Source organism: Ruegeria sp. G10 (assembly GCF_056533645.1).
On record NZ_JBQFOQ010000017.1, the window covers coordinates 1 to 57,671 of the forward strand.

Sequence of the window (57,671 nt, forward strand, 5' to 3'; positions counted from 1 at the left end):
CGGCCCGTCTCCGCCACCACCGTAGCGTCCCAGCAACCACCTCAGCAGCGCCGGTGAAGGGGTATTTACGGTTTGGGTCCGAGACCTGCAACCCCCATTCTGAAAAAACTTCACTTTTCCGCTCAGTTTCTTAACAATATTAATAATAACAAAAGCTTACCTTTAAATCCGAGCACTTTCAGCCCCCACAAACGCATGCCCGCAACGCTCAAAACCCTAGGATAGCGGGGAATCGCACCAAGAGGCGCATCGCCGCCCACAGACTCAAACATAGAAAACGCCGCCAAGGTTTCCCAAGGCGGCGTGCTTCAGTGAGTGGCTGGGGTGTTTAGTCCAGATCGAACCGATCCGCGTTCATGACCTTGTTCCAGGCCGAGACGAAATCGCAGACGAATTTGCCGCCCGCATCGTCCTGACCATAGACCTCGGCCAGCGCCCGCAATTGCGAGTTCGAGCCAAAGACCAAATCAACGCGGGTGCCGGTCCACTTTACGTCGCCGCTGGCACGGTCGCGGCCCTCATAGATACCGTCACCGGACGGCTTCCACTCGGTCCCCATATCCAGCAGGTTCACGAAGAAGTCAGTGCTGAGTGTGCCAACCCGGTCGGTGAACACACCATGCGAGGTGCCGCCGAAATTGGCGCCCAGCACGCGCATCCCGCCGACCAGCGCAGTCATCTCGGGCGCGGATAGCGTCAGCAGCTGCGCCTTGTCGACCAGCAACGCCTCGGCCGGGACCGAGTATTCCTTGCGCAGGTAGTTGCGGAAGCCGTCGGCGATGGGCTCCATCACCGCAAAGCTGTCCACATCCGTCTGCTCTTGTGTGGCATCGGTGCGACCCGGGGTGAAGGGCACGTCGACATCCTGGCCGGCGGCCTTGGCCGCCTGTTCAATGGCCGCCGCACCGCCCAGCACGATGACATCGGCCAGCGAGACTTTCTTGCCACCGGATTGCGCGGCGTTGAACGCGGTCTGCACGCCTTCCAGCGCCTCAAGCGCCTTGGCCAGTTTCAGTGGCTCGTTGACGTCCCAGTCCTTCTGCGGGGCCAGACGCACATGGGCACCGTTGGCACCGCCGCGCATGTCCGAACCCCGATAGGTCGAGGCCGAGGCCCATGCTGTCGAGACCAGTTCAGACACCGACAGCCCGGTGGCCAGAATCTTGGCCTTGAGGTCCGCTGCATCCGCGTCGTCGATCAGTTCGTGATCGACGGCGGGCACGTTGTCCTGCCACAGAAGTTCCTCGGTCGGCGCCTCGGACCCAAGGTAGCGCGAGCGCGGGCCCATGTCGCGGTGGGTTAGCTTGAACCACGCGCGGGCGAAGGCATCGGCGAACTCTTCGGGGTTTTCGTGGAACCGCTTCGAGATCGGGCCATAGATCGGGTCCATCCGCATCGCCATGTCGGCGGTGGTCATCATGGTTTTGACCTTCTTGGACGGATCATGCGCTGCAGGGGCCATGTCTTCGTCCTTGACGCCCACCGGTTCCCAGATCCACGCGCCCGAGGGGCTTTTGGTCAGGTTCCAGTCATAGCCGAACAGCAGATCGAAATAGCCGTTGTCCCATTTGATCGGGTTCGCGGTCCATGCGCCCTCGATTCCACTGGTGGTGGTGTCATCGCCCTTGCCGCTGCCGAAATCGTTGATCCAGCCAAAGCCCATGGCTTCCATCGGGGCGGCCTCGGGTTCGGGGCCGACCAGTCCGGGATCACCGGCACCATGCGCCTTGCCAAAGGTGTGGCCTCCAGCGACCAGCGCAACGGTTTCCTCGTCATTCATTGCCATCCGGGCAAAGGTGTCGCGGATATCGCGGCCAGACGCCAGAATGTCGGGCTGACCATCGGGACCTTCGGGGTTCACATAGATCAGGCCCATCTGCACGGCGGCCAGCGGGTTTTCCAGATCACGTTCGCCGGAATAACGGCTGTGCGGGTTGTCGGTCGGGGCCAGCCATTCGGTCTCGGTCCCCCAATAGATGTCTTCTTCGGGGGCCCAGATATCCTCACGACCGCCAGCGAAGCCAAAGGTCTTGCCGCCCATGGATTCGATCGCGCAGTTCCCGGCCAGAATGTACAGGTCCGCCCAGGAAATCTGGTTGCCGTATTTCTGCTTGATCGGCCACAGCAGGCGACGCGCCTTGTCCAGGTTGCCGTTATCGGGCCAGCTGTTGAGCGGCGCAAACCGTTGCGAGCCTGTCGATCCACCGCCGCGACCATCCGCCGTCCGGTAGGTACCCGCGCTATGCCAGGCCATGCGGATGAACAACCCGCCATAGTGACCGTAATCCGCGGGCCACCAATCCTGCGAGTCGGTCATCAGCGCATAGAGGTCATCCTTCAGCGCCTGAAGGTCGAGCTTTTTGAACTCTTCCGCATAGTTGAACGTCTCACCCATCGGATTCGAGGCCACCCCATGCTGGTGCAGGATCGACAGGTTCAGCTGGTTCGGCCACCAGTCCCGGTTGGTTCGGGCCTCGGCGCCATGCATTACAGGGCATTTGCCCATGTTTGGGGTGTCACTTCCGTCCATATCGGTCTCCTAGTCCTGGCTAGATGTGTGCGTCGCGCGGTTTACTTGGGTACAAGAAACAGGGGTCCTGAGCGTCTTTGCGCCTGTCATCGGCCCGGGCACTGCGCGTGAATGCGCGGATCGGCCCTGCCTGCGGTTTGGAAAATGGCATTAACGACTCGTTCTTTTCTGTCTTGGCGTAGGTCTAGCAAATCTGGGTCATGCAAATAAGTTTTGTTTTTCGATGATATTAATAACTAAAAACTATCACTCTACGTCGGCCTCACTCCGCCGCAGCGTCATGATTGCCTTTTCTCAACCGCCCTTCACAGTGGCCGCCATCGGCAACAAGGGGAAGGCGGATGCAATTCGACTATGTGATCGTGGGCGGAGGCTCGGCAGGGGCGGTTCTGGCCAACCGGCTGAGCGCGGATCCCCAAACCCGTGTCTGCCTGCTTGAGGCTGGTGGCCGCGGCGATAGCGTGCTGGTGCGGATGCCTGCGGCGGTGGTCGCCATGCTGCCGGGACGGCCAAAGATCAACAACTGGGCCTTTGAAACCGTGCCCCAGCCCGGTCTGAACGGGCGCAAGGGGTATCAACCACGCGGGCGCGCATTGGGTGGGTCCAGTGCCATCAATGCGATGCTCTATATACGGGGTCAACGTCAGGATTATGACGGCTGGGCCGATCTGGGCTGCGAAGGCTGGGATTGGGACAGCGTGCTGCCCTATTTCAAACGGTCTGAGAATAACGAGCGCGGAGCGGATGACCTGCATGGCGATACTGGTCCGCTGCAGGTGTCCAATCAGAAACAGGAACGCCCGATCACCCGCGCCTTTGTAGATGCCGCCACCCAGATGCAGCACCGGCGTACCGAAGATTTCAACCGGGGCGACAATGAAGGCGCAGGTCTCTATCAAGTCACCCAGTTTCATGATCCTGCGCGCAATGGCGAACGATGCTCGGCAGCGGCGGCCTATCTGTTCCCCGTCATGCAGCGCCCCAATCTGACCGTCATCACCGGCGCCCATGTGCAGCGGTTGGTGCTGAACGGTAAGCGCGCGACCGGGGTGCGGTATCGCAAAAGCGGAAAAGGCGCAGACCTGCAGATAGACGCCACGCGAGAGGTTCTGGTCTGTGCCGGGGCGCTGAAATCGCCTCAGGTCTTGATGCTGTCGGGGATCGGAGATGCCGAGGTGCTCTTGCAACACGGCATCCCCGTTGCGCATGACCTGCCAGGGGTAGGGCAGAACCTGCAGGATCATCTGGACTTTACGATCTCGTATAAGACCAAGGATACGGACACCTTTGGTATCGGCCCGGTGGGGGGCATGAAACTGCTGGGTCACCTGAATCGCTGGCGCAAGGACGGGGTATCGATGGCGGCAACGCCCTTTGCAGAAGGGGCGGCCTTTCTGAAAACGACACCTGATCTGGACCGTCCCGATGTGCAGCTGCACTTTACCATCGCAATGGTCGATGACCACGCGCGCAAGCTGCATATGGGCTATGGCTATAGCTGCCATGTCTGCAAGCTGCGGCCTGAAAGCCGGGGCACCGTTCTGCTGAACAACGCCGACCCGGAGGCTCCGCCCGCAATTGACCCAAACTTCCTATCCGATCCACGCGATCTGGACACGATGATCAAAGGTGCCCGCCTCACGCGCGAGATCATGCAAGCCCCGGCGCTGGCCCCTTATCGGCACAAAGAGATGTTCGGCACCGATACCGCCCAAAGCGATGCGGATTGGGAACACCACATTCGCGCCCGGGCCGACACGATCTATCACCCTGTGGGTACCTGTAAGATGGGTCATGACGATATGGCAGTGGTCGGCCCCGACCTGCGCGTGCGCGGCATTGACGGGCTGCGGGTGGTCGATGCCTCGATCATGCCGACCCTGATCTCGGGCAATACCAATGCGCCAACCATGATGATTGCGGAAAAGGCGGCTGACATGATCCTGTCTGTAGCCTGACGAAAACATGCGTTGAGGCACAGGCCCGAACGCTCTACACCCTTGGCAAGCAAGGGGAGAGAGCGATGCCAGCACCGACAAACACATTCAAGCAAGCCCTCAAAGCCGAGCAACTGCAGCTGGGTTGTTGGCTGGGGATGGCTGATTCATACGCCGCCGAGATGGCCGCCACAGCCCGTTTTGATTGGCTCCTGATCGACGGTGAGCACGCGCCGAATGACCTGCGTTCGATCCTAGGGCAGTTGCAAATCGTTCAGGCCTCGGACGCGCATGCGGCGGTTCGGTTGCCCGTGGGCGAGACATGGATGATCAAACAGGTGCTGGATGCCGGTGCGCAAACCCTGCTGATCCCGATGGTCGAAAGCGCCGAACAGGCGCAAGAGCTGGTCCGGGCCGTAACCTATCCCCCAACCGGGACGCGCGGCGTTGGCTCGGCCCTTGCGCGGGCATCGAAGTTTTCGGCTATTCCCGACTACCTGCAAACGGCGGATGATCAGGTATGCCTGCTGGTGCAGGTCGAAAACCGCGCCGGCCTTGCGGCGCTGGATGAAATTCTGGCCGTCGATGGGGTGGATGGCGTATTCATCGGCCCCGCTGATCTGGCTGCTGATCTGGGCCATATCGGCAATGCGACTCATCCGGATGTGGACGCCGCCATCATGGACGCGCTCAGCCGGATCGTGAAAGCGGGCAAGGCAGCAGGTATTCTGGCCCTTGATCCAGTGATGCAGAAGCGCTGCGCCGATCTGGGTGTGACCTTCATTGCCACTGGCGTCGACGTCGTCCTTTTCGCCAAGGCGATGCGGGATGAAGCCGAAGACGCACGTGCAAGGCTTCTGCCCGGCTAGTGACCGCTCACCTTTTTATAGAGCGCTGATTTATAGCCAAAGGGAATGCCCAGCACGCCGACCAGCCAACCGGCGGTGCGGGCGATCTGGATCAACCGTTTGTCCGGCTGAAACGGCAACAGCAGGATCAGCACCAACAACGCCACCAACCGCAGTGGGGCGCTGAGGAAGCCGACTATGGCCCCTTTCGGTTTCTGATCCAGCTTGCGGCGCATATGCGTGTTGGCCTGGTCCCGCCCCCGCGCGGCCTGATACCAGAACGACAGCCGGTCCGGCGGTATCGTCTCATAGACAAACGCATCCGCGACCCAGCCTGCGGGCAACCCGGCCGCAACCACCTCGGCATAGAATTTGGCATCGGTGCCGCCGGTCATACGCATGGCCTCGTCGAACCACAGGCCGGTTTCGCTGAACAGCCGCGTCTCGGCCAGCCAGTTGTTGGTGACGATGGTCACGCCGCCCGTATCGTTCAGGGTCGCCTTCCGCGCTGCCGCGCGCTCCTTTTCGAGATAGCGATTGCTGATGTTGCGCAGCATTAGCCGTTGCAACGCGGTTTCCGCCCCCGAAGGTCCCGCCGCCCGCAACGGGGCACCCAGCAGAACCGCCGAACTGGCGCGGTACCCGGCGACCAGACGCTCCAGCCAGTCGGGGGCGACGACCTCATCATCATCTACGAAGCACAGCAAATCCGCACCCTGCGCCAACGCCTCGCGCGCGGCCCGGTTACGGCCAAAGGGGATGCCGGGTTCGGTCTCCAGAACATAATCCAGCGTTGCGCCATTCGTCAGTGTCTCACCTGCCGCACGCACCGTGGATTCGCTGAAAGGTGAGGCATCGTTTTCGACCACCAGACACAGCACGGTGCAGTCAGGCGGAAGGGTCATAGCGCCCCAGCTTTGGATCAGCGCCGCCAGCATTTCAGGGCGCTGACGGGTCAGCGTCGACACGGTGATCTTCAAAGGGGCAGAGCGGTCATCCATCGGACCCCCTTACAACCCACGGCGCTTTGTTGACAAGCTTCAGCGCCCGGCTGCGGTCGCGTTCTGGTGCTGCATCAGCGCCTCAAGCCCCACCCGGTAATTGGGATAGAGCAGTGAGACACCCAGTTCAGACTTGATCCGATCATTCCGAACCCGCTTGTTTTCATTGTAGAAACTGCGCGCCATCGGGGTCAGATCAGCCTCGTCATAGGCTATGGCGGGCGGCATCGGCAGGCCCTGCAACTCGGCCGCATAGCCGATGACATCCTGTGGCGGGACGGGTTCATCATCGCAGACGTTGTAGATCGCCCCCGGATTGGGGCGTGCCATCGAGGCGATCAGAACTTGCGCGATATCGTCCACATGAATGCGCGAAAACACCTGCCCCGGTTTGATGATCCGCCGCAACCCGCCACGCTTGAGCTTTGAGAACGGACCGCGCCCTGGCCCATAGATGCCTGCCAGACGGAAAATATGCAGCGGCAGGTTCGGAATCTCGGCCCACTGGGTCTCGGCCAGTAACCGCCACTGACCCCGTCGGGCCGTGGGGGTTGCTGGGGTCGTCTCGTCGACCCATGCGCCCTGATGATCACCGTAGACCGCTGTCGTCGACAAATACCCCACCCATTCAAACTGCCCGGCGCGCGCGGCGATCTCATCGCGCAGCTGGGCCAGAACCGGGTCGCCCTCGGCGCTTGGCGCGGTCGAAATCAGCAGATGGGTCACCCCGTCCAGATCGGGGCTTTCGCCCGGCCAAACATGCGGTTCCGCCCCCGACGCGCGGATGGCGTCAAGCTGACTTGGGTCCCGCGTGGTCCCGATGACGCGCCAGGCGTTCGGGTCCAGCTGTTTCGAAATGGCACGGGCCGAATAGCCATGGCCGAAAGAGAACAAGCACTGAGTCATGTCCCTTTGATGATCCGCCCAACGCAGGGATGCAAGCGCCGGATGGACGCACTTGATTCGAATCCTCGGATACGCATTCATTGATGTATGAGCGACAAACCCCCAAACCTGCACGCCGCCTATGCACTGAAATCGCCAGACGATAACAGGCGTCTCTATGCAGAGTGGGCCGGGGACTATGATGAAGGCTTCGCTGCGCTCGAGGATTATCAGCTGCACATTCACACCGCCCGCGCCTTCGTCAGCGCCGGTGGGCAGGGTCCGGTTCTGGATGTCGGCGCAGGAACAGGGCTGTGCGGCGGCATTCTGGTCGGGCTGGGTGCGGGGCCGATTGATGCGACCGATATCAGCGCCGAGATGCTGGATCAGGCCATGCGCAAGGATATCTATCGCGACGCGATCGAGGCCGACCTGAACGATGGCCTTCCAATCCCGGGCGACAGCTATGCGGGCATCGTGTCCTCGGGGACCTTCACACATGGCCATCTGGGCCCGCAGGTCTTGCCCACCCTGCTGCGCGTCGCCCGCCCGGGTGCCCAGTTTGCCCTGTCGATCAACGCAAAGCACTTTGAGACTATGGGATTTGCCGAAGCCTTCAGGTCTCTTGAGGACGGCCAGATCAGGAATCTGTCATTGCCCGAGGTCCGAATCTACGGAGAGCTGGCCGCCGGTCCGAACAAAGATGATCGCGCCCTTGTCGCCCTGTTTGAAAAGTCCTGATCAAACACTAATCCGGCTATTCCGTTCAGGTGTACATTTGTTTCTTATAGGCTCGCGTCCGCACCGTCGCCTCGGCTGAACCGTCGTGATAGGTGCCGAACCATTTATCGAACGGGATTTCGGACGTACCATAGTTGCACTCAAAATACCGGTGATGCAGCTGATGAAAGAAATCCCCCGCGCGGGCGGCGTCGGTGTCTGCGGCCCTGAGTTTCTCGAACCCGGAATGGGACAGAACCGGGCTGATCTGCTGAAAATAGACGTGAAACAGCACATGCAGCGGATGCGAGGGCACGATCAGGTGGATGAAATAAGTGGTGAAATACAGCATGTTCTCGAACCAGTGGTTCGATATGCCGGACCACGGGCCGATATTGACGTTGCGATGGTGCACGGCGTGGACGTGCTTATATAGTTTGGGGTGATGTTCCAGCCGGTGCACCCAGTAGAAATGCAGCCCCGACCACATGGGGATGAACAGCATCCAGATCACAAACCAGACCGGCGCTGCGGCCCATGTGATCACTGGCACATAGGCGTTCGCCATCGCCCAGTAGATGATCCACTGATAGACGGTCGCCACCGTCATGGCGCTGCCGAGGGTCCACCAGATGTTGTCCCAAACCTGATTGCGGAAGGTGAAATTTCCGTTGTCGCGGGTCAGGTCCCGGCGGTCGAACTTCTTGTACATGCCCTGACCTTTGCGCAGGTAAAGCCACCAGTGCAGCCCTCCGGCCACCAGGATTTGCGGCACCATGTTCAGCAGCCAGATGCGAAACATCCAGCCGGGTGCAAAGCTTCGCATTGTCTCTAACGCGGGGAAAAACGCCGCATATGCGATCAGGGCCAGCGCCATGCACAACGTCAATGACGTCAGCGGCAGCCATGCGCCCCGGTACCACCGTAAGATCGCCATAGGGCGCGGTGGCCAGCTGAACAGCGGATTCAGCCCAACCGGCCCCTCGGGGCGATAGTTCCAGCGGGCGGCCTCAGCGTCATGAGCGTCGGTCATAGCAGATGCTCCTTACAGGATCTTCAGGTTGCGTAGTCCGAGCCTTCGGCATCCAGCACGGCCTTGATCTCGCGCAGATGCGCCTGGGCCTGACCTGGATAGTCGTCCAGCTCTTGCGCGGTTTTCTCGGCGATCTCATCAGACAGGACGCGCAAGGGCTGACCGGTCTGCAGGGCGCGGATATAAGTTTCAGCCGCACGTTCGAAATAATAGAGTCTATTAAAGGCATCTGCCGGGTTCTCACCGATTACCAGAACCCCGTGATTGCCCATGATCATGACCTTTTTCCGCGGGTCCGACAGCATCGCAGCACAGCGCGCGCCTTCGCTTTCGAAGGCCAGCCCGCCGAATTCCTCATCGATGACATAGCGGTTGTAGAACGTGGCCGTATTCTGGTCGATCGGCGGCAGCGAACTGTCGGCCAGCGAGGCCAGAACCGTCGCAAAGATCGAATGCACATGCATGACGCAGCGCGCATGCGGGCAATGGCGGTGGATCGATCCGTGCAGCCCCCAGGCGGTCGGGTCCGGCGCGCCGGGCTGGTCCATCACCGCAGCATCATTGGCGTCCAGCAGCAGCAGGTTCGAGGCCTTGATGCGCGAGAAATGCATCTGGTTTGCATTCATCAGAAACTGCGTCCCCTCCGGGTTCACCGCCAGACTGAAATGATTCGCTACGCCTTCGTGCATGTTCAGCCGCTCGGTCCAGCGAAAGGCGGCGGCCATGTCGACGCGTTCAGGCCAGTGATCCATGTTGGGGCGCAGGTTTGTGACGGTCATGGCGGGCTCCTTCGAGGTTTGGAAAATCGTGCCCGCGCCGGGAAAATTTGACCAACGAAAAAATCGCGTCTATTTCATTAGAAAAACTAATGGCAAGGTTATGCAGATGCAGAAACAGCTTCCTCCGCTGGGGTGGTTGCGCACGTTCGAGGCGGCAGCCCGGCATTTGTCCTTTACCGGCGCGGCGCGGGATCTGAACATGACCCAAAGCGCGGTCAGCCAGCAGATCAAGTCGCTGGAGCGGTATCTGGGGCAGCCCCTGTTCCTGCGCCGCCCCCGCGCGCTGGAGCTGACCGAGGCAGGCATCACCTATCTGCCCGTCGTGCGCGAAGCCTTTCGTACGCTTGTACGCGGCACCCAGGCTGTAACCGGAGCACAACAAAACGCGGTGCAGGTGCAAAGCAACATCACCTTCGCGGTCAACTGGCTGGCCCCACGACTGCCCCGGTTTCGGGCGCAGCATCCCGAGGTGCATCTGAACATCTTCACCGAACTGTGGGAGCCCCGCGAAATGGCCGAGGGCGCTGCGGTCGAAATCCGCTATTCCCTGCGCCCCGCCGACACCGTACGGACCGAGTTGCTGCGGACCGATCACTACTATCCGGTCTGCGCGCCGGGGTTCACGGTGACGCTGGAGGATCTGCAGCAGCAGCCACTGTTCGACTGCTCGAACCTGCTGTCGAACTGGGCGGGATGGGCTGAAGATCAGGGTCTAAATTGGGGAAATCCGCAGATCACTTACTCAACCACCTATCTTGTGAGCCTGTCGGTCGCCATGGCGGGCGGGGGTCTGTGCCTGACCCATGACACCATAGCCCGGCACCTGATCGACCAGGGCCAACTGGTCGCCCCCTTCTCCCATCGCGCCGAGATGCCCGAGGCCTACTACCTGCTGCTGTCACCCCAAGCCGAGGAAAACCCCGGCGCAGTTGCTTTTGCCGATTGGATACGCACGGAAATCGCGGCGGATGTTTCTGCCTAGAACGGGGCCCTCCCGCCCATCGTCACGGCCCCTGCGGGGCCTCTCCTCTGGTTGGGGGTGGCAGCGCTGACGCGCTGAGGGTGGTGCCTTATTCAGGGATTGTGATGATTTCATGATAGGTGCGCGGCGGGGGTTGCACCTTCTGCTGCATTCGGGAAAGTTGGGCCATGGAATACAAGACTTTCCCAAGTTGGCCCGATACCGCCCCCCGCCTCATCGCTGTTGCCGCAGGTCGCGAAGCGGCTGATATGGTCATCCGTGGCGGTGTTTGGGTAAACGTGCATACCCGCGAACTGCTGCCCAATCACGATGTAGCTATTGCCGCCGGGCGGGTGGCTTATGTCGGACTCGATGCCGCGCATTGTACGGGTCCTGAGACGCAGATCATCGAAGCGCAGGGCCGCTATATGATCCCCGGGCTGTGTGATGCGCACATGCATATCGAATCCGGAATGCTGACCCCGGCGGAATTCGCGCGCGCGGTGATCCCGCACGGCACCACGTCGATGTTCACCGATCCACATGAGATCGCCAATGTACTGGGCCTGGAGGGCGTACGGCTGATGCATGATGAGGCGCTGCTGCAGCCGGTGAATATCTTCACCCAGATGCCGTCCTGCGCGCCCTCGGCCCCGGGGCTTGAGACCACCGGCTACGAGATCACCGCCGAGGATGTGGCCGAGGCGATGGCTTGGCCCGGTATCATCGGGTTGGGCGAGATGATGAACTTCCCCGGTGTGATCCATGGCGACCCGAAGATGCTGGCCGAGATCGCAGCGACACAACGGGCGGGCAAAACGGTGGGCGGACACTATGCTTCGCCCGATTTAGGGTCTGATTTCGCGGCTTATGTGGCCGGAGGCCCCGCTGACGATCACGAAGGTACGTGCGAGGCCGACGCCATCGCACGGGTGCGGCAGGGGATGCGGTCGATGATGCGGCTGGGCTCGGCCTGGTACGATGTGGAAAGCCAGATTACGGCGGTGACCAAAAAAGGTCTGGACCCGCGCAACTTTATTCTGTGCACCGATGACTGCCATTCGGGCACTCTGGTCAATGACGGGCACATGAACCGCGTGGTGCGGCATGCGATTGCCTGCGGGTGCGATCCTGTGGTCGCGCTGCAGATGGCAACGCTGAACACCGCGACCCATTTCGGGCTTGAGCGCGAGATCGGCTCGATCACGCCCGGACGGCGCGCGGATGTGATCCTGACCTCGGACCTGACCGAGCTGCCGATTGAGACGGTGATCGCCCGCGGACAGATCGTGGCCGAGGGTGGCAAGGTCACGGTGGAGTGCCCGCACCTGAACTGGCCTGCGACTGCGCGCAACACGGTGCATCTGGGTCATGCGTTGGCGGGCACCGATTTTGAAATCAAAGCCCCCGCCGGGGCCAATCGCGTCAGGGCCAATGTCATCGGCGTGGTCGAAAACCAAGCCCCGACGCAGGCACTGAAGGCCGAATTGCCCATCATCGGCGGGCTGGTCGAGGGCGAGGGCGATGTCTGTCAGATCGCGCTGGTGGAACGGCATCGCGCCACGGGCGGGGTGACCAATGCCTTTGTCTCGGGGTTCGGGTATCAGGGGCGCATGGCCATGGCCTCGACCGTGGCGCATGACAGCCACCATATGATTGTCGTCGGCACCGACCGCGAACAGATGGCGCTGGCGGCGAACCGGCTGGCCGAGGTGGGCGGCGGTATCACGATTTTCCGCGATGGCGAAGAACTGGCTCTGGTGGAACTACCGATTGCAGGCCTGATGTCCGACAGCCCGGCAACCGAAGTGGCCGCCAAGGCGCAAAAGATGGTCGAGGCGATGCAGGCCTGCGGCTGTCAGCTCAACAACGCTTACATGCAGCACTCGTTGCTGGCCCTTGTGGTGATCCCGGAACTGCGGATCTCGGACCTTGGGCTGGTGGATGTCCGCACCTTTGAAAAGATAGACCTTCTGGAACCGCTTGCATGACCATTATCAATACGCCCGAGGCCCCGTTGGCCGAAACATTTACCGACCCCGAAGCCGCCGTTGCGCGGCTGGAGGAGCTTTACAACCAAGCCACCAACTTCCTGTGTGACAGCTTTGCCATGGCCATGCGCGATGGCGCTCCGACCGAGCGATTCAGAGCCTATTACCCGGAAATTCGGATCAAGACGTCATCCTACGCGCAGGTCGACAGCCGGCTAAGCTTTGGTCACGTCTCGGAACCCGGCACACATGCGATCACCGTTACACGGCCCGATCTGTTCCGATACTACCTGATCCAGCAGATCGCGCTGTTGATCAAGAACCACGACCAGCCCGTGACCATCGGGGCATCTGACACACCGATCCCGGTACATTTTGCGGTCGCCAACAATGCCGAGATGAGCGCGCTGCAACAAGGCCCAGCAGGGTTCACCCTGCGCGACGCCTTTGATGTGCCGGACCTGAACACCACCAATGATGACATCGTCAACGGCGTGCACGAACCCGACAACGGCACCGGGCCGCTGGCTTTGTTTACCGCCCAGCGCGTCGATTACTCTCTGGCGCGCCTGTCGCATTACACCGCAACGGACCCCGACCACTTCCAGAACCACGTCCTGTTCACAAACTACCAGTTCTATGTCTCGGAGTTTGAAAACTACGCCCGCACGCAGCTGGCTGATCCCGACAGTGGGTATACCAGCTTTGTCTCGACCGGAAATGTCGAGATCACGGATCCAAACACTCCGATCGAGCAGCCCCTGAAACTGCCGCAAATGCCGACCTATCACCTGAAACGAGCGGATGGGTCGGGGATCACCCTGGTCAATATCGGGGTCGGACCGTCGAACGCCAAAACCGCCACCGACCATATCGCCGTACTGCGCCCCCATGCCTGGCTGATGGTCGGCCACTGTGCCGGGCTGCGCAACACGCAGGCGTTGGGGGATTTCGTGCTGGCCCATGCCTATCTGCGCGAGGACAAGGTGCTGGACGACGACCTGCCCGTCTGGGTCCCGATTCCGCCGCTGGCCGAGGTTCAGGTCGCACTGGAACAGGCCGTGGCCGAAGTGACCAAGCTGGAAGGCTATGAGCTGAAGCGGATCATGCGCACCGGCACTGTCGCCTCGGTGGACAACCGGAACTGGGAGCTGCGGGATCAATCCGGCCCGGTGCAACGTCTCAGCCAATCGCGCGCGATTGCGCTGGATATGGAAAGCGCGACAATTGCCGCGAACGGGTACAGGTTCAGGGTTCCCTATGGCACGTTGCTGTGCGTGTCCGACAAGCCCCTGCACGGCGAATTAAAGCTTCCCGGCATGGCCTCGGCGTTCTATACAACGCAGGTCAGCCGCCATCTGGCCATCGGAATCCGCGCCATGGAGCATCTGCGCGGCATGCCGCTGGAGCGTCTGCACAGCCGGAAATTGCGTTCCTTCGACGAAACGGCCTTTCTCTGAAGCAAAAAAGCAACGATTTCCCCATATTTTTAGGGTTTTCAGCGCTACTATTCGTTGTGTTCGCCCACAATATCCCGTTACAGTTACGCGGTGAGGCCCAAATTATCGGGCACGTTAAGGAGACCAAGAAATGGCAAAGCCTATGACTAAGACTCAGCTGGTTGCTGCTCTCGCTGAGGAAATGGGAACTGACAAGAAATCCGCGAACGCCGCGCTGGAGGCCATGACCGGCCTGATCACCCGCGAAGTTTCGGCCGGTGGCGCCGTCACCCTGCCCGGCGTTGGCAAAATCTACTGCCGCGAGCGCCCCGAGCGCATGGTGCGCAACCCCGCCACCGGCGAGCAGTTCAAGAAAGAGGCCGACAAAGTGGTCAAGATGACCATCGCGAAGGCCCTGAAGGACAGCGTCAACGGCTAAACCGCCGCTGACTGATCACAAGATCGAAGGGGTCGCTGACAGGCGGCCCCTTTTTCTTGCGGTCGGGTCAAAAACCGGGGACAGTCGCCCGGTTGTCATCAGGAGGCCGAAATGGATCTGCGCGCCATTGCCATGGGGCTTGTCTTTGCCCTGATCTGGTCCTCGGCCTTTACCTCGGCACGGATCATTGTGGCCGATGCCTCGCCGCTGTTTTCGCTGGCGCTGCGGTTTTTGATTTCGGGGCTGATTGGTGTCGCAATCGCACGCGCCATGGGCCAAACTTGGCATCTGACGCGGCCGCAATGGCGCGCAACGATCCTGTTCGGAATCTGTCAAAATGCCCTGTATTTGGGTCTGAACTTCTACGCAATGCAGACCGTCGAAGCCTCGGTTGCCGCGATCATTGCATCGACTATGCCGCTGCTGGTGGCATTGGCCGGTTGGCTGCTATTGGCCGAGAGGCTGCGCCCGCTGGGCATCCTCGGGCTGCTGGCGGGCTTTGCCGGCGTGGCGCTGATCATGAGCAGCCGGATCAGCGCCGGTGTCGATCTGTTTGGCGTATTGCTGTGCGGAATCGGTGCCTTGGCCCTGACATTTGCAACACTGGCAGTGCGCGGTGCGACCTCGGGCGGGAACTTCATGATGGTGGTCGGGCTGCAGATGCTGGTGGGCTCGGCGGCCCTGTTCCTCGCCGCGCCGGTGTTCGAGACAATCTACATCCACCCAACACTGCCCTTTGTGCTGGCTTTCACCTATACAACCCTGTTCCCCGGCCTGTTGGCTACTTTGATCTGGTTCCTTCTTTTGGATCGCATCGGGCCGATCCGCGCGGCCACGTTCCACTTCCTCAACCCCGTGTTCGGCGTCGCCATAGCCGCAGCCCTGTTAGGCGAAAAGCTGGGTCCCATGGACCTGTTGGGCGTCGGTGTCACGACACTGGGAATTCTCGCTGTGCAAATCGCGCGGCAACCTGATCAGCGCAGCAAAGCCTCAACCTGACTGATTAAGATGGGCGCATTCGGCTTGGTGCCCGACCCGTAAGTGGCGACAACGGCCCCTTCTGCATCAATGAGTATCTTGTTGAAATTCCAGCTCGGGACGAAGCCGGTCTCGGCAGCGACGGCTTGGTAGAAAGGATGTGCATCGGGGCCTTTGACCTCGGTGATATCAGTCATCGGCAGCGTGAGGTTATAGTTGAACTCGCAGAACTCTTTGACGTCGCTTGCTGATTCCAGCTCTTGGTTGAATGAATTCGAGGGCACCGCAAGCACGACCAAACCGCGTTCCTCATAGGTTTCGTGCAGGGTCTGCAGGTCAGAATATTGCCCTGTGAACCCACACAATGACGCCGTGTTGACCACCAGCACAGGTTGCCCGCGCCAGTCTTCCAGCGATAGTGTTCCGCCATCAATCGATGAAAACTCGGCGGTCAGCGGCGCGGCCTGCACGGCTTTGCCCAACAAGATCAGGGCCGTTAGAAGAGCCATCCGAAACATATTGTCACCTCCTGTTGTAAGAGATACGCGATCAACGGCGTACCGGATCACCCGCACGGACCCGCGATCAGATTGAAATATGACTTTGATTTCCCCTCAGATGCGCCCAAATAGTACATCACCAACCCACCACCGGAGGAGCCATGTCCCGTTACACCAAGGACCCCGAGGTCATTGCCGCCCTGTCACCGGAAGAATTCCACGTCACCCAACGCAGCGGAACCGAACGCCCGGGCACAGGCAAGCTGCTTCACAACAAGGAACCGGGCATCTATGTGGACATCGTCTCGGGTGAGCCGCTGTTCGCCTCGACCCATAAATACGAATCCGGCTGCGGCTGGCCCAGCTTTACCAAGCCCATCGTGCATGAGCATGTCGAAGAGCTGGAAGACCGCACGCTGGGCATGATCCGCACCGAGGTCCGCTCGAAACATGGTGACAGCCATCTGGGCCATGTCTTCCCCGATGGCCCTCGTGAGCATGGTGGGCTACGTTATTGCATCAATTCCGCCTCGCTGCGGTTCATCCATCGCGACGAGATGGAGGCCGAAGGCTATGGCGAATTCCTGATTCATGTGGAGGATATCTGATGACCGAACACCGCGCTGTTCTGGCCGGGGGCTGCTTTTGGGGCATGCAGGACCTGATCCGCAAGCTGCCAGGCGTGTCCGGCACCCGTGTGGGATATACCGGAGGGGACGTACCCAACGCCACCTATCGCAACCACGGCACCCATGCCGAGGGGATCGAGATTTGGTTCGACCCCGCACAGATCACCTATCGCGATCTGCTGGAGTTCTTTTTCCAGATCCACGACCCGACCACGATCAACCGTCAGGGCAACGACCGCGGGATGAGCTATCGTTCGGCCATTTACTACGTGGATGACGCGCAGAAACAGGTGGCCGAAGACACGATTGCCGATGTGAATGCCAGCGGTATCTGGCCCGGCAGGGTGGTGACTGAGCTTGAGCCCGTCGGTGATTTCTGGGAAGCCGAGCCCGAGCATCAGGATTACCTTGAGCGTATCCCCAACGGCTATACCTGCCATTTCCCGCGCCCGGATTGGGTACTGCCGAAACGATCCAGCGCGGCAGAGTAACCGTCCGGTAGCCCCGCTTGGGGCTACCCCACCGCCACGCGGGGCCGTCCGCTGGCCTCAACCGTGATCAGCGCCTCGACAAACACTTCCTGTGCTTCGATCTTGGCCGTGCGGATGTCACGGTCGACGGTCACGCGGATGTCTTCAGCCCCGGCGTCGCGCACCGCACCTTCCGCCTCACCCCGCAACACATCTTCGAGCAACTGCAAGGCGCTGTTGGAATCCGAGAAATCCTGCGGCCCCTCTTCCAGATGCACACGATAGCGGCCTTCGGCAGGCGAGGTCACGGTGCCGGTCCGCCGCAGAGTCAATCGCCCCACCACGGCACCGATGGCATTCGCGACACCGGCATGTTCCGGCAGCACCATGTTGCAATGCAGCCGCTCTCCGACCGCCGGGTAATAGCTGGGGGCCGAGGCCCCAAGGCCCACCACATCCACGTTCAGCGCTGTATCCAGCGCGATCAGCCCGCGATGCTTGGCCAGCCCGCGTTGGGTTAGAACATGACGCGCCAGTTCTTTCGCAGGCAGGTCGAATCCATTGCTTTCCTCGGCAAAAGCAGTCTCTAACAAGGTCAAAGCGGTCTGCTCGGTCAGCTGATCCACAATGATCTGCGCCAATGCCTCGGGCGACTGCGCAAGCCGGTCACCTGACCCAACCCGCTTACGCGCCACCAGTTCCAACGCCTTGCGCGCAGCGTCAACGTCCCAATCCGCAAGCCGCCCCAAAACGTGGCTGGCGTCCGACGGCGTCACGCCCGAGACCTGCACGACCCCGCGATCCACCAGACGGCTAAGCGCCCCATGTTCCATCCGGGTCTGCAGCAGTCCGCTCAGTGGCACCACACGGTCTGCCAGACGTTCTAACAACACGGCCTCACGCGGGCCTATCCCTTCGGCAGGGATACCCGGCACTCGGCGGGCAAACCGGGTGTCATGCTCACCCACCGTCGTGGCCCGCAGCTGTTCATCCAGCGCCGCATGCACCACCTCAGGCGCCTCAGTTGCAATCAGCGACACCGGCAGCACCCGGCGCGGTCCAAGGAAGACGCCGCCGCCCAGGCCTTCGGTAACCACATGCACCTGACTGTCGCCGCCCAGGCCATGGGTGCGCATCGCCACCGCCTCGACCATGGTGCGAAAGCCGCCCACCTGCGCGCCTGCCGGATCGATGGCGGGCTTCCCGTCGCGGATCAGCGCCACATCGGTTGTGGTGCCCCCGATATCCGACACCAGCGCATTCTCAGCCTCAGTCAGCCAGCGCGCGCCCACAATTGATGCGGCGGGCCCGCTTAGAATGGTCTCAATGGGCCGTTCGCGCGCCTGTTCTGCGCTCATCAACGCACCATCGCCACGCACGACCATCATCGGCGCGGTGATCCCCTGCGTCTGCAACTGGTCCTGCGCGCGCCCGATCAGCCGGTCAATCATCCCGATCAGCCGGGCATTCAACACCGCTGTCACCGCCCGTTTCGGCCCGTTCAGCTTGGCCGACAGGTGATGCGAGCAGGTGACTGGAATGCCAGTACACTCGGAGATCACGCGGGCCACTTCCAATTCATGCGCCGGATTTCGTGTGGCAAACTGCGCCGCAACCGCATAGCCGGAGATGCCCGTATGAGAGTCTAAAAAGGCTTCAAGCCCCGCGATATCCAGCTCAGAGGCCTGCCCTCCGGCATGATTGTGCCCTCCGGCCAGCACCAAAGCCGGGTCACCCTTCAGCGCATCCCGCAGCCCATGCTTTTCCAAATCGCTTTCGCGAAAGCCAACATAGATCAGCGCCACGCGCCCGCCCTGCCCCTCGACCAGCGCATTGGTGGCCAAGGTGGTCGACAGCGACGCCATGCCGATCTGATCCGGCGCAATGTTGGCTATCTCAAGCACCGCAGATACCGCTCGGCCCACCCCAATCGCCAGATCCGCCCGCGTGGTCAGAGATTTGGCCGAGGCTATCACCTCGCGCTCATCCCGGATCAGCACTGCATCCGTATAGGTCCCGCCCGTATCCACCCCCAAAGCCAGCGCCATCGGGTCCTCCATCTGTTCGCCAGAATCGGGTGTAGCGTTTTCCTGCGGCGCGTCCAGCCCGTTTACGACAACCGCGCCACCGCCCAGCGCGCCGCATCCGCGACGGTCGGATCGGGATCGTCAGTCAGACCCTGCGCGACCGTCCTGAGCGCGGGCTGATCAGAATTGCCAATCGCATAGAGCACATTGCGCACAAACCGATCCCGCCCAATCCGCTTGATCGGCGAGCCCGAAAACATCGCCCGAAACGCCGCATCATCCAAAGACGCCAGTTCTGCCAGCGGAGGAGCCTTCAACTCCTCCCGCGCCGCGTAACGCAGATCACTGGCCGCAACCGCAAACTTGTTCCAGGGGCAGGCCGCCAGACAGTCATCGCACCCATAAATCCGGTTGCCCAATAGCCCCCGCAGATCCTCATCCACCGGCCCCTTATGCTCGATCGTCAGGTATGAAATACAACGACGCGCGTCCAACTGGTAGGGCGCGGGAAACGCGTCCGTCGGGCAGGCGTCCAAACAGGCCCGGCAGGACCCGCAATGATCAACCTCGGCCCCATCCACGGGCAAGTCCAATGTGGTGAACACAGACCCTAAAAAAGCCCAATTGCCCCAATCCTGACTGACCAGATTGGTGTGCTTACCCTGCCAGCCCAACCCGGCGGCCTGCCCCAACGCCTTTTCCGGCACTGGCGCTGTGTCGACAAACACCTTCACTTCGCCGCCCGCTTTGGCAATCAACCACCGCGCCAACCGTTTCAGGCGCTTCTTGACCAGATCATGATAGTCCTTGTTCTGCGCATAAACCGAAATCGCACCCAACGCAGGATGCGCCAAAACCTCCGTCGGATCATGCTCAGGCGTATAACTCTCGGCCAGCATGATCACCGATCGCGCCTCGGGCCACAGCGCTGATGGATCGCCCCGCCAATGGCTCCGTTCCGCCATCCACCCCATCTGCCCATGATAACCGGCCTGCAGAAACGCCTCCAACCGCCCGGCCACTTGAGGCACATCCCACGGGCGGCACACCCGGCAAGCCACAAACCCCTCGGCAAGGGCCTGCTGTACCACCCGCTCCTTAAAATCCGATCCGTCCTTCATCTGGCCATAAATATCCTCGGGGGTCCGGGGGCAGACAGCCCCCGGTCCTACCCAAGATATCAGAAATCCAGATCAGCGTAATGCGCCGGTGGCCGAAACCCCGGCACCTGATCCGCCAGTATCGACCGAAACGCTGGCCGAGACTTAATCTTCGCATACCAATCCTTCACCGCGGCACTCCGGTTCCAGTCCACGTCCGAGATATAGTCCAGCGCCGACAGATGCGCCGCTGCGGCAAAATCGGCCAATGTCATCTGATCCCCTGCCAGCCAGCGGCGGTGGTCCAGCAACCAGGTCATGTAATCCAAATGATACTTGATCGCCCGCGCACCTTCCTTGACGTTCTTGCTGTCCGGATAGCCCTGCCCAGTGACTTTCTTGTTCACCCGCTCATACAGCAACTTCGACGTCACCTCGTGATGAAACTTGTCATCGAACCATCCCACAAGCCGCCGCACCTCATACCGCGCTTCGGGCTTTTTGGGCATCAATGGCGGCTCGGGGCGCGTCTCTTCTATGTATTCGCAGATCGCGGCGCTTTCGGCCATGATCTGACCGTCCAGCCGCAGCACCGGAACCTTGCCCGCCGGGTTGCGGCGCAGGAAATCCGGGTCCTGTTCCCAATATCGCTCTTCGACCAGCTCAACCTCGATCTTCTTTTCTGCCAAAGACAGGCGAACCTTGCGACAATAGGGCGAGAGGGGAACGTGAAACAGACGCGCCATGGATTTCCATTCGAAACAAAGAATACGCTTAAAGCTTTAGCGCCAGTGGGGGCGGGGTTTCAATCCTCGAAACAGTCAGCGCGTCCATCTGCGCGGATGGTGGCCGCTCCGTCCAGAATTGACGCCGCCCGCCTGCGTGTGCGCACCGAAGGATCAGTCACTGAGCGGTTGCGCGGCGAGGGCAGGATCGCCGCCAACCGCGCCGCCTGCACGGGGCTCATCTTCGCGGCGCTGACGCCATAATATTTCTGCGCCGCCGCCTCGACCCCAAACACGCCCTGACCGGTTTCGGCGACGTTCAGATAGACCTCAAGGATCCGCTGCTTGCTCCAGACGATCTCGACCACCGGGGTCATCGAGGTCTCAAGTGCCTTGCGCACCCAGCTGCGCCCCTGCCACAGGAACACGTTCTTCACCACCTGCTGCGTGATGGTCGAAGCCCCACGGCTGCCGCCATCCTCCAGCGCGTCGCGGATCGCTTCGACGTCAAACCCCCAATGCAGGCAGAAATTCGCGTCCTCCGCCGCCACCACTGACCGGGCCATGATGGGTGAAATCTCTTGAATCGGAACCCACTCACGCTCGATCTGCCCCAGCCGCCGCCATTCGGACCAGATCGTATGCGTGACCGGCGGGTTCACGACCGTGTAAAACAACACAAGTGCCACAAAAACGGCTGCCACCGCCAACACGGCACGCAGCACCCAGCGTCGCACCCACGCGATTGCGCCTGATACCGTATTCGCCTTGGTCGCCTGTTTTTTCTTACCGCGAGTCTTGCGGCCTGCTTTTTTTGCCATGCCTTGCTATACGCCGCGACAGGCGTATTTGAAACGGATTATTTCGACATCAGCCGCCCGTCGCGCGGGCGGATCACCGGGCGCGCGGTTTTGGCGGCAACCGCCCCGCGTGCCTGCAATTCAGGGAACAGCCCAATGACCTCGGCCTGCGTGCCACGCTCGGTCTGCGCGATGGCATGACCGGGGTAATAGCTTTCGCTTTTGGCCCCATTGGCAAATACGATCTCGTGCCGGCGGAACAGCAGGTGGATATAATCAACCTCGCCGCCTTCTACGCGCGTCACACTGGTGCCGTTCACCAGACAATGGGCAGCTATTAGCACTTCGCAATGACCATAAAGATAGGGTGCCCGCCAATCGTCGATCAGCATCCGATGCTGCGGGGACACCAACAACGGTTGGCTGAGCCCGAACATCCCGGCCTCGAACCGGATGGGCGCCAGCTTGCCGCGGGCCTCAACCGTGGTGCGCCCAATCCACAGCACAGGCTTGGCGCCGCTGTCGGCAGTATTCACCAGATCGCCGGGCTTGAGGTCTTCGATGGGGCATGGACCATCCGGGGTGGCGATCAACGTGCCCGGTGTGAAACACGGCGGCCCAAGATCGCCATTGTCGATATTGACCGAGCCGAAGGACGCCCCATCATCGCTGAAATCCGTCACCGAAGATGAAACAAACGTCCCCTGTTGCAGGACTGACCCGTCGGTCGGGGTAAACACCTCTCGCCCATCTGCGAGATAGAAGGTGACACCGGTATAGGTCACCTGTGAGCCGTCGGGAAGCTCGATCGTCACCATGTCATTGAAGTAGGATGCGGTGATGTCGGCACCATCTACCGAGTCACCGTTCAGCCGGTTGATCAGGTCGTCGTCGTTCTGATCGACGATATCAAAACTCTGCACCGTGAGCGTTGAACCAACCACCGTCCCGTTCGCGCCCGGATTGGCCGGGTCAAGGACGAAGAACTGGTCCGTATAGGTCGTGGGCATCTGACTACTCCAAACTCACTCTCCACACGGCTGCAGACTGCCTGCAATTCCCGAACAAACTATGACCAAAGCTGGGTGTTTTCTGCGACGCGGGCAAGAAATCAGCCTCTTATGCAACCACATAATGAAAGCCCCGCGTGTCATTTCGAGCACGCAGGGCCGTCTTTTCGCCTTTATCAGAGCCTATTCGGCGGGAACCGCCGCCGCCTCAAGCGTCAGAGGATGGCTAAGCTTGTTGAGCATTTCTTTCGGGCAGACCTGAAGGAAATGGGCTTTCTCTACATCCCAATGTTGCAGAATATCCGCGGCTTTTCGGCTATGGGTTTCGGCCATGTGACGCTCGATCAGGGATTTCAGCTGGGCTTCCCAGTGATCGACGCTGACCGGACAAGTCACCAACGTTTCCATGTTCATCAGCGCCTGCGCCCGGTCTTCCGGGTCATACAGGTACGCCATACCACCCGTCATGCCGGCGCCAAAGTTGGCCCCGATATCGCCAAGGATGACGGCAACGCCACCGGTCATGTATTCACACCCGTTGGACCCACAGCCCTCAATCACCACTTTGGCGCCGGAGTTTCGCACCGCGAACCGCTCACCGGCACGGCCTGCCGCGAACAGGTGGCCGTCGGTGGCACCGTACAGGACGGTGTTGCCAATGATCGTATTGTCATCCGCCTTCAGCGGGCTGACCTGCGGTGGGCGCACGACGATCATACCGCCTGACAGACCCTTGCCGACATAGTCATTGGCATCGCCGGATACTTCCAGCTTGAGCCCCGGTGCCGCAAAGGCCCCAAGCGACTGGCCCGCAGAGCCTTGCAGTTTCACATGCAGGTGGTCGTCCTGGAAGGTGTTCTGCATACCGAAATTCTGCACGATATGGCTTGAGACACGCGTGCCCACGGTCCGGTGCGTGTTCTGGATCGCGTAAGACAGTTGCATCTTTTCACCGTCTTTCAGGAACCGTGCCGCATCGCGGACGATCTCGGCGTCCAGCGTATCCGGTACCGCGTTGCGGTCCTTGTCACGGTTGTAGACGATGTCATGCGCGCCATCGACGGTGATCAGCAGCGGGTTCAGGTCCAGATCGTCCAGATGCGCCGAGCCGCGGCTGACCTGAGCCAGCAAGTCTGCGCGTCCGATGATTTCGTCAATAGACCGAGCACCCAGGCTGGCCAACAGCTCGCGTACTTCCTGCGCGTAGAAGGTAATCAGGTTGACGACTTTATCGGCGTTGCCGGTGAACTTGGCACGCAGGCTTTCGTCTTGGGTACACACGCCGACCGGGCAGGTGTTCGACTGGCACTGACGCACCATGATACAGCCCATCGCGATAAGCGCGGCGGTGCCGATGCCATATTCCTCGGCCCCCATCATCGCGGCCATGACGATGTCGCGGCCTGTGCGAAGGCCGCCATCGGTGCGCAGGGTCACCCGGTCGCGCAGGTTGTTCATCGCCAGAACCTGATGCGCTTCGGTCAGGCCCATCTCCCACGGTAGACCCGCATATTTGATGCTGGTTGCAGGGGACGCGCCTGTGCCACCGTTGTGTCCCGAAATAAGGATAATATCCGCTTTCGCCTTGGCCACACCGGCAGCAATCGTGCCAACGCCCGAGGATGCCACCAGTTTGACCGTCACCTTACAGCGCGGGTTGATCTGCTTGAGGTCATAGATCAGCTGCGCCAGATCCTCGATCGAGTAGATGTCGTGGTGCGGCGGCGGTGAAATCAGCGTCACGCCTTTGGTCGAATGACGCAGACGCGCGATCAGATCGGTCACTTTCATGCCCGGCAACTGACCGCCCTCACCGGGTTTTGCGCCTTGCGCGACCTTGATCTCAAGCTCTTCGCACTGGTTCAGGTATTCGGCGGTTACACCAAACCGGCCCGAGGCCACCTGTTTGATCTTGGCCGATGGGTTGTCGCCATTGGGCTCCGGCACGAAGTGTGCGGGATCTTCCCCACCTTCACCCGAGTCAGACTTTGCGCCAATCCGGTTCATCGCCACGTTCAGCGTCTTGTGCGCCTCGGGCGACAGCGCGCCCAGCGACATGCCCGGCGTGACAAAGCGTTTCCGGATCGAGGTGATCGATTCGACCTCTTCAATCGGCACCGACTTACCCAGCGGCTTGAAATCCATCAGGTCGCGCAGGTGGATCGGCGGGTTCGACTGCATCTTGGCCGAATACTGCTTCCACAGCTCATATGAGGCTCTGTTACAGGCCATTTGCATCATATGCATCGAGGTCGCTTCCCATGCATGGGTCTCGCCCGATTTCCGTGCCTTGTAGAATCCACCGATGGGCAGCACGTCCAGACCGGTGTCCCAGCCTTTGGCGTGGATTTCCTCGGCCTTGGCCTGAATCCCGGTGACGCCGATGCCGGAAATCCGGCTGGTCATGCCCGGGAAATACTCGGCCACCATCGCACGGCTGAGGCCCACGGCCTCAAAGTTCAGGCCTCCACGGTAGGACGAAATCACCGAAATCCCCATCTTGGCCATGATCTTCAGCAGGCCCTGATCAATCGCCTCGCGATAGCGCGCGACGTTTTCGGTCAGCGTCCCATCCAGCAGCCCGCGATCAATGCGGTCGGCCAGCGAATCCTCGGCCAGATAAGCGTTCACCACGGTCGCGCCACAGCCGATCAACACGGCAAAGTAATGCGGATCGACACATTCTGCCGAGCGTACGTTCAGTGAACAGAACGTCCGCAGCCCCTGACGGGTCAGGTGCGAGTGCACAGCGCTGGTCGCAAGGATCATCGGCATCGCCACACGGCCCTCGCCCGAGTTCATGTCCGACAACGCCAGATGCCCCGCGCCCGAGCGCACGGCCTCTTCCGCTTCGGCTCTAACACGGGACAAAGCGGCGCTCAGGGCGCCCTGCCCGGGTTCAAAGCTGCAGTCGATTTCGACCAGCGGTGCATCGAGGTTTTCGACCAGCTTGTCCCACTGCGCATTGCCCACGAAGGGGCTGCCCAGAACCACGATTTCAGTCTGGCTGCTGTCTTCATCCAGAACGTTCTTCAAGTTGCCGAACCGGGTTTTCAGCGACATCACGCGGTATTCGCGCAAACTGTCGATGGGCGGGTTGGTCACCTGGCTGAAATTCTGCCGGAAGAAATGGCTCAGCGGGCGGTACTGCTTGGACAACACAGCCGACGGCGTGTCATCCCCCATCGAGGCCAGCGCTTCTTTGCCGTCCTCAGCCATCGGAGCAAGGATCTGCTCCAACTCTTCAACAGAATAACCTGCCGCGATCTGACGCTTGCGCAGCTCTTCGCCGGTAAACTTGGGCGTCTCGGCCACACCGGCAAGGGCTTCATCCAGATCGTGGATCTTGCCAACCCACTCACCAAACGGCAACGCGCGCGCCAGCTTATCCTTGATCTGCTTGTCGCTGAACAGTTTGCCCTTCTTCATGTCCACGGCCAGCATCTGACCCGGGCCCAGCGCGCCTTTTTCGGTCACCGATGCCTCATCAATCGGCACCATCCCGGCCTCGGAGCCCGCGATCACCAGACCATCGCCGGTGACCACATAACGCATCGGACGCAGGCCGTTCCGGTCAAGACCGGCACAAACCCAGCGACCATCGGTCATGGCCAGAGCGGCAGGCCCGTCCCAGGGTTCCATCACCGAGTTGCAGTAGGAATACATATCGCGCCATGCCTGCGGCAACTCAACCGCCTGCTTGGACCAGCTTTCCGGCACCAGCATGGTTTTCGCCATGGGGGCCGAGCGGCCCGCGCGTACCAGAACTTCAAAAACCGAGTCTAATGCGGCCGAATCCGACGATCCGCCCGCGATGATCGGCTTGATGTCTTCGGCATAGTCGCCAAAGGTTCCGGAGGCCATGCGTATCTCATGGCTCTTCATCCAGTTGATGTTGCCCTTCAGCGTGTTGATCTCACCGTTATGCGCCAGCATGCGGAACGGCTGGGCCAGCCACCATTGCGGGAAGGTGTTGGTCGAATAGCGCTGGTGATAAATCGCAAAGGCCGATTCAAAGCGTTCGTCCATCAGGTCGGGGTAGAAAACCGCAACCTGTTCGGCCAGCATCATGCCCTTGTAGATGATCGAGCGGCAGGACAGCGACGCCAGATAAAGGCCGGAAATCCCAGCAGCCGCAGCGGCTTTTTCGATGCGACGACGGATCACATACAGCTCACGCTCAAAAGTCTCTTCATCGACGCCTTTGCTGTTCGAGATCAGGATCTGCTCAATTTCAGGCCGGGTGGCATTGGCCTTTTCACCCAGACAGGTGACGTCGACCGGCACGTGACGCCAGCCGTAAATGTAGTAGCCCATGCGCAGAACTTCGGATTCGACGATGGTGCGGCAACGCTCTTGCGAGCCGAAATCAGTGCGCGGCAAGAACACCTGACCCACCGCGATCAGATTGTCCATATCAGGCTCGTGTCCGGTCCGCCGGATCTGGTCGTAAAAGAACGGCACCGGGATCTGGACATGAATACCCGCCCCATCGCCGGTCTTGCCGTCGGCATCCACCGCACCGCGGTGCCAAATCGCCTTGAGCGCGTCAATCCCGGCATCTACAACCTTGCGCGACGGCTTACCGTCGACAGAGACAACAAGGCCGACGCCGCAGGACGAATGCTCTTCTTCCTCGGAATAGAGACCGTTTTCAGTCATCCACTGGCGTTTGGCTTCTTCGGCCCGCACCCAATCGGCATCATATTTGGTCATTGGCTGTCTCCTTGATCAGAGGGGGCATACATGGCTTCGACCTCTGCTTTGGTCATCTGCCTGCGCTCGCCTGCGAACGCGTAGCCCTCGGGCTTTTTGTCGATATAGAGTTCAATTTGCAGCGGCAGCTGGGTGTCGTCGAACAGCCCTGCCGCCATCTGTGTGTGTCCGTGCATCTCACCCGGCAGGGTGATCCGGTACCAAAGCGCCGAGCCGCAGTCGGCGCAAAAGGCGCGCTCGGCCCAGTCGGATGAAGTGAAGGTTTTCACCGGGCCCAACGCAGCATATCCGGGTTCGGCCTGAAAGGTCATCAGCATTGAACTGGTCCAGCTGCGACACTGATCACAATGGCACGCGCCCAGCGCATCGCGCGCAGGGGTCGCGGTCACGGTGACCGCACCGCACATGCATTGGCCTTGCAATTCGGGCATTGCTGTCGCTCCTGATCGCTGGGCTTATTCGGCTGCAACAGCCGCTTTGGCATTGAACCGGTCGATGATCGCATCGGCGCAGTCGCGGCCATCGCGGATCGCCCACACGACCAAAGAGGCCCCGCGCACGATGTCGCCGATGGCATAGACGCCATCCATCTCGGTCTCGCCGGTCTGGAATGCCGCCTTGACGGTGCCCCAGCGGGTCACGGGCAGGTCGGGCTGACCGAACAGCGTGGGCAGATCTTCGGGCTCAAAACCCAAAGCTTTGATCACCAGATCGGCGTCTTCGACATAATCGGCACCTTCGATAACTTCAGGTGCCTGACGACCCGACGCATCCGGCTGTCCCAGACGCATTTTCTGCACCATCACGCCGGTCACCTTGTCATCGCCAGTGAACCCTTTGGGCGCGCTGAGCCATTCAAAGATCACGCCTTCTTCCTCGGCGTTCTGCGTCTCGCGCTGCGAGCCCGGCATATTGGCCCGGTCACGACGGTACAGGCATTTGACCGAGGTCGCGCCCTGACGGATCGAGGTGCGCACACAATCCATAGCGGTATCACCGCCGCCGATCACAACGACTTTCTTTCCGCTGGCGTTCAGACGACCATTGTCGAAATCCTCGACCGCGTCGCCAAAGCTTTTGCGGTTCGAGGCGGTCAGGAAGTCGATGGCCTTTTCGATGCCTGCCAGCCCGCTGCCGGGCATGGTCAGATCACGGGATTTGTAAACACCGGTCGCGATGATCACAGCGTCATGCTTTGCACGAATTTCTTCGAATTTCGCGGCGTCGACGTCGCAGTTCAGCTCGAACGTCACACCGCCATCGGCCAGCAGATCATTGCGGCGCTGCACGATGTCCTTTTCCAGCTTGAAGCCGGGGATACCGTACATCAACAGCCCTCCGGCGCGGTCATAGCGGTCATAGACCGTTACCTGAACACCCGCCCGGCGCAGCATATCCGCCGCCGCCAGACCACCGGGCCCACCGCCAATGATGCCAACGCTCTCGCTGCGCTCAACACCGGGCACGATGGGTTTCACCCAACCTTTGTCCCAGGCGGTGTCGGTGATGTATTTCTCGATCGAGCCGATGGTGACCGTACCGTGACCCGATTGCTCAATGACGCAATTGCCTTCACACAGACGATCCTGCGGACAGATACGCCCGCAGATCTCAGGAAACGTATTGGTGGCCTGACTGGTTGCATAAGCCTCGGCCAACCGCCCAGTCGCCGTGAGGTTCAGCCAGTCCGGGATGTTGTTGTGCAACGGACAATGCGACTGGCAATAGGGTACACCGCACTGGCTGCACCGGCTGGCTTGCTCGGCCGCTTTCTCGGCAGCATATTCTGCATAGATTTCATCAAAGTCTTCCTTGCGGTCACCCGCGGCACGCTTTTCGGGCATGTCACGGTCGATCTGCACAAATTTCAGCATCGGTTGCTTGGCCACGGGTCGGACTCCATGAATTGGCTAGGTTCGGCTTCTTTACGGGAAGCCTTTCGGGATTAAAAGTCAGCAATATTGACCTATATACAAGAAACACTAGGAAACAGCATGCAAAATGAGCAGATATCCTGATTTTTAGTTCCGATTCGGACCTATTTGAACTCTTTCCTTTCGCACACCGCACTTATACCCATAGTTCATAAGAAAAACGACCATAGCGCAGAGCCGAGCAGATGAGCTTATTCCACCTGATTCTCGTGGCGATCATTCAGGGCGTCACCGAGTTTCTGCCCGTGTCCTCTTCGGGCCATCTGATCCTTCTGCCGCTTCTCACCGGAATCGATGACCAAGGGCTGGCGATAGACGTCGCGGTCCACGTCGGAACGCTGGGGGCTGTCGTTCTGTACTTCCGAGAGGACGTCATGCGCGCCCTGTCGGGATTGCCGGACGCATTGCGGGGCCGTTCCGAGCAGCCCGAAGCACGGCTTGCCCTGGGCCTGATCGTTGCGACCATTCCGACGGTGGTGGCTGGTGCAGTCCTGTATTTGACCGGGTTGCAGCACGCCCTGCGCTCGATTGCGGTGATCGGCTGGGCAATGCTTGGCTTTGGCCTGCTACTGTATTGGTCGGATCAAAAAGGGGCGCAGACGAGAAAGGCGGTCGACTGGAGCCTGCGTGACGCGGTCATCATGGGACTGTGGCAAATGCTGGCCCTGATACCGGGCACGTCGCGCTCGGGCATCACGATTACAGGTGCACGGCAACTGGGCTATGATCGCGAGGACGCCGCGCGGATTGCAATGCTGATGTCCATCCCGACCATTCTGGCCTCGGGCGCGTTGCTATCCGTTGATGTTCTCGGACAACTCGACCTGCAACTGCTCAAAGACAGCGCAATTGCGGCGCTCTTTGCGTTTGTCGCTGCACTCATCGCACTCAGCCTGATGATGCGCTTGTTACGCAGCGTGAGCTTTACGCCCTACGTTATATATCGCGTCATACTAGGTGCGGTTCTGCTGATCATCGCTTATAGCTGATCAGATCCGCAGGTTCTTTGCCGAATTCTGTATCTCATCATACTGACCCGAAGGGCGGAATTTCCAAAGATAGTCCGGCAAAACCGACTCAAGCGTCGTAGGCTCGATCCCCAGATCAGCAAAGCCTTTGGCCCCCTCCGACACCACATTGTCGCGCCGCAGATTCCTGAGTTGGTCACGGGTCAGGATCGGATTGGGAAACAGCTGAAAGCTGACGAATTTCAGAATATCCAGACCGCCCGCCATGATTTTGGCGATCCAGAACGGCATACCAATAATGATCCGACGCCGATGGATAACGCCCAGCATCTGCTGCATCAGAGCCCGGAAGGTTTTGGTTTCCGGTCCACCCAACTCGTAAACACCCGGCTGGGCCTTGCCCAACACGCCCAACACCGCGGCCTGTGCCACATCATCGACATAGACGGGCTGGAACCGGGTCTCGGCCCCGACCAGAGGCAAGAACGGGCTCATCCGAGTCATCCCGGCAAAGCGGTTGAAGAACTGGTCCTCAGTGCCAAAGATAACCGATGGGCGCAGAATAACGGCGTCTGGCATGTGCTGCAGCACGGCAGCTTCGCCCTGTGCCTTGGTCCGCGCATAGTGGCTGTCTGACTCAGCATCAGCACCGATCGCCGAAATATGCACCATTCTGCCAATACCCTGCGCGGCAGCAAGGCGTGCAATTCGCGCGGCTCCGTCGGCCTGAACCGCATCGAACGCGTTCTTTCCCAGCTCATTCAGGACGCCCACGCAGTTCACCACCGCATCAACACCATGCATGGCAGCCGCAACCGAGGCATCATCACGAATGTTGCACAAGATGGGCTCAACCTGCCCGACGGCGCCATAGGGCTTGACGAACATCGCCTCATTCGGGCGTCGCACCGCCACGCGGACGCGCCATCCTTCGGCGGCCATACGGCGCGCGACGTAGCGGCCAACAAAGCCCGATCCACCGTAAATCGTGACCAACTTGGACATGATGGTGCTCCTGCTGTCTGGGTCAGGTTTGATCTAGCGCCCAAGCGCGCGGCGAACAAGGCGCAATAACGCCGCGTGCTCGTGAAATTCGGACCTGGGGACCGTTCTGATCGGGCTGCTTGAAAAAACTTTCAAAACGGGCGCGAATCTGGTTGACGCCCCCCGCCAGTCAGCTTAAACGCCCCTCCACGACACCTGCCCAGGTGGCGGAATTGGTAGACGCGCTAGCTTCAGGTGCTAGTGTCCGTATGGACGTGGAGGTTCGAGTCCTCTCCTGGGCACCATGTTTCTCCCTATGACATCGGAATTTATTTGCTTTCTTGGGTGGCCGTCTGACATCCACTGATTTATCCCCCGAATTATTGTTGATTGAATGTCTGATTTGGTTGGTGGACACTCAGAGCATTACTCCGTTTCTAGGGGCCAGGCAGCAAATACAGCTCGTGCAGACAGCACCTACTAAGTAAAAATCGCGCAAAAAATGGGGCGGTGATGGCGCCAGAGCGGTTTAAATGGCAAAATCCGCGCTCGGCCTTAGCAACCCTGATTTGGCCGAAATGACCGGATTGCATTGAAATACCTTGAACAAGCTCCATCAGGGCGAGGGTAATGTCTCTACTGTTAAACATCTTAGGCTAGCGCTTGACGCCCAGGGCATTCAGTTTCTGGGCTAAGGCGACACGGCCAATGGGGTCGGGTGGTGCTTTCAAAGAAAGGTTTCGAATGAGTGTTAGAAACGCCATCAAGCACACCGCAATGCTGTATGCCTTGTTGCTGCCTAGTGTAGCGATAGGTGCATCTGATTGGACCTGCATAGAGCCAGCACTGCTAAATGAATTGGACCTCAAGTTAGACTTCCAGGACGACTTTGCCGAGACGGTATCTGTCGAGCGCCCAGATTTTGCTGAGGTTGCATCATTGGGCGCGGAAGCTTCTAAAGTTAGCTTTTCAATGCGACTCTCTCGAATAGTCTGGCTTTGGGAAAATGATCCTGAAAGGTTTGCTGAGCCCGATGCCTTCTGGGTACTCGAATGGGGCGAAGATGACATGGATCAGTGGCTTGATGCGGACCCAAGCAACCTTGCCCTGGAGGCGCGCTTTGAGAAATTGCAAGCGTCCTTGCGCGACCATCCCAACTTGCCTGAGTTCCGAAGCTATGTTTCGGACAACAGAACTGTCAGCCCGTATCTGGAATTGTACACCGCATTCGGGGACGAGATTCGAGCCGCGCGGGACAGTATAGCGAGTTGTTACTCGCACTAGGCTGTTGAGATCAGAACGAGTCATAGGGAATAGGTATGGGATTGCTAGCTTTTGACCACGTAAACGTGCGCACCACACACCTTGAGGATATGGTTGAGTGGTACGGGCAAGTACTGGGCCTGTATCCTGGGAAACGACCCGCTTTCAACTTCCCAGGGGCATGGCTGTATCTGGGCAGTACAGCCGTCGTACATCTGGTCGGAGTAGGTGAAGAACCTGCGGTTGGAGCAAACCCATCACTGGAACACTTTGCTTTCAAGGCTGATGACTTCGAAGCTTTCGTTGATAAGCTAAGAAGGATTGGTATTGCCCACACCATTGATCCGGTACCGGGGATGCAGCTTGTACAGGTTAATCTATGTGACTTCGACGGTAATCACATTCACGTCGACTTCGAAACCGACAGTTAATTGAAGCTCAACCCCATTTGGGAGCCAACCGATATAAGTGTTTGTAAATCAATTGAACTTTTCCCAGCTTCTCACTAAACTGGAGCTTACCAGCATTCACATTCAGTGTCGCGGCAATCTGCCGGGATATCCATTTGACTCCGTGTGCAACAACTTGTCGCTCGTCTGAGCTTTGAGTGTGCGCAGACATATCCGCCTAGCAATCTGGTGATATGCGGACCTGTGCGTGACAATATTGCGTCTGGGCCGGAGACGGCATTGAGGGAGGAAATTCATCCATGAAGTGCGTTTTTAAACTAGGTGTGCCAGTCGTCATCTCAGCGTTCCTGTCAGCTTGTGATCTCGGGCCGAACGGTTTTGGAACCGCGCCTTAGGGTGTGTCGCAGTCAGAATGGGACGCCCAACAAAAGGCTAAACGCGAAGCCTACAATAGGTGCATGAGTGGTCCAAGGCCGGGTGGTGGCACAGAGAGATGTGATGCGCTCAGGTGAGGTCCGTTACCAGGTCTCGGTTTAAACGGGTGCGTTCAAAGCCCATTGATAAAGACCCTGCACGGCTTGCTAGTGTTCCAGTAACCTCCTGAGCGGTTTCGTTAAAGTTGAGAAGCTAGCAAAAAGAAAGTGGGAATACTGGTTCCAGTATAGCCCGGTACAAATAGGCCCAATCTGGTTAAGCGTTTCAAAATTGAACGCAGCGAACATGAACGCAAGATGAATGGCACGTTCTCGAGGAGTTCAGCCGTAAACGGTTAAACTGTATTCGTGGTCTCGGTTTCGAGCCACTGTTGTTCAACAATTGTGGGGGTAAATACTATGAATAATTCCAAACTAGCTATCATCAGCTTCATTGCAGCATCTCTGGCTTTTACAGCCCCGGTTTACGCTGTGGATGAAAGTGACAATCCTGACCCACCGTCTGAAACCAAGAAAGGCGATAACGGCTGGGGAAATGGCGCGGATACCACGAACGCAGGTAGTTTTTCTGGTGGTACACGTTCGTCAAAGAGCACGAACGGCGGCTCGCGCAACGACAGGAACTATCCATCGGCGCTTGATAAATTCAACGGGCGGTAACCCGAAACTGCTATAGACAAAAGATGGGCGGCACTGGTCGCCCATTTCGTATCTTGCCGATGCAAATTCCATTCGGATCTGAACGCTGTCGAGATTCTCGCGACGTCTTGAGGTTTCAGCAGAGGTCAAAGCCAACATAATGCTGGATTCAACAAGCGCCTTTCAAGGCAATAGGAAATTCCCCACTGGTCCACAAATACAAGAAACCGGCCGACCGCAAATCGCGGGGCAGCCGATTTGGGAATGCTCCGCAGTTAAACTCGCTCAATTCTAAGCCCGTCAAAAGGTGTCCCTATCTGCGACGCTTTGGTGAGCAGTAATCACCTTTTACGGATTGGGCCTTAACTTTGATGGCTGTTTTAGACGCCAGACCGCATACTCACCCGCGGCCAAATGGCACCAAAAAAGCGCCCAGAGGATTGAGCCATAGACAAGTGGAAATGTATCGTACCAGGCCCGGTCGCCGAACAGAAACGCTACAAACAGCGACAAGCGCGCGGTAACAAAGAGAAAGGCAAAGGAATAGCTCATGATCGCATAGTAGGATACATCTCCGCGTGGCTTCCGCGCGGCAGCGGATACAAGCTTTAGGGTAAAGTAGATCCATACCGCAGACCCAGCTCCATAGGCCGATACGATCAGCGGCGTTACATGATAGCCAATAGTTATGATCAGCGCGCATATCGCACAAATCAATGATGCGATCACATACACAACCCCAATCCGCATATGCCACTTTGACCCCGGCGCGATGGAAATCGCCAAAGCGCCAGACAAAAGCGTGACTATCCCTGCCGGTATATGAACGACAAAAACATAGATATTCTTGGCATCCAGAGCGTGGTGCGTGAAGTTGTCGTAATACCTGAATATCGGATACCCAACACCTATGATTTCTTCCAGGCGCAGCGCTGCGAAAACCGAAAAACAGATCGCAACAAAAAAGATAGCTTTGCGCATGTGCAACTCGCTCCTGCGGAAACCGAATAAGTAGATCATATGTGAACAGGTATCTTGGGTGTTTCAGTACCTCAATTCCAGTTGTGTCTGACGATGCTCATTTAACGTTGGTTTAAAAGACCAATTTAGCAATCCTGTCACGAATTCACTTTGGAAGACCTGCTTTTAACCACCCTTCACGCCACTCATTTGCACAAGCAGGAACCGAAAAAAGCGGCATTTGGCTCTGTGCTGCGGTGGCGGTCAGTTCGGGGCGCAATGCCAGCAGATCCGCAACCGCCTTTTGGGCAGCGTTCTCCTCGGAAAGTTGTCCTAAAGATGCAATCAGCATCAGGTGGCTCATAACAAAGCTTGACCGAATTGCGAGGGCTTCGCGGCACGCCTGAGCCGCTTTTTCGTATTGGCCCAGATGGAAGAGTGCACTTGCTTGAGCAACATAGCCAGCGTAGCGCAACGGATCATATGGGCTGAGTTCGACAGAGTGTTTCGCATGTTTCAGCGCTTCTTCTGGCCGATCAAGAAGAAAAAGATTTACCGATGCCAGCATATGAACTGTTGCAGCGTTGGGGTTTTGTTCAAGCGCCTGCTTGAAAGCCAATCGTGCACGCGGCAGGTCGCGCGCAAGCATTGAGATCGAGTGCGCCGCATATGCCATAGCGACACCGTCTGCCCGATCGCTATGCAGGACCTGTTCGGCGGCTTTCACAGCGTCCTGCGGACCGGCACCTACAGGCTCCAACCCTTGCACCATCCGCTGAATATGCAGCCAGGCCAATAACCCGGATGCGGCGGCATAGTCAGGATCTCGATCCAGCGCCAAGGTCGTCAGCCTAATAGCCTCGCGGTTGTCTTCATCGGTTAGAAGATGGAAATGCGATTGGGCCCGCAGGTAAAGCTCATATGCTTCGAGATTGTTGGTTGGTTTCGAACGCGCGCGTTTGGTTTCTGCCTGTCGCAGCGACGGTTCAATTGCTGTTACGACCTCAAGCGTAACTCTGTCTTGAAGGTCGAAAACGTCGTCGAGCACGCCATCAAAGCGATCCGCCCAGAGATGGCTACCGTCTTCTGCATCAATCAGCTGGCCCGTAATTCGGACGCGTTGACCTGCACGTCTGACCGACCCTTCGAGCACATAGCGCACTCCAAGCGCTCGACCGACTTCTCGGACATCTGTGCTTTTACCTTTGAACGTGAAAGACGAATTTCGGGCCACGACCATCATCCAGCTGAACCGAGACAGCTCTGTAATGATGTCTTCGGTTATGCCGTCCGCAAAGAACTCTTGGTCGGGATCGGCTGACATATTGTCGAACGGAAGCACGGCGATCCCGGGTTTGAATTTTTCGTTCTTTGATAAATTGGCTGAAGTTCCCTTCGGCCAGCACCACACCGCAACACGACGCGTGATATTTTTTAGTTCGGCCTGTTCTCCACCGTCGAAACGCGACGCGCCAGTGCGGTCGAGGCTATTATGGGACGTATCTGACATCAGAATTTGATCCGGCTCGGCCAATGCTTCCAGGCGAGCGGCAACATTTATTCCATCACCGAAAATGTCATCACCATCAGTCACCACTTCACCTGTATGAATACCAATTCGAAGCTTTATGCTGTTTGGTTTCAGCGATGACTGGATCGCGATCGCGAATTCTGCGGCATCGGATGAGGATTGAAATTCGGCGATCCATCCGTCGCCCATGCTTTTGATCAATTTGCCTTTATGGGCTACCAGCAATGGCTGGAGGGTTTCTTCGCGGAACGATCTTAGCGCAACGAATGTACCCTGCCGGTCTCGATCCATGAGCGCTGAGTAACCGACAACATCTGCCGCAAGCACCGTAGTAAGTCGTGTATCCACTCTTAGTCCCCCCGTCGCTCAATACTTAACGTGACTTGCTAACTCTGTCAGCATGACAGGGGTGTCGTTGCGCTCGGTTCGGAGCATCTTCCAGTTCAACAATAAGGTGGCTTGGCTGGACAGGGTGACGGCCTCGAAGCCAACGGTCGATGGCGACGTTGAACAAAGCAAGGCCGCGTGGATTGCCCAAAAGTTAACGTCGAGTACAGATTGCTCACACCTATTTTGGCGGCAGTGGACGTTTCCGTCCGGCAATCTGTCTTTTGCTAATGGCTTGCGCTTCGAATGGACTGCGGGAGGTTAGACTGTTGGCACTATTTGCCCTCCAATCCTCCCTCCAAACCCCATCATCTACACGGACGGCTAGGCGCTCAAACGAGCTTAACAACCGCTTTGTGCGGCGAGCCAAATCGGCACAATCTGCAGGCACTTTGGCCGACCTTGAGCTCGAAACGGATATTTCTGTTCCAATGTGCTATAGTGTTCACATTGTGAAGGGTTCGAAGGATTTTCATGCTTGCTTTTGATGCCGAAACTACTCGACGTCTGGACTTCGTCTATTTGGGGGCAGACGTCACAAGACGGCGCCAAGGTTCATTCGATGCGCTCAGACCTGGCCCGGGCGAAACGATTGTCGATATCGGCTGCGGCAATGGTTTATTGACCGCAGAGCTTGCGCGCGCCGTGGGCAGCACAGGTCGTATTGTTGGAGTCGATCCAAGCAACGATATGCGGCAATCGGCACTTGAACGGTGCCGGGAATTTAGTTGGGTCGAAATTATCGATGGTTCGGCAGACAGCCTCCCTCTTGAAGCAAGCTCAGCGGATAAGGCGGTTTCGGTTCAGGTCTTCGAATACCTGGATGACATCCCGGCGGCTGTGTCCGAAGCCCGCCGAATTCTAAAGCCCGAAGGCCGATTGGTCGTCGGAGACATTCATTTTGACAGTCTGGTTTGGCACAGCGATCAGCCAGATAGAATGGCTCGAATGATTGACGCTTGGGACCACCATTTTTCCGCGCGCGGAGTGCCTGCACTACTGCCTTCCATTTTGAATGAATCTGGTTTCTTGGTAGATTCGATCAATCCAATTACGATTTGCGATACGCAACTGAAGCCTGATGGCTTGGCCAATATGATGATCGTTCTGATGAGTGGATTTGCCGTGGCCAAGAACCTTGTTCCAGCACAAGAAGCAAGAGAATGGGCCGAGGAGCAACGTGCCTTAGCAAACACCGGGCATTTCTTCTTTTCTCTGACACACTTTGTTGTCAGCGCTCGTAAAGTTGTTTGATCCGCACCGAATACGGAACGGTGTTTGGTGGTGAAGTTGTGCGATGGACTTTCGAAATCAGCAGATCTGGGCCGTTGTATCGGGCGACTCAAAGCGGCAAATCGACCGGCTGCAACCGTTCTGCAGTCGCAACCCACTTAGCCGCCGTTTGCGGGGTGAACTTGGGACGCCGCGTGCCGGAACGACGCTGAACGGATGCGTCGTGTCAGCTCTCCAGCTCAGAGGAAATGTCTTCAGCTATTACCCGGTCTCTTGACGCGCGCATCTCTGGATCATCTGTAATCTCGGCAATACATGCCCGTTGGCGCCCGACACAAAGAGTGTAAAGAGACTCAGGATCTGCGTCCTGACGCAGTTTAGTCTCAAACTCGCGCGCAGCAGGCACTTGATGCGTGATCCAGTTTTCCGGCGATCTGCCGCGCATCCGCGCGTGGTTTGGTCTTATCATGTCGCCCTCAACTCAGTTTGGTGCGCGTCGATCTGTGCCAGCTTGCTACGCCTTTGCGTTCGGTATGTACCTTAGATCACGCCAACCCTGTGCCAGAGACGTTTTATTCCCTCCGTCTCCGGCTGGCTTTCTGGACGCCCCCGCCACGATCCACTAGAGTTTTCAAAAAATAAACCGCTTTAGGTCTACCAAAGCGAACCGCGGCGAGGTTTCAGAGCGTGACATGACAGAGCTTCATCAAATCGGCATGCTGTGGATGCGCGGCTCGCTGAGCTTTCTTGAGCAGCTTTGCGTGCAGTCTTTCCTCGATGCGGGGCACCACACGATCCTCTATACTTACGAGGACGTCGATCGCGTGCCAGACGGGGTCGAGTTTCGCGACGCCGCCGACATCCTGCCGGAAACCGGATTTCTGGTGCATGAGCGCACAGGCTCGCCAGCACTGCATTCCGATCTGTTCCGATATCACATGCTGCACGGCGCGGATCGGGTGATCTGGGCCGACACGGACGCCTATTGTCGCAAGCCGTTCGTCACCGAGACCGGGCATTTCTTTGGCTGGGAAAGCAAGAAACACATCAATGGCGGCGTGTTGGGCCTGCCCCGCGACAGCGCGGCGCTGGGCCTGCTGCTGGATCATTGCTCGGACGAGTTTGCCATTCCCACATGGTATGGCGAGGATTACGTCAAAGAGCTGGAGGAGAAGAAAGCGGCCGGAAACCCGGTCCATGCGGGCGAACAGCCGTGGGGGGTCTGGGGGCCCCATGCGGTGTCTCACTTCCTGCACAAGACGGGCGAGGATCGCTATGCGTTCGCGCAGGAGGGGCTGTATCCCTACACGTTCAAAGACCGGCGCAAGATCGTCAAACCCAACAACCGGATCAGCGACTACGTCACCGACAACACCTATTCGGTGCACCTTTACGGGCGGCGGATGCGCAAGTTTCTGGCCGAGCAATACAAAGGCCTACCCGATCCGACCGGCCTGCTTGGACAGCTGCTGATCAAGCACAAGATCAACCCGCTGGATGCGCCCTTGCGCGATTATCCGAACCCCGATCCCGACAGCGCCTTTGCCCGAGTGTTCCGGGACGAAATCGGCGGCAAGCAATATGCCGCGGCCACGCCCACAACCCGGGATGCGGCACCGCTCAACTCGGTGGTCGGTGTGACAACGATGAAGAACGAAGGTCCCTATATTCTGGACTGGGTCGCCTATCACCTGTGGCTGGGGTTCACCCATTTCCTGATTTACACCAACGACTGTTCGGACGGCACGGATGAGATTCTGGACCTTCTGGCCCAACAGGGGCTGGTCACCCGCGTCGACAACCCCGCGCGCATCGACAAGGGCGAGCGCCCGCAGCGCGTGGCACTGGCGCTGGCGCAGGATCATCCGGTAATCCAGTCGGCGGATGCCTACATGGTGTTCGACGTCGATGAATATATCAACATCCACACGCCCGAGGGCACGTTGCGATCGCTGATGGAGGCCACCGGCAACCCCGAGATGATCTCGATGACCTGGCGATTTTTTGGCTGTTCCGGCGTGGCCGATTTCGACGACAGCCCGGTGCCACTGCAATTCGACCGCTGCGCCCCGCTCAAAGTGCGGTTTCCCCATCACAACTGGGGTTTCAAGACCTTTGCGCGCAGGCCGTCAAGCTATTCGAAATTCGGCATCCACCGCCCGCTGAACCCCAGCACAGATACCATGCCCCACTGGGTCAACGGATCAGGCACCCAGATGCCGGACCGGTATCATGAGAAAGGCTGGCGGTCATCGCTGGAAAGCTGGGGCTATGATCTGGTGACGCTGAACCATTACTCGATCCGCTCGCTGGACAGCTATCTGGTCAAGCGTGACCGGGGACGCACCAACCACATCAACCGCGAACAGGGCATCGGGTATTGGAACATCCATAACCGCAATGACGAACAGGACGGGTCGATCCGCACCCATTTCGAAAAGGCCCGGCCGCTGCGCGTCAGCCTGATCTCGGACCCGCGGTTGGCCGAATTGCACGCGGCAAGCTGCAACTGGCACCGGGCGCGCGCCAACGCGTTGAAGGACCTGCCCGAGTACAATCAGCTTTATCAAATCCTGTCTCAGGATATCCTGTCGCATCGCGTTTCAGACGAGGTCCAGCCAGATTTTGCACCGCTGACGCCCGCCACGCTGACCGGCTCGCCCTTTGTCAGCAAAGCACGCAAGCCGCCAATGCCGGATGAGGATATTCCGCAGACCCAGTCTCATCCCATCTTGTTGGGGGCCGACGCGCAGGAGGCTTACGAGAGTGTCCGCAAACGGGCCGAGACACTGTTTTCGCCGCTTGCACCCGCGACCCCGCTGTCGCGCGACAGGATCACCCTTGTCACCACGATGCGGAACGAAGCCCCCTTTGTGCTGGAATGGGTCGCCTATCACCGCTCGATCGGAGTGACGGATTTCCTGATCTACACCAATGACTGCACCGATGAGACGGTCGCGTTGCTGGACCGGCTGCAGGCGCTGGGATATGTGACGCGGCTGGACAATCCGTTCAAGGCCGACAAGGGACAGAAGCCGCAGCGCGGTGCGCTGAACCATGCGATCACTCATCCTCTGATCTCAGAGGCGGATTGGTATATGTGCATGGATTGTGACGAATTCATCAATATCCATGTGGGCGAGGGCACCCTGCCGGACCTGTTTGCCGCGATGAACGAACCCAACCTGATCTCGATGACCTGGAAGCTGTTCGGCAATGCAGGCGTCACCGATTTCCAGGATAGCTGGATCATCGAGACCTTTGATCGCTGCGCGCCGCAATTCATCCCGAAACCACGCATGGGCTGGGGTTTCAAGACGCTGGTCCATAAATCCGCGCCTTACGGCAAGATCGGCGTTCACCGACCGCTGGACCCGGATCACGAGCGCCTCTCTGAGGTGCGCTGGGTCAATGGCGCGGGACGCGAGATGCCGCAGCAGGTCCATGCCTCGAACAGTTGGCGGTCGACCAAGCGGTCGCTGGGCTATGATATGGTGACGCTGAACCATTACACCCTGCGATCCGCCGACAGCTATTTGGTCAAGCGGGATCGGGGCCGGGTGAACCATGTGGATGAGGACATGGGCGGCTATTACTGGGATCGCCGGAACTATAACAGTGAACGCGATGATCGTATCTGCCGGCACGTGCCGCGCGCCCGCGCGGAACTGGACCGGATGATGGCAGACCCGCAGGTTGCAGCGCTGCACCGATCCGGCGTCGAGACGCATAAGCGCAAGGTGGCAGAACTGAAGGCGCTGCCCGAATATGCGCAGCTCTATGCAAAGATATCCGCGCCCGACCAGCCGGACGCGATTTTCATGCCCGAACGCACCGAAGCTGAGGTCGCCGACTAGCGCTGTTTCTCGGCGTGGATCGCCTGACGGATCGACATCAGTTGGCCCCACATCCGCCGCTGGGTGCTCATCGGCAGTACGCGGGTGGGGCCGATCTGGCAGATGCGGGCATAGGTGTAGAACATATCCGATTGCTGCAGCAGCGCCCGGATTCGTGCCTGTCGCCATGCGACGGCCCGGATGTGCAGCCGGTCCAGCTCGGGGTCAGCGCGCAACTCGGCGATGCCTTGGGCAATGGCATCAGCGTGGCGCAGGATCGCGGTATCCTCGACCTGATTGAAATCGCGGTCGATCCAATAGGCCAGATCAATCGGATCCTCGCTGTGATTTGGGCGGCCCCGTTCGGCCTTGACCAGATAGTTCTCGACCGCGCCCAGCGCATAATGGTTCAGCTGCGCCAGCCCGTATCGGGAGGCGACGCTGGGGATCACCGTGCCTGGGACGGCGGGGGCCGGGTCGCCATTGCCGTCGACCATGGTGAAGGCAGCGCCCTCCTGCAATCGGGGCCGGTGGACGCCCAACCGGTCCAGCCGGTGATCGGCGCGAAACAGGGTCTTGAACTGCACCGCGCGCCACGGCCACAGCAGCGTTTCGGGGGCGGCGCGTGTGAACAGACCCGTCACCGGCTGATCCTGAAAACCCACCTGCTGATTATGCCCGAACATGCGCCACGGCACCGCAAACGCATCCGCATCAGGGCGCGCAGCAATGAGGTCGGTGATCTGGCCGTCGCCTTCATGAATGCACAGAAACTCATCCACGTCCGAGACGAGAATCCAGTCGGCCTGCTCCACCAGCCGATGGTTCGAGGCGCGGCTGAGCGCCTGCCATTGCACCGTCTTCTTGCCCTTGCGCGGGTTGGGCTTGTGGCAGATGATCTTCAACGCGTGCAAACGGTCCAGAATGGCGTCGGTGCCATCGTCGCAATCATTGCTGAAGATCAGGAAATCGCTCACGCCGATGGCGCGGTGATAGGCGATCCATTCCAGAATGAACGGCCCCTCATTGCGCATCGAGGTTACGATCAGGCAGCGCGGTCCGCTCACGTCAATACGCCGCCTCTGATGCTTCAGGCAGCAGCAGGCTCAGCTCGCCTTCCGGGAAATTTTCGAAGGACAGATCCCATGCCGCTCCGGGCCAGAGCAGTTGCAGCTGCTTTTTCGCTGGCCGGTAGACAGCGGTGTAAAGCGTGCCAAAGCCGGATTTGAACGCGGTGGAATAGAGCGGCGGGCGCAGGAAGGCGTCGATGAACCGTTTCTCGCTTTCGGGGTGCTGGTTCAGGCGGTTCAGCAGGAACCGTTCGCGTTCGACTGTCGCGGTGAACCGCGCGTGTTTGGACCATTCCACATGGCCCTGATGGTTCGTCGCCACCGGGACGTCCGAGATCTGCGGATGCCGGTCGGGGGCAAGATACACCGTGCTGTGGTTATACTTCGCGTCTAGAACGGTGACGTTGTAACTCATGTGGCAGGGGATGCGGCATAGGGCGTCAACCGCCTGGGCCGTGGTCTCGCAGGTCTGCAGCACATAGCGCAGGATCAAGGGCACGCCGAACCCGTCGCCGACCTCGCGTCGCCCGCCGAAGGTCAGGGATACGGTCAGACCGGCATCATTTATCCCGTCGAGCAGGCCCAGAATGCCGTCGCTCATCCCGATCACGCCGCGCCCGTCCCAGCGGGTTTTCAGCATCGCCGCATCGAAGGTTTTCGGGTGATAGTCATAGTTGCGCACCAGAAACGGCGTCTTGCCGCGCCAGATCGCCTGGCTGCAGCCCGACAGGTATTTCGGCGGGCAATAGAAGCTGAGGAACCGCGCCTGACTGTCGCTGCCGCCGACCAGTTCGACCACCTGTTCATAGAGCGGCATGATCTCGGGCATGTGGCGTTCCAGCGCGCGCAGGCATTCACGATAGGTGGGGCGGGCCGAATACCCCTCTTTCGCCCACCACTTACGGTAGGCGGGCCAGTATTCGGCAAACAGCCCGGCCAGCTTTGGACCGGGCTGCGCCTCATCGATTGAGCGAAATACAAGCGCCATGGGGCTTTCTACATGATTTTGAACGCGGGGTCTTCCATCGGTTGCGCCGCGGGCAGCGGTTCGGCCGCATAGGCCGAGGTGATGCCGTGAATCCATTTGCGTGACTTGTCGGTCAGCTTGAAACCCTTGGTCATCGACCGGCCCCGCGTCACCAGAATACCCAGATCGGCCCCTTCATAGCGGTAATCGCCGACATTCGAGATGCGCAGGAAGAACGCTTCATTCTCGCCCACCGCACGGCGGTGATAGTCGAAGCGGTCGAACACGACGCGGCCATCTTCCAGCATCTTGTAGATGCCCGATTGCGGCGCCTGCGTGATGCGGTCGACGCTGTCATCGGTGTGCTTGATCACCATCTGCGACCAGCTGTCGATCATGTCCGGGTCGGCCCAGCGGGCATTGAGTTCCTCGACATCCAGTTGGAAGGGCTTCTTCGAGAACTCCAGCAGGTGGAACAGGAACAGCGGCGCATCCGCATGGGCAAAAGCGGCGTGGTTGGTCATCGAACTGGCCCCGGTGATGCGGGGGTTGAGCTCTCCCAGCCACAGCTCGCCGGTCTTCTTGTCGATCAGGAAATCGAGTTCGAAATAGCCGCGATAGCCGGATTTGCGGAGTTCCTCGCCGAACTGGAACGTCAATTGCCGCGCCTGTTCGCGGGCTTTGGGCGGGAACGCGGTCGAGAAGATTTCGTTCCCGCACCAGCCGCCGCGATAGGGGGTGAGTTCCTTGAAGCCCACAAGCTCGGTCATCAGCGGGCCCACAATCGTGCCTTCGGACGTGGCACAGGCCTCGATCGCCGCACCGCGACAGTCGATCCGCTTCATGATCTTGATCTCGCCCTCGCCGACGATCTCGTCCTTGTGCTTGTTGAAATCGGCCTCGGACTTGATGAAGAACGTCGTGTGGCCGCTGTCGCCAAAGGCCGATTGCAACACCAGATCATGCCCCAGCCCGGCCTTGTCGCAGATTTTCTTCAGGTGATCATAGCTTTTGACCACACTCAGCGTATTGGGCACAGACGGCACACCCGCCTTGTTGCCAATACGGACCGTTTCGATCTTGTTGTCGCATTTGGTGCGCAGCTTGGCCTTGGGGAACCACAGCTGACCGCCCAGCTCCTTGACCAGCTTCTCGGTCGTTTCATCAAACATCAGGAACACAAACTTCGGCTTGCCGCCGCGCCGCTTGATCAGGTCGATGACCTCTTTGTGCTGCAGCAAATAGTTGTTGATGTCCTCGATCGACTGGAATTCGTCATGCGGCATCTCGGAAGGCACGAACACGTTCGGATGCCGCCCGTCAAAGCAATCCATGTAGCAGATATAGGTGAAATTCATCACCCATTCATCCAGCCCCAACAGGTTGAAATTGGTCGCCGACACGAAATAGATCGGGTCCTTGTTGGTATGGAAATACCGGCGGATTTCCGAGATGTTCTTCAGCACCTTCTTTGGCATATGGTCCTCCCAGTCCCTTATGTTTTCTTGACTGATTTCAAAGCGTCTTCGGTGAAAATGCGCAGGCCCAGATCGGCGCGGAAACCGTGGATTTCCGACACGTCCAGCTCTTGCATAAATTTCAGAATCTCGGGGCTAATCACCTGCCCCGGCACCAGAATGGGAAAGCCCGGCGGATATGGGATCACGAAAGTGGCCGAGACCATTTCCTCGCCCGCTTCCAGCCGCTCCAGCATGTCCTTGTCGGGTTCCACGTAATCGCAATTATCCTCGTCATAAGACAGGAAGAACGCGGTGCGGATGTCTCCGGCCTCGGTGCCGTCAACACAGCGGAACGCGTCGTGGAAGCGGCTGAAATCCGGCAGCGGCGGGACGTGTTCGCTGAGGTTCTTGACGCGTTTTTCGAAGGCGCGCTTTTCCATCTTGGACGCGTCGTCCATCAGGTCGTCCAGTTCCTTGGCAATCTCGACCAGAACCTCGATCAGATACGCGACCGAACTGCGCGTGGTACCGATATTGGTCATGAACAGCACGGTATTGCGCGAGGTCTTGTTGATCTGGATGCCGTATTTATCCATCAGGATCTTGGTCTTGAACGTATCGCCATCCCAGCCCGTCGCACCCACATGCAAGGTGATGCGGGTGGCATCCAGAACGAATTCGTCCTTGGCCCAGCAATCCCAGACGTCTGCCCAGCCCTGATCGGGATCGAAATAGCTGGTCATGCCGCTTTCGCGGTATTCTTCGGGGATCATGTCGCCCGCCGTGACCAGCCGGAAGTATTTCCTGAGCAGCGGATGGGTCGTAACCGCCCTTCGGATCGCCATGGCGCTTTCGACTTGTCGCTGGACGAACTCATAGCCTTCGATCTCGACCTGCCTGCGGCCCACATCCAGCGATGCAATGATCTGATAGTTGGGCGAGGTCGAAGTGTGGGTCATGTAGGCCTCGTGAAAGGCCTCTTCCACCGCGCCTTTGAACTGCTGGTCGTTGACGTGGATCATCGAGCCCTGCCGCAGCGCGGTCAGCGTCTTATGCGTGGATTGCGTGGCATAGACCCTAACCCGCGCGTCCGGCGGCGCGATCAGGCGGGTGTTCAGCAATGTCTCATCATCCGCGCCTTCCAACTCGGCCTGCTGGGCGGCGTAAGCTTCGGCGTGCTCAGCGGTACGGAATTGTTCACGCAACAGGTTGGCGGAACGCATGGCGGTGCGCACGCGGGTGTTGGGGGCGAAACGGGCATAGCCGAACCAGGCCTCATCCCACAGAAACACAAGGTCTTTCTTGATCGCCAGACATTCCTGCATCACGCGTTGGACGTTGTAGACGATACCGTCAAAGGTGCAGTTGGTCAGCAGTACCATACGCACCTGATCCAGCTTGCCTTCGGCCTTCAGAGTCAGCAGCTTGTGCTTGATCTCGCGGATCGGCACCGCGCCGTACATCGAGTAGTCATGCAGCGGGTAACTGTCCATATAGACCACGCTCGCCCCTGCCAGAACCATGCCGTAATGGTGCGATTTGTGACAGTCGCGGTCGACCAGCACGATGTCGCCGGGTCGGACCAGCGCCTGCACCACGATCTTGTTGCAGGTCGAGGTGCCGTTGGTGGCAAAAAAGGTCTGTTTTGACCCGAATGCGCGGGCGGCGGCCTCTTGCGCCTCTTTGATCGGACCACGGGGTTCCAACAGGGAATCCAGCCCGCCCGAGGTGGCCGAGGTTTCTGCCATGAAGATGTTCGAGCCGTAAAACGCCCCCATATCCTGAATCCAATGGCTGCGGCTGATGGATTTGCCGCGGCTGATCGGCATCGCATGGAATACGCCGGTGGGCTGTTTGGAATATTCTTTCAGCGCCGTGAAGAAAGGTGTTTTGTACCGCCGTTGCACCCCGCGCAGGATGTTCAGGTGTAGTTCCAGAAAGTCTTCCTGATTGTAGAAAACCCGCCGACACAGACCCAGATCAAGACCCGCAATATCCTCGGCGGATCGGTCGGTGATCAGGTAGGCATCCAGTTCCGGGCGCAGCATGCCGATCCGGCGGCAGGTCTCGGGGCCATATTCCGAAGGGGACAGCGCATCCAGATCAGCCCCTTCGCCATAAAGGCTGATATAGCGCCCAAGCACATTGGTTTCGTTCTTGGATTTCAGGCTGAGGCCCGGGCGAACGATGACCGCCTGCACATTCTGGTTGAACAGGACCCCGATCAACGCGTCCTCGACACTGGGGACCACAACGGTCTCGTAGATGAACGGGTCTTCGCTGCGGCGCATCCGCTGCAGGCTGGATTGCAGGAACCGTTCCTGATGTTCGTTGACGTTGTCAACGATCATCACCTCAAAATAAGGCCGCCCCAGCGCACGGGCCTCGTGGCTTTGGGCCGCTTCATCCTCGAACTCATCTCCTTCGGTTTCATCCGCGATCAAAGGGATCGAGCGGCGGCGATAAGCCCCCGAGGTCAGTGCCCGCGAGACCCGGCGCACAGCAGTCGAGAAATCTGCGAAGTTACCGTGATCCAGCAACCGGCGCAGATAATCAAAAGCCGACCCGCCGGGAAAGGCAAAATACACCTCGATCGGGGCCAGCGCCCGAAGCAATTGCCGTGCCCGGTCCCGATCCTTTTCGCTGGCGTTCTGGTCCAGAGATTCCGCAGTTTCCCGCAGCGCGCTCCATCGGTCTGCCCTCAGTTGTGAGGCGCTGTAATAGTCCGAGATGGTGTGGAGCTTTTCGCTGTCGGATAAGCCGTGCATGAAATCCTTGTCCTTTCTGCCGATACCGAAAAGCTGCCCCGGTATCAGTCTGTCCCTGAGCGCCCTTTGTAGAGATAGAGATTATCGGGCTTCTTCGCGGCGTCTTCATTATATCCCAGCGCCGTTCTGGGGTCGGATGCAGCAACGCCTGCCACGTCGCCTTTTTGCGGAATGCGCAGCGGGCCAAGCGTGTGCAGATAGGCATCCGCACCACTGTTGCGGTCATAGACCGGGAAATCCGCCTCGCGGTCGCGGAAGCTTTTGAGGACCTGACCCAGACCTTTCAACCCGACCTCGCGCTGGCGGCGGACCTGATCCAGATCGATCTCGATGGGGAAGATATCCTCTTGCCCCGCCGACTGGTGCAGCACGGTTGCCGAAGGATCGACCACCAGCGAGCGGCCCACACCGCCTGCGGCCAGCCCGTTCACGTCGAACACGTAGCACTGGAACTGTGCAGCCGTGGCCTTGGCGATCGACAGCTCGGCCTCGCGGTCGGTGGTGCCGGTCAGAACCGGGTGCAGCAGAACCTCGACCCCCTGGCTGGTCAGGTGGCGGGTGGTTTCGGGGAACCAGATGTCATAGCAGATCGACAGACCGAACCGGCCCACATCCGGGACATCAAAGATGCAGAACTCGGTGCCAGACGAGATACTCTGCTCATAGGGCTTGAACGGAAACATCTTGGAATATTTCGAGACGATCTCACCATCCGGGTTGATCACCACCGAGGTGTTGAAAATCCGCCCGTCCTCGTGCTTTTCGAACATCGAGCCGGGGATCAGCCAGATGCCATAGCGCCGCGCGGCATCCTGAAACCGCGACAGGTCGTCATTGGGGAAGGGCTGGGCAAACCGGTCAAGCGGGCCGTAAGGGGCCAGTTCGCTGAACAGCGCCATCTGAGTCCAGGGGAACCGCGCCATCATCACATCGATCCGATGCAGCATCGCCTCGACATTCGAATGCATGGCGCCGACATGCATCTGGATTCCGGTTATCGCAAAGGGGGTCATTTTTCGTTTCTTCTCTTTTTCTTGCCGATTGCGACTGCCGTGGTGATCCGGCGTTCTTCATCGGAACATAAAACCGCGTGTTCGCGCAAGCCCACTGTCCGCAGGCGATTGATTTATCCGGCCTCTTCCTCGGCGACGTCCTCGCCGAGCGGTTCCACAAAGTCGATGTCGTTACGAACCCAGAAGAACCGGAAGCCACAACTGCGCAGCCATTTTTCCAACCGGTCCAGACTGGACCATTCCCGGCGCAGACCGCGCGTGGATTCGACCAGCGCCCATTGGCCATCGACCAGAAAGTAGACTGTCCAGGTGTTGGGATGCGCCGACTGGTTGGCAAAACCGCCGCTGACCACTTCGCGCGCGGTGCGCACGGCGACCGGATAGTCTCCGATCCGGTTTTCAGCGGCGAGGATGGCCAGATCGTTCTGGCGGATCGTGAAAGTGGGAAGGGGTGCGTCGTTCATGATTTGCCTGTTAAAGAACACACCCATTCCGGTACCTCACGATCCGTCTTCTGATCAACCTCTGACGGGCTCACGCGGCCGCGGTCTGTTCAGCCGCCTCAGTGGTTTCGACCACAGCTTCGGCGTCTTGATCCTGAATCGCCTGGAACAGCGCCTTGCGGCGCTCGCTGATGTCTTCGGATTTCAGGTTCTCGATGCGTGTCGCCAGCGTCCAGATATGGCCGAACGGGTCGGCAACGGTGGCGCAACGTTCGCCCCAATAGGTATCGTTTGCATCCGCGATCAGGGTCGAGCCATTTTCCAGAGCGTTTGTCAGCGTGGTATCCACGTCCTCGACATACATATGATGACCAACCGGAATCACGGTGCCGGGAACGGTCGGGACATGCGCGCCCCAGCCGGCGGTGACGAACAGCATCGAATTGCCGATCTTGATGGCGGCAAAGCCGGGGGCCTCTTCCGCATCATAGGCCTGAATCTTGGCGTCAAAGGCTTTTTCATAAAAGGCCAGCGCCGCAGGAACATCGGCAACGGCAAGCGATGCGGTGCAGGTGCGATAGCCGCGGGGCAGGGTGGCAGGCTTCTTTTTCATAACTCAAATCTCCGAATTGGGCGGGGGTTGCCCGTTGGAACATGCGGGGAAACTCCCGCACTATGCACCATACTGTGGATCAACTCGGCGAATATTGCAACACTATGATGCATAGTGCTGAGATTTCCGTGCTGAAGGTCAGAATGTCGGGGGGGTACAGGCGCTGACGATACGGCATTTTTCCGGGCCCACCTGCCGGAACCGGTGCGGCGTGCGGCTGTCAAAGTAATAAGCATCCCCCGGCCCCAACACTTTGCGCTGATCGCCCACCGTGACCTCGACGCGGCCTGAGATCACGATGCCGCCCTCTTCGGCCTCGTGCCCATACATCACCCGGCCCGTGTCCGCGCCCAGATCATAGGTCTCCTGCAGGATCATCATCGCGCGGCCATAAAGGTTCGAGCCCACCTGCCGCAGCGACAGCCCGCCCTTGCCGATCTCGGTCAGGTCTTCGGCGGCGTAGAACACGGTCTGTTCGCTTTCGATCTCAAACGAGAAGAAATCGGACATGCTGATCGGAATGCCCTGCAAAATCCGCCGCAGCGCCCCGACCGAGGGGTTCATCTTGCCCGACTCGATCAGCGAAATGGTCGAGTTCGGTACATCCGATTTCTTAGCCAGCGCCCGCTGCGACAGGCCCGCGCGTTCGCGCAGGGTCCGCAGGCGTAATCCAAGGGTCAGATCATCCTGATTGGCGTTCTTCATGTTCACTATCCGCATCACTTGAGGGGTGCCGGGACCGTAAATCAAGGGCTTATGATTCACAAGAAACAGGCTTTCGCCTGAGGCTGTGGGCATTACAGTCGCGCGGTCAGATTTGCGGGCACGCGCCCGATAACCCGAAAGGACGCAAGATGCTGAATGCTCAGATTGCTGAACGCCGCAACACCTCGATCGCGCAGGGCGTGGGAATGCAGACGCAGGTCTATGTGGACCGCGCCGCAAACTCCGAGGTGTGGGATGTCGAGGGCAAGCGCTATATTGATTTCGCCGCAGGCATCGCCGTTGTGAATACCGGGCATTGCCACCCCAAGGTGATGGAAGCGGTGCAAAAGCAGGCCGCGAACTTCACCCATACCTGCCATCAGGTTTTGCCCTACGAAAATTACATCCGTCTGGCCGAGCGTCTGAACGAGAAGGTGCCGGGCGATTTCACCAAGAAAACCGTCTTTGTGACCACCGGTGCCGAGGCGGTTGAGAATGCCGTCAAGATCGCCCGCGCCGCAACTGGCCGCCCTGCCGTGATTGCCTTTGGCGGTGGTTTCCATGGCCGGACGTTTATGGGCATGTCCCTGACCGGCAAGGTGCAGCCCTATAAGGCTGGCTTTGGCGCAATGATGCCCGACACCTATCACGTGCCCTTCCCGGTCGAATTGCACGGCACCTCGACCGAAGATTCGCTGGGCGCGCTGACCAAGCTGTTCAAGGCCGATCTGGACCCGGGCCGTGTGGCCGCGATCATCATCGAGCCGGTTCAGGGCGAAGGCGGCTTCTACCCCGCGCCAGCCGAACTGATGCGCGGTCTGCGCGCGCTGTGTGACGAACACGGTATCGTTCTGATCGCGGACGAAGTGCAGACCGGTTTCGCCCGCACCGGCAATCTGTTTGCGATGGATGCCTATGACGTAGCCGCCGACATCACCACCATGGCCAAAGGTTTGGCGGGCGGTCTACCTCTCGCCGCTGTCACAGGACGCGCCGACCTGATGGATGCCGCGCAACCCGGCGGTCTGGGCGGCACTTATGGCGGCAACCCGCTGGGCATCGCCGCAGCCCATGCGGTGATGGATGTGATCGAGGAAGAAGACCTGTGCGCCCGCGCCAACGAGATGGGCTCGCGCCTGAAACAGCGTCTGGAATCGATCCGCGCCCGCACGCCCGAAATCGTCGACATCCGCGGCCCCGGTTTCATGATCGCGGCCGAGTTCAACACCACCGACGGCAGCGCCCCGAACCCCGACATGGCCAACGCCGTGCGCGCCGAGGCGCTCAAGCGCGGATTGATCCTGCTGACATGCGGCGTATATGGAAACGTAATCCGTTTCCTCGCGCCGCTGACGGTGCAGGACGAGATCTTCGCCGAGGCGATGGATATCCTCGAAGCCTCGGTCGACGCTGCCAAAGGAGCCTGAACATGCTGGATACCAAAGTGACCAAGCTGGAGCTGAAAGATCCCAGCCTTCTGGAAACCCGCGCCTATATCAACGGCGAATGGATCGAGGGTGAGGCGACGTTCCCCGTCTACAACCCCGCCACGGGTGATCTGATCGCCAACGTGACCGATGTCAGCATCGAAGGGACCGCGCAGACCATCGACGCCGCTTACGCTGCGAAGAAGGAATGGGCCGCGCAGACCGGCAAGGAACGCGGCGCGATCCTGCGCAAATGGTTCGATCTGATGGTTGAAAACGCCGACGATCTGGCCACCATTCTGACTGCCGAGATGGGCAAGCCCTGGCCCGAGGCACGGGGTGAGGTGCTGTATGGCGCGTCCTTCATCGAGTGGTTCTCGGAAGAGGCCAAGCGCGTCTATGGCGACGTCATCCCCGGCCACCAGCGCGACAAGCGCATCGTGGTTCTGAAACAGCCCGTTGGTGTGGTGGGTTCGATCACCCCGTGGAACTTCCCCAACGCGATGATCGCGCGCAAAGTCGGCCCGGCGCTGGCGGTGGGCTGTACCTTTGTGGCGCGCCCCGCAACGCTGACGCCGCTGTCGGCGCTGGCGATGGCGGTGCTGGGCGAGCGCGCGGGTATCCCGGCGGGTGTGCTCAACGTCATTCCGGGCACTGACAGCTCGGGCGTGGGCAATGAGCTCTGCACCAATGACAAGGTCGCCAAGATCACCTTCACCGGTTCAACCCGCGTGGGCCAGATCCTGATGCGTCAGGCGGCGGGCACGATCAAGAAGATGTCGCTGGAACTGGGTGGCAACGCGCCCTTCATCGTCTTCGACGACGCCGATGTGGATGCCGCCGTCGACGGCGCGATGATCGCCAAGTTCCGCAATAATGGCCAGACCTGCGTCTGCGCCAACCGCATCTATGTTCAGGCGGGCGTCTATGACGAGTTCGCCGCCAAGCTGGCCGAAAAGACCAAAGGTCTCAACATTGGCAACGGGTTTGCCGATGGCGTCACCACGGGCCCGCTGATCAATCAGGCAGCGGTCGACAAGGTCGAGGAACATATCTCAGACGCGGTGTCCAAAGGCGCAACCGTCACTTTGGGCGGTAAACGCTCGGATCTGGGCGGCACGTTCTTTGAGCCCACCGTTCTGACTGGCGTGACCCCCGACATGGTGGTGGCGAAGGATGAAACCTTTGGCCCCGTCGCGCCCCTGTTCAAGTTCGAGGACGAGGATGACGTCGTCGCCATGGCCAATGACAGCGAGTTCGGTCTGGCCTCATACTTCTACAGCCGCGATCTGGCGCGCGTCTGGCGCGTGGCCGAAGGGCTGGAATCGGGAATGGTGGGTATCAACACCGGCCTGATTTCGACCGAGGTCGCGCCGTTCGGCGGCGTCAAACAATCCGGTCTGGGCCGTGAAGGGTCGAAATACGGGACCGAGGATTTCCTTGAGATCAAGTATCTCTGCATGGGCGAAATCCATTAAACCGGCCCAGGGTAGCTGAAGTTCAACGCACCCGCAGTCCGCTGCGGGTGCTTTTCTTTTCAGACCGATGCGTGCCCGCGCAAACGGACCACCAAAGGCATCATCGCCAGCACCAGAGCGGCCGAGAAAAAGAACGGTGCGCCGGGCAGGTAAATCCCCTCGCCATCGACCGATGCCTGAAACAGGCCGGTCATCACCAGGGGCGACAGAACCGCAGCAACGGATGAAAGTGACGCGATGACGCCCTGCACCACGCCCTGTCGGTCTTCGTCCGCCTGGTTCGAGGCCATTGCGGTCATCAGTGCGGGCACGAGATCAGACAATGCGGCCAGCAACAAAAAGACCACTAGGGCCGTGACCGTCGCCGTGAACCCAAAGCCGATCATGCCGATCAGCGCCGAAATCATACCCAGCATCAGGGTCCGGTAATCGCCGATCCACCTGATGAAGACCGGCATCAGCCCGCCCTGAACGATGGCCAGCAATACGCCATAGGCCGCAAGCGACAGGCCGATATAAAGCGTGGGCCAGTCGAACACCTCGCGCGTCCAGAACGCCCATAGGGTCGGGTAGACCATGTTGGCGAACTCGAAGATGAAGATGCACAGCAGCGGCACCGCCAGACCCGGAAACCGGAAGGCGTCAAAGATCGATTTGAACGGGTTCAGATCGCGTTTTCCAAAGGGGCGGCGCTTCTCGGGCGTCAGGCTTTCGGGCAGGACAAACACGCCGAACAGAGCATTGGCCGCCGACAGCGCGGCTGCAATCCAGAACGGTGCGGCGATGCTGATCTCGGCCGCAAGCCCTCCAATCGCAGGTCCGAGGACAAACCCGATCCCGAATGCCGCGCCGATCAACCCGAAGTTCTTGGCTTTCTCGGTTGGTGACGAGATGTCGGCAATATAGGCCGTCGCGGTGATGTAGGTCGCCCCAGCCAGACCCGCCAGCGTTCGCCCGAGCAGAAGCAGCCAGAAGCTGTCCGCCAGCGCCATGATCACATAGTCCAGCGCCAGCATGACCAAGGCGGCAATCAGGATGGGCCTGCGGCCAATGGCATCCGAGATGCTGCCGACGATAGGGCCGCACAGGAACAACGCCCCGGCATAGGCCGCCATCAGCAGCCCGCCCCAGAAAGCGCCCTGCCCGGTATCGCCAGCGCCAACCCGGTCCATCAGGTCCGGCATGATCGGGAACACGATGCCGATGCCGATGGCATCGAGCATCAGAGTGATCAGAATAAAGGCGATGGCGCGGTTCTTGAACATATCGCCCTATCGGACGGGCGGATACGTAAAGCAAGTGAAAAGGGCCGCTTAGGACATCCCGAATGTCCCACGCGGCCCTTCCCGGATTTATATGTGTTGGTGCATGGAGCGTTTGTCTGCCTCGGGAGCCGGAAACTTTGAAAGTTTCCGGCCCGATTTCATTCTATGAAATCGGTTCCCGCTGCTACTGCCCCAGGGCCACACCTTCACGGCGCGGATCCGCAGCCCCGATCAGCTGACCATCCTTGATCAGGATCGCGTGCAGACCCGAGTTCAGGTCGGCCGCCTTGACCTCATGCCCTTTCGCGGCAAGCGCATCGAGGAAATCGGCGGCAGCGGTTTCCTGTTCCACCTCCATGCTTGATCCGTTGCGGTGCACGAAGTGGCCGGTCTCGATGGCGTCCTGCGGGTCCATGTCCCAGTCGAGGATCGCGATGATGGTCTTGGCCACATAGTTGATGATGCGGCTGCCACCGGGCGAACCGATCAGCAGATAGGGCTCACCATCTTTCATCACGATGGTCGGCGACATCGAGCTGCGCGGACGCTTGCCGCCCTCGACCCGGTTGGCCACCAGACGGTCACCATCTTTGGGCGCGCGGTCAAAGTCGGTCAGTTCGTTGTTCAGCAGGAAGCCCCGAACAAAGACACGGCTGCCAAAGAAGGTCTCAATCGTCGTGGTCATCGACAGCGCGTTGCCATACTGATCGCGGATCACGATATGGCTGGTGCCGGGACGATCCGGGTTCTGCGACGGCGCGAACAGCGCGGTGTGATCGCGCGGCGGCTCACCGGCCGAGCGCTTTTCGCTGGCCGCTGCCGGATCGATCATTTCGGACCGCAGTTTCAGGTAGTCCTTGTCCAGCAGACCTTTGACCGGAACGTCAACGAAATCACTGTCGGCCATGTAGAGCGCGCGGTCGGCATAAGCCAGCTTGGCGGCCTCGGCATACAGGTGCGCCAGCTCGGCGTTCCAGCCAGTGCTCTTGAGGTCGAAGTTGTTCAGGATACCCAGAATCTGACCCACGGTCAGACCACCCGAGGTCGGCGGGCCCATGCCGCAGACGTCATAGCCGCGATAATCGGCGCAGACGGCGGGGCGGACCTTGACCCGATAGGCAGCCATGTCTTCCAGCGTGATGTTGTTTTCAACCTTCGACGTGGAATCCACCGCAGCCACGATATCTTCGGCAATCGGGCCGTGATAGAAGGCGTTTGCCCCCTTGTCGGCCAGAATACGCAGGGTCTCGGCGAAATCGGGGTTCTTCAGCAGGGTGCCTTCGGCCAGCGGGCTGCCATCTTCGTTGAAGAAATATTCCTTGGCGCCAGGGAAGACGTCCAGATAACGTTCGCGGTCGATGGTCGACTGGATCGAGTTCGCCATGCGCGGCGACACTTCGAACCCGTTCTCGGCCTGTTCGATGGTCGACTGGAACAGCGACGCCCAGTCTTTCTTGCCATAGAGGTTATGGGTCACTTCCATCAGACGCAGGATGCCGGGCACACCCACGGCCTGCCCGCCCGAGATCGCCTCGGCAAACGGGATCTTCTCGCCTTCGGCATTCAGGAACCGTTCGGGCGTAGCTTTGGCGGGTGCCTTCTCGCGCGCGTCAAACGTGTTCAGTGTTTCGGATTCCGCGTCCCAATACAGCAGGAACGCGCCGCCACCGATGCCGGACGACTGCGGCTCGACCAGATTCAACATCAGCTGCACGGCGATCATCGCATCTGCGGCGGTGCCGCCCGCAGCCAGCACATCATAGCCCGCCTTGGCAGCAATCGGGTTGGCGGCTGAGACCATGAACTCGGTGCCGGTGACCGAATCCTTGTCCTCCCATCCGTAGCCATATTCCGGCGCGGGGTCTTGCGCGCTGGCTGTGCCAGCGACAACCCCCAGGGCCAGCGCGGCGCCGGTTCTTAGAAATGTCCTCATCATTAAATCCTCCGGGTGATGATTGACGGGTTTCCTGTTCGTTCTGCTCTTTTGGTTTTCTGTTCCCTGGTCGGGCTCGTGCTATGCCCCCGCTTTGGCCGCGCGCACCACGTAAACCGATACCTCGGAATGCCGGACCACACGGGCTGCGTTGGGACCCAAAAGATAGTCCTTGAGGTCCGGCCGATGCGCGCCGATGACAATCAGATCGCTGCCTGCTTCCTGTGCCGTGTGCAGGATTTCCTGATAGGCGGTGCCGGTCGCCACCACATGACGGACCTTGGCGTTGCGCGATTCGCCCAGAACCGACTTGCCCAGTGCCTCAAGCGCGGCCTGCGCCTTGGCGACGGCCTGTTCATGATGCTCGGGTTCAAAAAAACTTCCAACGAATGATTCACCATAGTCGGGCAATACCGTGACAACATCCAGTTG

At 59.4% G+C, this 57,671-nt stretch carries 46 protein-coding genes and 1 tRNA gene (1 of these 47 running past the window's edge); 19 read left to right on the forward strand and 28 right to left on the reverse strand.

From position 1 onward, the window contains the following. Nucleotides 1-328: 328 nt before the first annotated feature. Nucleotides 329-2,530, reverse strand: a complete 2,202-nt coding sequence (gene katG, locus ACR0KM_RS19705) for a catalase/peroxidase HPI (protein WP_480861378.1) — start codon at nt 2,528-2,530, stop codon at nt 329-331. 341 nt (nt 2,531-2,871) lie between these two features. On the opposite strand from katG, the gene ACR0KM_RS19710 reads away from it, so the two are divergent. Then, nucleotides 2,872-4,488, forward strand: a complete 1,617-nt coding sequence (locus ACR0KM_RS19710) for a GMC family oxidoreductase (RefSeq protein ID WP_480861377.1) — start codon at nt 2,872-2,874, stop codon at nt 4,486-4,488. A gap of 65 nt (nt 4,489-4,553) precedes the next feature. Then, entirely contained in the window at nt 4,554-5,336 is a 783-nt protein-coding gene (locus tag ACR0KM_RS19715; RefSeq protein ID WP_480861376.1) for an aldolase/citrate lyase family protein, read from the forward strand. Here ACR0KM_RS19715 and ACR0KM_RS19720 read toward each other — a convergent pair. Next, nucleotides 5,333-6,316, reverse strand: a complete 984-nt coding sequence (locus ACR0KM_RS19720) for a glycosyltransferase (RefSeq protein ID WP_480861375.1) — start codon at nt 6,314-6,316, stop codon at nt 5,333-5,335. The two genes, ACR0KM_RS19715 and ACR0KM_RS19720, sit on opposite strands and share 4 nt — an antisense overlap. Nucleotides 6,317-6,355: 39 nt before the next feature. Continuing rightward, a complete protein-coding gene (locus ACR0KM_RS19725) occupies nt 6,356-7,222 on the reverse strand; it encodes an SDR family oxidoreductase (RefSeq protein WP_480861374.1) in 867 nt (288 codons plus the stop codon). 87 nt (nt 7,223-7,309) lie between these two features. Between ACR0KM_RS19725 and ACR0KM_RS19730 the strand changes: the two genes are divergently transcribed. Further along, complete coding sequence (locus ACR0KM_RS19730) at nt 7,310-7,942, forward strand: class I SAM-dependent DNA methyltransferase (protein ID WP_480861373.1); 633 nt, start codon at nt 7,310-7,312, stop codon at nt 7,940-7,942. Between the two features lie 25 nt (nt 7,943-7,967). On the opposite strand, the gene ACR0KM_RS19735 is transcribed toward ACR0KM_RS19730, so the two are convergent. Together ACR0KM_RS19735 and ACR0KM_RS19740 are read right to left on the reverse strand one after the other, a co-directional pair. Continuing rightward, a complete protein-coding gene (locus ACR0KM_RS19735) occupies nt 7,968-8,954 on the reverse strand; it encodes a sterol desaturase family protein (RefSeq protein ID WP_480861372.1) in 987 nt (328 codons plus the stop codon). Nucleotides 8,955-8,977: 23 nt separating this feature from the next. Further along, nucleotides 8,978-9,733: a class II aldolase and adducin N-terminal domain-containing protein gene (locus tag ACR0KM_RS19740; RefSeq protein WP_480861371.1), complete on the reverse strand. Its 756-nt coding sequence runs from the start codon at nt 9,731-9,733 to the stop codon at nt 8,978-8,980. A 106-nt stretch (nt 9,734-9,839) separates the two neighbouring features. On the opposite strand from ACR0KM_RS19740, the gene ACR0KM_RS19745 reads away from it, so the two are divergent. The 5 genes from ACR0KM_RS19745 to ACR0KM_RS19765 all read left to right on the forward strand — a co-directional run bounded on the left by ACR0KM_RS19745 (nt 9,840) and on the right by ACR0KM_RS19765 (nt 15,562). Then, nucleotides 9,840-10,715, forward strand: a complete 876-nt coding sequence (locus ACR0KM_RS19745) for a LysR family transcriptional regulator (protein ID WP_480861370.1) — start codon at nt 9,840-9,842, stop codon at nt 10,713-10,715. A 167-nt stretch (nt 10,716-10,882) separates the two neighbouring features. Next, a complete protein-coding gene (gene ade / locus ACR0KM_RS19750) occupies nt 10,883-12,685 on the forward strand; it encodes an adenine deaminase (protein WP_480861369.1) in 1,803 nt (600 codons plus the stop codon). Continuing rightward, nucleotides 12,682-14,145 (forward strand): AMP nucleosidase, encoded by a 1,464-nt coding sequence (locus ACR0KM_RS19755; RefSeq protein WP_480861368.1) that lies wholly within the window; start codon nt 12,682-12,684, stop codon nt 14,143-14,145. Before ade ends, ACR0KM_RS19755 begins: the two co-directional genes overlap by 4 nt. 130 nt (nt 14,146-14,275) lie before the next feature. Next, nucleotides 14,276-14,563 carry an HU family DNA-binding protein gene (locus tag ACR0KM_RS19760; RefSeq protein WP_010442901.1) on the forward strand — a complete coding sequence of 96 codons (288 nt, stop codon included), beginning with the start codon at nt 14,276-14,278 and terminating at the stop codon, nt 14,561-14,563. A gap of 111 nt (nt 14,564-14,674) precedes the next feature. After that, nucleotides 14,675-15,562 (forward strand): DMT family transporter, encoded by an 888-nt coding sequence (locus ACR0KM_RS19765; RefSeq protein WP_480861367.1) that lies wholly within the window; start codon nt 14,675-14,677, stop codon nt 15,560-15,562. On the opposite strand, the gene ACR0KM_RS19770 is transcribed toward ACR0KM_RS19765, so the two are convergent. After that, nucleotides 15,538-16,059: a glutathione peroxidase gene (locus tag ACR0KM_RS19770; RefSeq protein WP_480861366.1), complete on the reverse strand. Its 522-nt coding sequence runs from the start codon at nt 16,057-16,059 to the stop codon at nt 15,538-15,540. The genes ACR0KM_RS19765 and ACR0KM_RS19770 overlap by 25 nt on opposite strands. Before the next feature lie 143 nt (nt 16,060-16,202). Here ACR0KM_RS19770 and msrB point away from each other — a divergent pair, with 143 nt between their 5' ends. Both msrB and msrA read left to right on the forward strand, forming a co-directional pair. Next, on the forward strand, nt 16,203-16,649 hold the full coding sequence (gene msrB, locus ACR0KM_RS19775; protein WP_480861365.1) for a peptide-methionine (R)-S-oxide reductase MsrB: 447 nt from the start codon (nt 16,203-16,205) through the stop codon (nt 16,647-16,649). Further along, complete coding sequence (gene msrA, locus ACR0KM_RS19780; RefSeq protein ID WP_480861364.1) at nt 16,649-17,161, forward strand: peptide-methionine (S)-S-oxide reductase MsrA; 513 nt, start codon at nt 16,649-16,651, stop codon at nt 17,159-17,161. Before msrB ends, msrA begins: the two co-directional genes overlap by 1 nt. A gap of 23 nt (nt 17,162-17,184) precedes the next feature. Here msrA and ACR0KM_RS19785 read toward each other — a convergent pair whose 3' ends face one another. The 8 genes from ACR0KM_RS19785 to ACR0KM_RS19820 form a co-directional block, all read right to left on the reverse strand. Next, nucleotides 17,185-19,188 carry a hydantoinase/oxoprolinase family protein gene (locus ACR0KM_RS19785; RefSeq protein ID WP_480861363.1) on the reverse strand — a complete coding sequence of 668 codons (2,004 nt, stop codon included), beginning with the start codon at nt 19,186-19,188 and terminating at the stop codon, nt 17,185-17,187. Nucleotides 19,189-19,250: 62 nt separating this feature from the next. Beyond that, nucleotides 19,251-20,288 (reverse strand): tRNA epoxyqueuosine(34) reductase QueG, encoded by a 1,038-nt coding sequence (gene queG, locus ACR0KM_RS19790; protein WP_480861362.1) that lies wholly within the window; start codon nt 20,286-20,288, stop codon nt 19,251-19,253. Nucleotides 20,289-20,347: 59 nt separating this feature from the next. Further along, nucleotides 20,348-21,013 carry an FtsZ-binding protein FzlA gene (fzlA, locus tag ACR0KM_RS19795; protein WP_480861361.1) on the reverse strand — a complete coding sequence of 222 codons (666 nt, stop codon included), beginning with the start codon at nt 21,011-21,013 and terminating at the stop codon, nt 20,348-20,350. 59 nt (nt 21,014-21,072) lie between these two features. Continuing rightward, a complete protein-coding gene (mtgA, locus tag ACR0KM_RS19800) occupies nt 21,073-21,813 on the reverse strand; it encodes a monofunctional biosynthetic peptidoglycan transglycosylase (protein ID WP_480861360.1) in 741 nt (246 codons plus the stop codon). Between the two features lie 38 nt (nt 21,814-21,851). Continuing rightward, on the reverse strand, nt 21,852-22,802 hold the full coding sequence (locus ACR0KM_RS19805) for a Hint domain-containing protein (protein WP_480861359.1): 951 nt from the start codon (nt 22,800-22,802) through the stop codon (nt 21,852-21,854). A 183-nt stretch (nt 22,803-22,985) separates the two neighbouring features. After that, complete coding sequence (gene gltB / locus ACR0KM_RS19810) at nt 22,986-27,518, reverse strand: glutamate synthase large subunit (protein ID WP_480861358.1); 4,533 nt, start codon at nt 27,516-27,518, stop codon at nt 22,986-22,988. Continuing rightward, nucleotides 27,515-27,949 (reverse strand): GFA family protein, encoded by a 435-nt coding sequence (locus tag ACR0KM_RS19815; RefSeq protein ID WP_480825787.1) that lies wholly within the window; start codon nt 27,947-27,949, stop codon nt 27,515-27,517. The genes gltB and ACR0KM_RS19815 overlap by 4 nt, the downstream gene beginning before the upstream one ends. 24 nt (nt 27,950-27,973) lie before the next feature. Continuing rightward, complete coding sequence (locus tag ACR0KM_RS19820) at nt 27,974-29,407, reverse strand: NAD(P)-dependent oxidoreductase (protein ID WP_480861357.1); 1,434 nt, start codon at nt 29,405-29,407, stop codon at nt 27,974-27,976. 230 nt (nt 29,408-29,637) lie between these two features. Here ACR0KM_RS19820 and ACR0KM_RS19825 point away from each other — a divergent pair, with 230 nt between their 5' ends. After that, nucleotides 29,638-30,441, forward strand: a complete 804-nt coding sequence (locus tag ACR0KM_RS19825; protein WP_480861356.1) for an undecaprenyl-diphosphate phosphatase — start codon at nt 29,638-29,640, stop codon at nt 30,439-30,441. Here the strand turns inward: ACR0KM_RS19825 and ACR0KM_RS19830 are convergent, their stop codons facing one another. Further along, entirely contained in the window at nt 30,442-31,425 is a 984-nt protein-coding gene (locus tag ACR0KM_RS19830) for a complex I NDUFA9 subunit family protein (RefSeq protein WP_480861355.1), read from the reverse strand. 197 nt (nt 31,426-31,622) lie between these two features. Here ACR0KM_RS19830 and ACR0KM_RS19835 point away from each other — a divergent pair. The 4 genes from ACR0KM_RS19835 (at nt 31,623) to ACR0KM_RS19850 (ending at nt 34,171) form a co-directional block, all read left to right on the forward strand. After that, nucleotides 31,623-31,709: transfer RNA gene (locus ACR0KM_RS19835), tRNA-Leu, on the forward strand. A gap of 439 nt (nt 31,710-32,148) precedes the next feature. Next, entirely contained in the window at nt 32,149-32,688 is a 540-nt protein-coding gene (locus tag ACR0KM_RS19840) for a hypothetical protein (protein ID WP_480861354.1), read from the forward strand. Between the two features lie 35 nt (nt 32,689-32,723). Next, complete coding sequence (locus ACR0KM_RS19845; RefSeq protein ID WP_480825777.1) at nt 32,724-33,098, forward strand: VOC family protein; 375 nt, start codon at nt 32,724-32,726, stop codon at nt 33,096-33,098. Nucleotides 33,099-33,910: 812 nt separating this feature from the next. Beyond that, entirely contained in the window at nt 33,911-34,171 is a 261-nt protein-coding gene (locus ACR0KM_RS19850; RefSeq protein ID WP_480825775.1) for a hypothetical protein, read from the forward strand. A gap of 327 nt (nt 34,172-34,498) precedes the next feature. Here the strand turns inward: ACR0KM_RS19850 and ACR0KM_RS19855 are convergent, their stop codons facing one another. Both ACR0KM_RS19855 and ACR0KM_RS19860 read right to left on the reverse strand, forming a co-directional pair. Beyond that, nucleotides 34,499-35,131: a DUF2306 domain-containing protein gene (locus tag ACR0KM_RS19855; protein ID WP_480861353.1), complete on the reverse strand. Its 633-nt coding sequence runs from the start codon at nt 35,129-35,131 to the stop codon at nt 34,499-34,501. Nucleotides 35,132-35,276: 145 nt separating this feature from the next. Next, complete coding sequence (locus tag ACR0KM_RS19860) at nt 35,277-36,989, reverse strand: adenylate/guanylate cyclase domain-containing protein (protein ID WP_480861352.1); 1,713 nt, start codon at nt 36,987-36,989, stop codon at nt 35,277-35,279. Between the two features lie 513 nt (nt 36,990-37,502). Between ACR0KM_RS19860 and ACR0KM_RS19865 the strand changes: the two genes are divergently transcribed. Both ACR0KM_RS19865 and ACR0KM_RS19870 read left to right on the forward strand, forming a co-directional pair. After that, nucleotides 37,503-38,282, forward strand: a complete 780-nt coding sequence (locus tag ACR0KM_RS19865; protein WP_480861351.1) for a methyltransferase domain-containing protein — start codon at nt 37,503-37,505, stop codon at nt 38,280-38,282. Between the two features lie 671 nt (nt 38,283-38,953). Next, entirely contained in the window at nt 38,954-42,118 is a 3,165-nt protein-coding gene (locus tag ACR0KM_RS19870; RefSeq protein ID WP_480861350.1) for a glycosyltransferase family 2 protein, read from the forward strand. Here the strand turns inward: ACR0KM_RS19870 and ACR0KM_RS19875 are convergent. From ACR0KM_RS19875 to ACR0KM_RS19910, 8 genes are all read right to left on the reverse strand, one after another. Further along, nucleotides 42,115-43,164 carry a glycosyltransferase family 2 protein gene (locus ACR0KM_RS19875; RefSeq protein WP_480861349.1) on the reverse strand — a complete coding sequence of 350 codons (1,050 nt, stop codon included), beginning with the start codon at nt 43,162-43,164 and terminating at the stop codon, nt 42,115-42,117. The genes ACR0KM_RS19870 and ACR0KM_RS19875 overlap by 4 nt on opposite strands. 1 nt (nt 43,165) lies before the next feature. Then, a complete protein-coding gene (locus ACR0KM_RS19880) occupies nt 43,166-44,155 on the reverse strand; it encodes a C45 family autoproteolytic acyltransferase/hydolase (protein WP_480861348.1) in 990 nt (329 codons plus the stop codon). 8 nt (nt 44,156-44,163) lie between these two features. Next, nucleotides 44,164-45,612 carry a biotin carboxylase gene (locus ACR0KM_RS19885; protein WP_480861347.1) on the reverse strand — a complete coding sequence of 483 codons (1,449 nt, stop codon included), beginning with the start codon at nt 45,610-45,612 and terminating at the stop codon, nt 44,164-44,166. 17 nt (nt 45,613-45,629) lie between these two features. After that, nucleotides 45,630-48,362, reverse strand: a complete 2,733-nt coding sequence (locus tag ACR0KM_RS19890; protein ID WP_480861346.1) for an aminotransferase class I/II-fold pyridoxal phosphate-dependent enzyme — start codon at nt 48,360-48,362, stop codon at nt 45,630-45,632. A gap of 44 nt (nt 48,363-48,406) precedes the next feature. After that, complete coding sequence (locus tag ACR0KM_RS19895) at nt 48,407-49,375, reverse strand: carbon-nitrogen hydrolase family protein (protein ID WP_480825757.1); 969 nt, start codon at nt 49,373-49,375, stop codon at nt 48,407-48,409. Nucleotides 49,376-49,488: 113 nt separating this feature from the next. Further along, entirely contained in the window at nt 49,489-49,839 is a 351-nt protein-coding gene (locus ACR0KM_RS19900) for a hypothetical protein (protein WP_480529864.1), read from the reverse strand. 70 nt (nt 49,840-49,909) lie between these two features. After that, nucleotides 49,910-50,431 carry a VOC family protein gene (locus ACR0KM_RS19905; protein WP_480861345.1) on the reverse strand — a complete coding sequence of 174 codons (522 nt, stop codon included), beginning with the start codon at nt 50,429-50,431 and terminating at the stop codon, nt 49,910-49,912. Between the two features lie 138 nt (nt 50,432-50,569). Continuing rightward, a complete protein-coding gene (locus ACR0KM_RS19910; RefSeq protein ID WP_170674640.1) occupies nt 50,570-51,136 on the reverse strand; it encodes a cupin domain-containing protein in 567 nt (188 codons plus the stop codon). Between the two features lie 149 nt (nt 51,137-51,285). Between ACR0KM_RS19910 and ACR0KM_RS19915 the strand changes: the two genes are divergently transcribed. Then, on the forward strand, nt 51,286-52,563 hold the full coding sequence (locus ACR0KM_RS19915; protein WP_480861344.1) for a 4-aminobutyrate--2-oxoglutarate transaminase: 1,278 nt from the start codon (nt 51,286-51,288) through the stop codon (nt 52,561-52,563). A gap of 2 nt (nt 52,564-52,565) precedes the next feature. Further along, complete coding sequence (locus ACR0KM_RS19920) at nt 52,566-54,041, forward strand: NAD-dependent succinate-semialdehyde dehydrogenase (protein ID WP_480861343.1); 1,476 nt, start codon at nt 52,566-52,568, stop codon at nt 54,039-54,041. Nucleotides 54,042-54,100: 59 nt separating this feature from the next. Here the strand turns inward: ACR0KM_RS19920 and ACR0KM_RS19925 are convergent, their stop codons facing one another. The 3 genes from ACR0KM_RS19925 to ACR0KM_RS19935 all read right to left on the reverse strand — a co-directional run. Next, the gene (locus tag ACR0KM_RS19925) at nt 54,101-55,306 is read right to left on the reverse strand and encodes an MFS transporter (protein ID WP_480861342.1); all 1,206 of its coding nucleotides are present in this window, start codon (nt 55,304-55,306) and stop codon (nt 54,101-54,103) included. Between the two features lie 184 nt (nt 55,307-55,490). Next, on the reverse strand, nt 55,491-57,242 hold the full coding sequence (ggt, locus tag ACR0KM_RS19930; protein WP_480861341.1) for a gamma-glutamyltransferase: 1,752 nt from the start codon (nt 57,240-57,242) through the stop codon (nt 55,491-55,493). A gap of 78 nt (nt 57,243-57,320) precedes the next feature. After that, nucleotides 57,321-57,671, reverse strand: the 3' portion of a protein-coding gene (locus ACR0KM_RS19935) for a universal stress protein (protein WP_480825744.1). 99 nt of this gene lie beyond the right edge of the window; only the last 351 of its 450 coding nucleotides appear in the window; its start codon lies beyond the right edge, outside the window; the stop codon is at nt 57,321-57,323.

Coding starts and splice junctions, on each gene's coding strand:
- ACR0KM_RS19725 (WP_480861374.1), bottom strand. CDS start 7,222: ATGACTCAGTGCTTGTTCTCTTTCGGCCATGGCTATTCGGCCCGTGCC.
- queG (WP_480861362.1), bottom strand. CDS start 20,288: ATGAAGGACGGATCGGATTTTAAGGAGCGGGTGGTACAGCAGGCCCTT.
- ACR0KM_RS19915 (WP_480861344.1), top strand. CDS start 51,286: ATGCTGAATGCTCAGATTGCTGAACGCCGCAACACCTCGATCGCGCAG.
- ACR0KM_RS19895 (WP_480825757.1), bottom strand. CDS start 49,375: ATGACCCCCTTTGCGATAACCGGAATCCAGATGCATGTCGGCGCCATG.
- ACR0KM_RS19830 (WP_480861355.1), bottom strand. CDS start 31,425: ATGTCCAAGTTGGTCACGATTTACGGTGGATCGGGCTTTGTTGGCCGC.
- ACR0KM_RS19805 (WP_480861359.1), bottom strand. CDS start 22,802: ATGCCCACGACCTATACGGACCAGTTCTTCGTCCTTGACCCGGCCAAT.
- ACR0KM_RS19735 (WP_480861372.1), bottom strand. CDS start 8,954: ATGACCGACGCTCATGACGCTGAGGCCGCCCGCTGGAACTATCGCCCC.
- ACR0KM_RS19825 (WP_480861356.1), top strand. CDS start 29,638: ATGAGCTTATTCCACCTGATTCTCGTGGCGATCATTCAGGGCGTCACC.
- ACR0KM_RS19760 (WP_010442901.1), top strand. CDS start 14,276: ATGGCAAAGCCTATGACTAAGACTCAGCTGGTTGCTGCTCTCGCTGAG.
- msrA (WP_480861364.1), top strand. CDS start 16,649: ATGACCGAACACCGCGCTGTTCTGGCCGGGGGCTGCTTTTGGGGCATG.
- ACR0KM_RS19880 (WP_480861348.1), bottom strand. CDS start 44,155: ATGGCGCTTGTATTTCGCTCAATCGATGAGGCGCAGCCCGGTCCAAAG.
- ACR0KM_RS19850 (WP_480825775.1), top strand. CDS start 33,911: ATGAATAATTCCAAACTAGCTATCATCAGCTTCATTGCAGCATCTCTG.
- ACR0KM_RS19855 (WP_480861353.1), bottom strand. CDS start 35,131: ATGCGCAAAGCTATCTTTTTTGTTGCGATCTGTTTTTCGGTTTTCGCA.
- ACR0KM_RS19920 (WP_480861343.1), top strand. CDS start 52,566: ATGCTGGATACCAAAGTGACCAAGCTGGAGCTGAAAGATCCCAGCCTT.
- ACR0KM_RS19765 (WP_480861367.1), top strand. CDS start 14,675: ATGGATCTGCGCGCCATTGCCATGGGGCTTGTCTTTGCCCTGATCTGG.
- ACR0KM_RS19865 (WP_480861351.1), top strand. CDS start 37,503: ATGCTTGCTTTTGATGCCGAAACTACTCGACGTCTGGACTTCGTCTAT.
- ACR0KM_RS19755 (WP_480861368.1), top strand. CDS start 12,682: ATGACCATTATCAATACGCCCGAGGCCCCGTTGGCCGAAACATTTACC.
- ACR0KM_RS19845 (WP_480825777.1), top strand. CDS start 32,724: ATGGGATTGCTAGCTTTTGACCACGTAAACGTGCGCACCACACACCTT.
- ACR0KM_RS19715 (WP_480861376.1), top strand. CDS start 4,554: ATGCCAGCACCGACAAACACATTCAAGCAAGCCCTCAAAGCCGAGCAA.
- mtgA (WP_480861360.1), bottom strand. CDS start 21,813: ATGGCAAAAAAAGCAGGCCGCAAGACTCGCGGTAAGAAAAAACAGGCG.
- ggt (WP_480861341.1), bottom strand. CDS start 57,242: ATGATGAGGACATTTCTAAGAACCGGCGCCGCGCTGGCCCTGGGGGTT.
- ACR0KM_RS19710 (WP_480861377.1), top strand. CDS start 2,872: ATGCAATTCGACTATGTGATCGTGGGCGGAGGCTCGGCAGGGGCGGTT.
- ACR0KM_RS19815 (WP_480825787.1), bottom strand. CDS start 27,949: ATGCCCGAATTGCAAGGCCAATGCATGTGCGGTGCGGTCACCGTGACC.
- msrB (WP_480861365.1), top strand. CDS start 16,203: ATGTCCCGTTACACCAAGGACCCCGAGGTCATTGCCGCCCTGTCACCG.
- ACR0KM_RS19740 (WP_480861371.1), bottom strand. CDS start 9,733: ATGACCGTCACAAACCTGCGCCCCAACATGGATCACTGGCCTGAACGC.
- ACR0KM_RS19870 (WP_480861350.1), top strand. CDS start 38,954: ATGACAGAGCTTCATCAAATCGGCATGCTGTGGATGCGCGGCTCGCTG.
- ACR0KM_RS19890 (WP_480861346.1), bottom strand. CDS start 48,362: ATGCACGGCTTATCCGACAGCGAAAAGCTCCACACCATCTCGGACTAT.
- ACR0KM_RS19910 (WP_170674640.1), bottom strand. CDS start 51,136: ATGAAGAACGCCAATCAGGATGATCTGACCCTTGGATTACGCCTGCGG.
- ACR0KM_RS19785 (WP_480861363.1), bottom strand. CDS start 19,188: ATGGCGCTGGCTTTGGGGGTGGATACGGGCGGGACCTATACGGATGCA.
- ACR0KM_RS19720 (WP_480861375.1), bottom strand. CDS start 6,316: ATGGATGACCGCTCTGCCCCTTTGAAGATCACCGTGTCGACGCTGACC.
- katG (WP_480861378.1), bottom strand. CDS start 2,530: ATGGACGGAAGTGACACCCCAAACATGGGCAAATGCCCTGTAATGCAT.
- ACR0KM_RS19900 (WP_480529864.1), bottom strand. CDS start 49,839: ATGAACGACGCACCCCTTCCCACTTTCACGATCCGCCAGAACGATCTG.
- ACR0KM_RS19905 (WP_480861345.1), bottom strand. CDS start 50,431: ATGAAAAAGAAGCCTGCCACCCTGCCCCGCGGCTATCGCACCTGCACC.
- ade (WP_480861369.1), top strand. CDS start 10,883: ATGGAATACAAGACTTTCCCAAGTTGGCCCGATACCGCCCCCCGCCTC.
- ACR0KM_RS19840 (WP_480861354.1), top strand. CDS start 32,149: ATGAGTGTTAGAAACGCCATCAAGCACACCGCAATGCTGTATGCCTTG.
- gltB (WP_480861358.1), bottom strand. CDS start 27,518: ATGACCAAATATGATGCCGATTGGGTGCGGGCCGAAGAAGCCAAACGC.
- ACR0KM_RS19745 (WP_480861370.1), top strand. CDS start 9,840: ATGCAGAAACAGCTTCCTCCGCTGGGGTGGTTGCGCACGTTCGAGGCG.
- ACR0KM_RS19730 (WP_480861373.1), top strand. CDS start 7,310: ATGAGCGACAAACCCCCAAACCTGCACGCCGCCTATGCACTGAAATCG.
- ACR0KM_RS19925 (WP_480861342.1), bottom strand. CDS start 55,306: ATGTTCAAGAACCGCGCCATCGCCTTTATTCTGATCACTCTGATGCTC.
- ACR0KM_RS19885 (WP_480861347.1), bottom strand. CDS start 45,612: ATGCCAAAGAAGGTGCTGAAGAACATCTCGGAAATCCGCCGGTATTTC.
- fzlA (WP_480861361.1), bottom strand. CDS start 21,013: ATGGCGCGTCTGTTTCACGTTCCCCTCTCGCCCTATTGTCGCAAGGTT.
- ACR0KM_RS19770 (WP_480861366.1), bottom strand. CDS start 16,059: ATGTTTCGGATGGCTCTTCTAACGGCCCTGATCTTGTTGGGCAAAGCC.